A 55,941-nucleotide genomic window follows, 5' to 3' on the forward strand; every position below is an offset into this window, starting at 1 on the left:
GACGGTACTGAAAACAAAGCCAGCCTGGGCGCCAACGCGATCCTCGCTGTTTCCCTGGCCGCTGCCAAAGCTGCTGCCCAGGATCAGGATCTGCCGCTGTACGCGCACATTGCCAACCTCAACGGCACGCCGGGTGTCTACTCGATGCCGGTGCCGATGATGAACATCATCAACGGTGGCGAGCACGCTGATAACAACATCGATATCCAAGAATTCATGATTCAGCCGGTCGGCGCCAAGACCTTCGCTGAAGGCCTGCGTTGGGGCACCGAGATTTTCCATCACCTCAAGGCTGTACTCAAAGCCCGTGGCTTGAACACTGCTGTCGGTGATGAAGGTGGTTTCGCCCCTGACCTGGCTTCCAACGAAGACGCGCTGAGCGCCATCGCCGAAGCCGTCGCCAATGCCGGTTACACCCTGGGCACCGACGTGACCCTGGCGCTGGACTGCGCGGCCAGCGAGTTCTACGAGAACGGCAAATACACCTTGGGCGAAGAGGGCGTGTACGATTCCGCTGCGTTCGCTGATTACCTGGCGGACCTGGTCAGCAAGCACCCGATCATTTCCATTGAAGATGGTCTGGACGAGTCCGACTGGGCTGGCTGGAAAATCCTGACCGACAAGATCGGCGAGAAGGTGCAACTGGTGGGCGACGACCTGTTCGTGACCAACACCAAGATCCTCAAGGAAGGCATCGATAAAAAGATCGCCAACTCGATCCTGATCAAGTTCAACCAGATCGGCACCCTGACCGAAACCCTGGAAGCCATCCAGATGGCCCAGGCTGCCGGTTACACTGCAGTCATCTCGCACCGCTCCGGCGAAACCGAAGACTCCACTATTGCCGACCTGGCCGTGGGCACTTCTGCGGGCCAGATCAAGACCGGTTCGCTGAGCCGTTCCGACCGTATCGCCAAGTACAACCAACTGCTGCGTATCGAAGAGCAATTGGGTGCCAAGGCCCCGTATCGTGGTCGCGCCGAGTTTCGCGGCTGACTCTGAGATGGTAAAAAGACAGCCGGTGTTGTAAGAGCATTCCGCTTTGCCGGATGATCGTGCAGCACCGATGCGGACATTCCCGAGTTCTGTGGGGATGATTGAGCCTGGCGATGCCAGGCTCAATGCCCTCAGTCGCTTATTTCCGTTGTTGGCTCTGCTGTCTTTTTTTACTGGGTCCTGATATTCAATGCGCAGTCCTAACTGGTTGTTCCTCGTCTTGCTCCTGATGCTCGCGGGCCTGCAATATCGCCTGTGGGTTGGCACCGGGAGCCTGGCGCAAGTAGCCAGCCTCACTCAACAAATCGCCGATCAGCATGCTGAAAATGAAGGCTTGCTGGAGCGCAATCGCGTGATGGATGCGGAAGTGCTGGAGCTGAAAAAAGGTATGGAGACTGTCGAAGAGCGTGCCCGCCACGAACTCGGTATGGTCAAGGACGGCGAAACGCTTTATCAGTTGGCACAATGAATGACTCCCTTCCTGCCTTCTGGGCAGTAATTCCTGCTGCGGGCGTTGGTGCTCGTATGGCAGCGGACCGTCCCAAGCAATACCTGCAACTGGGCGGCCTCACAATTCTTGAACACAGCCTGCTTTGTTTCCTCGATCACCCCCGGCTCAAGGGTCTGGTGATCAGCCTGGCTGTGGATGATCCTTACTGGCCGACATTGCCCTGTGCGCTGGACTCGCGAATCGAGCGGGTCGACGGCGGCACTGAGCGCGCGGACTCAGTACTCAACGCCTTGCTGCATCTACATGCCCACGGCGCAGGTGATGACGATTGGGTGTTGGTCCACGACGCGGCGCGGCCAAACCTGGCGCGTTCGGATCTGGACAACCTGCTGCGCGAGTTGGCCGATGATCCGGTTGGCGGCCTGTTGGCAGTGCCAGCGCGCGACACCCTCAAACGCGCCGACAGCAACGGCCGCGTGACCGAAACCGTGGATCGCAGTTTCATCTGGCAAGCCTATACGCCGCAGATGTTCCGCCTCGGCGCACTGCACCGGGCACTGGCCGACGGCCTGGTCTCGAACGTGAACATCACCGACGAAGCGTCGGCGATCGAATGGGCAGGGCAGTCGCCAAGACTCATCGAAGGCCGCGCCGACAACATCAAGGTCACTCGCCCCGAGGATCTGGAGTGGCTGCGCCAGCGGCGCACTGAATTCAAACGCTAAACCTGTTGGAGCGAGCGGGCGGTGTTCCGACTTGCCCGCGAACCAATCGCCTCGGTGAGCCAGACCCACCGCGTTATCGTTCTTCGCGGGCAAGCCTCGCTCCAACGAATAGCATTTCACTCCCGATACTCATCCCGCAGCGCCAATCCCTCTTTGAGGAAGTCCACCAGCTTGCGCACTTTCGGCGAGAGGTGGCGTTGTTGCGGGTATAGCGCCCAGACGGCGGTATTGGGCGGTTGATGGGTTTCGAGCAGGGAAATCAGCGCGCCGCTGTGCAGATGCTCGAGCACGTAATAATCCGGCAGCTGACACAAGCCGACGCCATGCAACGCAGCATCCAGCACCGCTTGGCCACTGTTGCAGCGCCAGTTGCCCTGCACCCGTTGCGAAAACTCCCGTCCATTTTGCTGCAGCAGCCACGTGTCGCTGCTGCCAATCAGGCAATTGTGTCGACTCAATTCCGACAAGCTATGCGGACGACCATAGCGTTCAAGGTAGGACGGTGATGCGCACAGATACATGCGGCGCGGCGCCAGGCGTGTGGCGACCAGACGGGAATCCTGCAGCCGCCCCAGCCGAATCGCCAGGTCCAGGCCTTCATGAACCATGTCCAGCGTGCGATTGCTCAGTTCGATATCGACCCGCAGTTGCGGATACAGATCGATAAAGCGGGTAACCAACGGCGTGATGAAGCGCTCGCCGTAAGCCACCGCGCAAGTCATGCGCAACAAGCCCTTGGGTTCGCTGGTGAGGTCGCCGACCGCGCGCAACGCTTCTTCGCGGCCATCCTGCAGACGCTGACAGTGATGCAAAAATGTTTGTCCGGCCTCGGTCAGCGCTACTCGCCGGGTGCTTCGATACAGTAAACGGGTTTGCAGGCGTTCTTCCAGGCGGACGATCTGGCGGCTGATGTGCGATGAAGAGACCCCAAGGCGTTCTGCGGCAGCAGTGAATTGCCCGCATTCAGCCACGGCGACGAACTCATCCAGACCTTCCCAGCGATTGGCGTACATCGATTATCCCTGTACAGCAATAATGTTTTGCTTTCGCCTGGATTATTAACCAATCGGCACTGCTATACACTCGACGGCTTGTTTTATCTCGCTGGAGAAGATTGATGATCAAGTCACGCGCTGCTGTTGCCTTTGCCCCTAACGAACCGCTGCAAATTGTTGAAGTCGACGTCGAAGCGCCAAAGGCCGGTGAAGTGTTGATTCGCACCGTTGCCTCCGGCGTTTGCCATACCGACGCCTACACCTTGTCCGGCGCCGATTCCGAAGGGGTATTCCCCTGCATCCTGGGTCATGAGGGCGGCGGAATTGTCGAGGCGATTGGTGAGGGCGTTACTTCCCTGGCAGTGGGCGACCACGTGATTCCGCTTTACACCGCTGAATGCCGTGAGTGCAAATTCTGTCTGTCCGGCAAGACCAACCTGTGCCAGAAGGTGCGCGCCACCCAAGGCAAGGGCCTGATGCCTGATGGCACCACCCGGTTCAGCTACAACGGCCAGCCGGTCTATCACTACATGGGCTGTTCGACGTTCTCCGAGTACACCGTGGTGCCGGAAATTTCTCTGGCGAAGATTCCCAAAGAAGCCCCTCTGGAAAAAGTCTGTCTGTTGGGCTGTGGTGTGACCACCGGCATCGGTGCCGTGCTTAATACCGCCAAAGTGGAAGAGGGTGCCACTGTCGCCATCTTCGGTCTGGGTGGTATCGGTCTGGCGGCGATCATCGGCGCGAAAATGGCCAAGGCCTCGCGCATTATCGCGATCGACATCAACCCGTCGAAATTCGACGTGGCTCGTGAGCTGGGTGCCACCGACTTTATCAATCCAAAAGATCACGAAAAGCCAATCCAGGACGTGATCGTTGAACTGACCGATGGCGGCGTGGATTACAGCTTCGAATGCATCGGTAACGTGAACCTGATGCGTGCCGCGCTGGAGTGCTGCCACAAGGGCTGGGGCGAATCGGTGATCATTGGTGTGGCCCCGTCGGGTCAGGAAATCTCCACCCGTCCATTCCAGTTGGTGACCGGTCGCGTCTGGCGCGGTTCGGCATTCGGTGGTGTGCGTGGCCGTACCGAGCTGCCGAGCTATGTCGAAAAGGCTCAAACAGGCGAGATCCCGCTGGATACCTTCATCACCCACACCATGGGCCTGGAAGATATCAACAAGGCGTTCGACTTGATGCACGAAGGCAAAAGCATTCGCACTGTCATTCATTTCTAAGTAGCAGCGGTAAGCTTCAAGCCTCAAGCTGCAAGAGGGTTCTGCGCCCTCTTGCAGCTTAGCTTGAGGCTTGAAAGCTGGGAGTCCACGACCATGAACCTGGAAAACCTTTCCTGCCAGAAAAGCTTCGGCGGCTGGCATAAACGCTATAAACACCATTCCCAAGTGCTTGGCTGCGACATGGTCTTCGCCGTTTACCTGCCGCCTCAGGCCGAACAGGGCAGCAAACTGCCGGTGGTGTATTGGTTGTCAGGCCTGACCTGTACCGATGAGAATTTCATGCACAAGGCTGGCGCGCTGCGCATTGCCGCCGAGCTGGGCCTGATCATCGTTGCGCCGGACACCAGCCCGCGTGGCGCGGACGTTCCGGGTGATCCGGACGGAGCCTGGGATTTCGGCCTCGGCGCCGGTTTCTATCTGAACGCCACGCAGCAGCCCTGGGCGCGGCATTATCAGATGCATGATTACGTGGTCAACGAATTGCCCGCGCTGGTCGAAGCGCATTTCCCGGCTTCGCAGGCGCGGGGTATCAGCGGGCACTCCATGGGCGGCCACGGTGCGCTGGTGTGCGCCCTGCGTAATCCGGGTCGCTACAAGTCGGTCTCGGCGTTTTCGCCGATCAGCAATCCGATGGATTGCCCGTGGGGGCAGAAGGCGTTTTCCCGTTATCTGGGCGAAGAGCGTGCCCGCTGGCGCGAATGGGATGCCAGCGTGCTGATCGCCGAGGCGTCGGAGCAGTTGCCGATGCTTGTGGATCAGGGCGACCGTGATGATTTTCTGGCCAATCAACTCAAGCCCGAAGCGCTGGTGCAGGCTGCGAAAGCCGCCGGTCATCCGTTGACTCTGCGCATGCAGCCGGGTTACGACCACAGCTATTTCTTCATCGCCAGCTTCATCGAAGACCACCTGCGCCATCATGGCGACGCCTTAAACAGCTAACCTTCGCCAAAGTAGGTAGAATCACGCCCTGACTTTTTTCAGGGCGTTTTTTTTATGCGTATTGGCCATGGCTATGATGTGCACCGTTTCGCTGAAGGCGATTTCATTACCTTGGGCGGGGTGCGGATTGCGCACGGTTTCGGGCTGCTGGCCCATTCCGATGGCGATGTGCTGTTGCATGCCCTGAGCGATGCCTTGCTGGGCGCGGCTGCGCTCGGTGACATCGGCAAGCATTTCCCGGACACCGACCCACAGTTCAAGGGCGCCGATAGCCGAGTCTTGTTGCGCCATGTGCTGTCGTTGGTCCAGAGCAAGGGCTGGAAGGTCGGCAATGTCGACGCCACTATCGTTGCCCAGGCGCCGAAAATGGCCCCGCATATCGATTCGATGCGCGCGCTGATCGCCGCGGATCTTCAGGTTGAGTTGGATCAAGTGAATGTAAAGGCTACTACCACCGAAAAACTCGGCTTCACGGGTCGGGAAGAGGGCATCGCGGTTCACGCGGTTGCCCTGTTGTTGTCCGCATGACGGAACTGGAACTGCTGGGCCCGCGCGCGTATGGCGAGTCGCTGGGCAGCGCCGTGCTCAAGGCAACGGCGGAAGACTTTCAGGTCGATGAAGTGCTGGACATCCCGCTTTCCGGCGACGGCGAACACCTCTGGCTGTGGGTTGAGAAGCGCGGCCTCAATACCGAAGAAGCCGCTCGTCGACTGGCCAAGGCCGCTGGCGTGCCGCTCAGAACCGTGAGCTACGCGGGTCTCAAAGACCGCCAGGCCCTGACGCGGCAGTGGTTCAGCATCCAGTTGCCAGGTAAGGCCGATCCTGATCTGGCGGCGGCACAAGACGACACGCTGAAGATCCTCAAAACCACCCGCCACAAGCGCAAGTTGCAGCGCGGCGCGCATGCGGCGAACGGTTTTACCCTGCGTCTGACGCAACTGAATGGCGACAAGGACGCGCTACAGCAGCGTCTTGAGCAGATAGCCAAGGCCGGGATCCCCAATTATTTCGGCAGCCAGCGCTTCGGTTATCAAGGCGGCAACCTGGGTGAAGCCCGTGATTACGCCGGGCGCCAGGCGTTGCCCGAACAGCGCGCCGTTCGTTCGCGTCTGCTCTCCACGGCACGCAGTTATCTGTTCAATCAGGTGTTGGCCGCGCGGGTGGCCGATGGCAGCTGGCAACGGGCTCAGGTCGGCGACCTGCTGGCCTTTACCGACAGCCGCAGTTTTTTCCCGGCCGGCATCGACGAGTGCAGCGACCCGCGTCTGGCGATTCTCGATCTGCATCCGACTGGCCCGCAATGGGGCGAAGGTCCTTCGCCAGCGTCGGGCGCAACTGCTACGCTGGAGAACGACATCGCCAATCGCGAAGCGGCATTGCGCGATTGGTTGATTCGAGCCGGAATGGAACACGAACGGCGTATCCTGCGACTGCCCATTGGCGGGTTGACGTGGCATTATCCCGAGCCTGACATTCTGCAACTGGAATTCGTCCTCCCGGCTGGATGCTTCGCCACTGTATTGGTGCGCGAACTCGTCGATCTGGTACCGGTAGGGCAGACGGACAGCTCATGCGTATTCTGATTTCAAACGATGATGGGGTAACTGCGCCCGGTCTCGCGGCGCTGTATGCGGCGCTGACCGATTACAGCGAATGCGTGGTTATCGCTCCCGATCAAGACAAAAGCGGCGCCAGCAGCTCGCTGACGCTCGACCGTCCTTTGCATCCCCACACCCTGGCGAACGGCTTTATCAGCGTCAACGGCACGCCGACCGATTGCGTTCACTTGGGGCTTAACGGCCTGCTGGATACCCCGCCCGACATGGTGGTGTCCGGAATCAATCTGGGCGCCAACCTCGGCGATGATGTCCTGTACTCCGGTACGGTGGCGGCTGCGCTGGAGGGGCGGTTTCTGCAACGGCCGTCGTTTGCTTTTTCGTTCCTCTCCCGGCAGCCGGAAAACCTGGCCACGGCGGCGCATTACGCGCGCCTGCTGGTCGAGTCCCACGAGCAACTGGACCTGCCACCGCGCACGGTCCTGAACGTGAATATCCCCAATCTGCCGCTGGCGCATGTCCGTGGCATCCAGCTCACGCGCCTGGGCCATCGCGCCCGTGCGGCGGCACCAATCAAGGTGGTTGATCCACGCGGTCGTTCGGGATACTGGATTGCAGCCGCCGGTGATGCCGAAGATGGCGGTGCGGGAACTGATTTTCATGCGGTGATGCAAGGGTATGTATCGATTACCCCGTTGCAGCTCGATCGTACCTATCAGGACGGGTTCAGCAGCCTGAACAAATGGCTGGAGGGCCTTCTCTGATGTCGCGCGAACAAGATGATCTGTTACGTCGTGGAATCGGGATGACTTCCCAGCGTACCCGCGAGCGGCTGATTCAACGTCTGTATGACGAAGGTCTGTCCAACGTGCAGGTGCTGGACGTGATCCGCAAGACACCACGGCATATGTTTGTCGATGAGGCTCTGGCCCATCGCGCCTATGAAGACACGGCATTGCCGATCGGTCACAACCAGACCATTTCCCAGCCGTACATGGTGGCGCGCATGAGCGAGCTGCTGCTCGCTGCGGGTCCGCTGGACAAGGTTATGGAAATCGGCACCGGATCGGGCTACCAGACCGCCGTACTGGCGCAGCTGGTTGAGCGGGTGTTCTCGGTCGAACGGATCAAGGTGCTGCAGGACCGTGCCAAAGAGCGGCTGGTCGAACTGAACCTGCGCAATGTGGTGTTTCGCTGGGGGGATGGCTGGGAAGGCTGGCCGGCACTCGCGCCCTATAACGGCATCATCGTCACGGCAGTGGCGACGGACGTGCCCCAGGCGCTGCTTGACCAACTGGCTCCGGGCGGGCGGCTGGTAATTCCAGTAGGTTCAGGCGAAGTCCAGCAGTTGATGCTGATCATTCGTGAAGAAAACGGTTTTTCCCGGCATGTTCTGGGGGCGGTGCGCTTCGTTCCGCTGCTCAATGGGCCGTTGGCCTGAGAACCTTTGGCCCGGCCACTGAATTCTGATCATCGCCGTTGGTCTATCACCTGTCGCAGCCGCGCGGTCCGAGTGCAGTGTCCGGCGAGCTCGCGCGATGTGCGCCAAGGGCTTCAAAAAGTTTAAGCAGTAGCTGCCGCCGTTATTACGGCACAATAGGCAGCTTAAATTCAGTCACCAGTAAAGGGAGTGGCGGGTGAGTCGCACAGTCATTCGGCAGCGTATGTTTTCAAAAAGTTTTCAGCGACTGGTGACTGGCATCGTTCTCAGTGTCCTTTTGGTCGGCTGCTCCAGTACGCCATCCGGCGGCGTTCGGGTTGTGGATCGGAACAATAACGCCGCGCCCCAGCGCCCTACGGTGACCACCGGGCAGTACGTGGTGCGGCGCGGTGACACGCTGTTTTCCATTGCCTTCCGTTATGGCTGGGACTACAAGGCGCTGGCCGCCCGCAACCAGATCCCGGAGCCCTACACCATCCGGCCGGGTCAGACGATTCGCTTCGACGGGCGCTCTGGCTCCAGCTCCTCAGCGGTCGCGACAGCAGGCCGGCCGGGCGTTGCGCCGAGCACTTCCTCCACGTCTACCAGCAGTTCCGGTTCGATCAAAACCACGGTAATTTCCAAGCCAATCTCGGTTGTGCCGGTGGTTATTCCCCCCTCTGGAGATGTGAGAACAGGCCCTGCCGGACCTTCTCCGACAGGCTGGACGTGGCCCTCCAGTGGTATTTTGATCGGGAAATTCTCTTCAAACGGTAGTTTGAATAAAGGAATTGATATCGCTGGTGATTTGGGACAGCCTGTTTTGGCTGCGTCTGATGGTTCAGTTGTTTACGCCGGGAGTGGATTGCGGGGCTACGGCGAATTGATAATCATCAAACACAGCGATACCTACGTAAGCGCCTACGGTCACAACCGCAGGTTGATGGTTCGGGAGGGGCAGCAGGTCAAGGCAGGGCAGACAATTGCCGAAATGGGGTCAACGGGAACCGACCGAGTGAAACTGCATTTTGAGATTCGCCGCCAGGGAAAACCTGTAGATCCACTGCAATTCTTGCCACGTCGTTGATTGCTTCCAGCCTGTTCCTGACGTAGAGGGACAGGCTCAAGCGTTGCCATGGAAATAGGCGTCGCTAGAGCTTGAGGTCGAACTCACCAAAGGACTATAACAATGGCTCTCAGCAAAGAAGCGCCGGAGTTTGACATCGACGACGAGGTTCTCCTTATGGAAGCCGGTGTCGTCCTGGAATCCGAATCGGACGAAAAGCAGCACAAAGCTGCAAAAGCTTCGGTTCGAGCCAAGGCCAGAAACTCCACATCGCTCAAGCAACACAAATACATTGATTACACCCGGGCGCTAGATGCGACCCAGCTGTACCTCAATGAAATCGGATTCTCTCCCCTGTTGTCCCCCGAAGAAGAAGTCCATTTTGCACGTCTGTCGCAAAGTGGTGATCCGGCGGGACGCAAACGCATGATCGAAAGCAACCTGCGACTGGTGGTGAAAATCGCCAGGCGTTATGTCAATCGTGGGCTGTCATTGCTCGACCTGATCGAGGAAGGCAACCTGGGCTTGATCCGGGCAGTCGAAAAATTCGATCCAGAGCGAGGCTTTCGCTTTTCTACCTACGCCACTTGGTGGATTCGTCAGACCATCGAGCGCGCCATCATGAATCAGACCCGGACCATCCGGTTGCCGATTCATGTGGTCAAAGAATTGAATGTCTACCTGCGGGCGGCTCGCGAGCTGACCCAGAAACTCGACCACGAGCCCTCTCCTGAGGAAATCGCGAACCTGCTCGAGAAGCCGGTGGGCGAGGTCAAGCGCATGCTGGGCCTCAATGAGCGTGTTTCCTCGGTGGACGTGTCACTCGGGCCGGACTCTGACAAGACCCTGCTTGATACCCTGACCGATGATCGTCCGACAGATCCTTGTGAGCTGTTGCAGGATGACGATCTCTCCCAGAGCATCGATCAGTGGCTTTCCGAACTTACCGATAAACAACGTGAAGTCGTCATCCGCCGGTTTGGCCTGCGCGGTCATGAGAGCAGTACTCTGGAAGACGTCGGGCTGGAGATCGGTCTTACGCGCGAGCGTGTCCGCCAGATTCAGGTTGAAGGCCTGAAGCGTCTGCGGGAGATTCTTGAGAAAAATGGTTTATCCAGTGAGTCATTGTTTCAATAAAGCAACACTTTGCTTAGCTCGCTAATTAAACGCTGTTATTTTTGCTAAACAAAACACCCCCTTGTGGGGTGTTTTTTTCTGTCATTTTTTTTAATTGTAAATACGTATAAATATCTGCTGGTTTTTGATTCTCATTATCTAAACCGTACACCCTTGAATGTGCTGCTTTTGCGTACTTTCCCTGTAAGCCTTTACGTACGCGATGTGTAAGTTATTGTTGTTGGATAAAGCAATAGATGCCCCTTTATCTGGAGTGATTTATCGTAATTGATTGAAATTGAAGGGTTTTATTTTTGAAAAGTGCAAGGGGTGGAATTTTTTGAAAGGTTTTCGAGGGTTGTCCTGCACGAAAAAAGCACTAATATCAGAACTGTGCCAACGGACAGGCACAGACAGTCAAGGAAGACAGTCAAAGGACATCGCAGGATGCGATTCATCAGGATGATGATTAATGGATTGCAAGGAATAGTACAAAGGGGGGCGGTTCATACCGCCCCTTTTTTTCGTCTGTCCGAAAGTGCGCGGGCTGATAACAAAAAAGGCCCCGTCAGGGCCTTTTTGATACTTCAGTGGATCAGCGTTCCAGGTCTGCGATCTTGTCTGGTTTGCCATCCCACTCTGCAGCATCGGGCATGCCGTCTTTCTTCTCGGTGATGTTGGGCCAGATATCCGCCAGCTCAGCGTTCAGCTCGATGAAGTTTTCCATGCCGGCCGGAACCTCGTCTTCAGAGAAGATGGCGTTGGCAGGGCATTCTGGCTCGCAGAGTGCGCAATCGATGCACTCATCCGGGTGAATCACCAGGAAATTCGGGCCTTCGTAGAAGCAGTCCACCGGACACACTTCTACGCAGTCGGTGTACTTGCACTTGATGCAGTTGTCGGTGACGACGAAGGTCATTTCTAATTCTCTCCTCAGGCGGCGGTAGCAGAGCCCTTCCAGACAGGGTTGCCAGGTTCGGGAAGTATCCCGGCCTTTGTGAAAACAATGCATTGGCCGAACGACTCACAGGCAGGCTGGCTGCATGCGCTTCGTTCAACTTCAGGTCGCTACGTTTCCACGCGGCTCGGCTAATCTGCTCAAGCCAGGCTAAAAGCGGGCAGCATCCCAAACCGCGCGGGATTCTACCAGCTTGTAACCGTTCACGTCAGATGCGTGTTTGCAGGGTATACAACAACTCTAGTGCCTGACGCGGCGTGAGATCGTCGATTTTGACCTTGGAAAGCTCATCCAATACCGGGTGCGGGAGACTGGCGAACAGATCGCTTTGCATCGGTGCAGCGGATTTCCCCGGTTTGGCGTGGGGTTGTTCGTGGGGCAGGCTGGTCGTCTCCAGGCGTTGCAAATGTTCCTTGGCGCGCACGATGACTTTCGCTGGAACCCCCGCCAGCTGGGCCACGGCCAAGCCGTAGCTCTGACTGGCCGGCCCTGGCAGTACCCGATGCAGGAAGACAATCCTCTCGTTATGCTCGGTGGCATTGAGGTGTACGTTGGCCACCAGCGGTTCGCTTTCCGGCAGCACTGTCAGCTCGAAATAGTGCGTGGCGAACAAGGTGTAGGCGCGCAATTGGGCGAGGCATTCTGCCGCAGCCCAGGCCAGGGACAAACCGTCGAATGTGCTCGTGCCACGACCGACTTCGTCCATCAGCACCAGGCTGCGGTCGGTAGCGTTGTGCAAGATGTTGGCGGTTTCGCTCATTTCCACCATAAAGGTCGAGCGCCCGCCGGCGAGGTCATCGCTGGAGCCAATCCGGGTGAAAATCCTGTCCACCAGGGACAGCTCGCAACTGGCCGCAGGCACGAAGCTGCCGATGTGGGCCAGCAGCACGATCAATGCCGTCTGCCGCATGTAGGTGGATTTACCACCCATGTTCGGTCCGGTAATCACCAGCATGCGCGTGCTGTCGTCCAGCGCCAGGTCATTGGCTACGAAGGGTGTGGACAAGACTTGCTCGACGACGGGATGGCGACCCTGGTCGATGCGCATGCAGGGCTCTTCGACGAACTGTGGGCAGTTCAGGTCGAGGTTCAGTGCGCGTTCGGCCAGGTTGCTCAAGACATCCAGCTCGGCCAGCGCCGCTGCGGTGTCCTGAAGCGGCGCGAGATGGCCGATCAGATCTTCCAGCAACGCTTCGTAAAGCATTTTTTCCCGCGCCAGCGCACGGCTTTTTGCCGACAGCGCCTTGTCTTCGAATTCCTTGAGTTCTGGCGTGATGAAGCGCTCGGCGCCCTTGAGGGTCTGGCGTCGAATGTAATCAGCGGGCGCCTGTTCCGCCTGCTTGCTCGGCAACTCGATGAAATAACCATGAATCCGGTTGTAGCCGACTTTCAGGTTGGCCAGCCCCGTGCGTGCTTTCTCCCGGGCTTCCAGATCAATCAGGAACTGCCCGGCGTTTTCACTCAGCGACTGCAATTCATCCAGTTCTGAGTCATAGCCGGTCTTCAAGACGCCGCCGTCACGAATGACCGCTGGCGGGTTGTCGATGACCGCCCGCTGCAGCAGTTGCGCCAGCTCCGGGTAAGTGCCAGCGGTTTGCGCGAGCTGTTGCAGGTGCGGCGCTTCCAGATCAGTCATCGCCACTTGCAATTCAGGCAGGGCGCTCAGCGCATCGCGCAGGCGCGCCAGATCGCGTGGCCGGGCGTTGCGCAAGCCGATACGGGCGAGAATCCGCTCGATATCGCCAATTTCCTTGAGTTGCGGCTGCAGGTTCTCGAAGCGGTAGCGCTCCAGCAGACAGGTGATCGAGCTTTGCCGCGCCTGAAGAACCTTCAGGTCACGCAGCGGCCGGTTCAGCCAGCGGGTCAGCAAACGCGTGCCCATGGCGGTCTGGCAGCGATCCATGACCGATTGCAGGGTGTTTTCACGACCGCCGGCAAGATTGGTGTCCAGCTCAAGATTGCGCCGACTGGCACCGTCGAGCACCACGGTATCGTCCAGCCGTTCATGGCGCAGGCTGCGCAGGTGCGGCAATGCCGTGCGCTGGGTTTCCTTGGCGTAGCCCAGCAGGCAGCCGGCAGCACCGATGGCCAGCGTCAGGTTCTCGCAACCAAAGCCCTTCAGATCCTGAGTGGAGAACTGCTGGCAAAGGCTTTTGAGCGCCGAATCGCGTTCGAAATCCCAGGGCGCGCGACGTCGCGAGCCGCGACGTTTTTCCGCAGGTAACCCTTGAGGCCAATCGTCAGGGATCAACAGCTCCACCGGATTGATCCGCTCAAGCTCGGCCAGCAGGTTTTCCCAGCCTTTGATTTCCAGCACGCTGAAATTGCCACTGGTGATGTCCAGCACGGCCAGACCGAACAAACGCTCATCGCCCAGTACCGCAGCGATCAGGTTGTCGCGACGTTCATCCAGCAGCGCTTCGTCACTGACCGTGCCCGGCGTGATAATGCGCACTACTTGCCTGTCGACCGGTCCTTTGCTGGTTGCCGGGTCGCCGATCTGTTCGCAGATCACCACCGACTCGCCCAACTTCACCAGCTTGGCCAGATAACCTTCGGCGGCGTGGTAGGGGATCCCGCACATGGGGATGCCCTGGCCAGCAGATTGCCCGCGGGCGGTGAGGGTAATATCCAGCAACTTGGACGCTTTCTTGGCGTCCTCGTAGAAGATTTCGTAGAAGTCGCCCATGCGATAGAACATCAGCTGGTCGGGATGCTGATTCTTCAGCCTCCAGTATTGCTGCATCATGGGGGTGTGCGCGGACAGGTCGGAAATTGCTTTATTCATCAGATAGTTAGGCAAGTTCGTTAGAAAAGGTGAGGCAAATCAAAGGGCATGACCTGCACCCCCGTCGGGGGTGGCATGAGGCCGGTCAGTCCGGGTATTTGCGATGGGCGTAAGGTTACCACGGGCGCTCCGGCCACGCAGGTCCGCTGCGTGGCGGCTTATTCGTGACTTTGCGTTTCGGGACGATCACAGAAATGAAATCGCTGTATAGACTTCGTTGCGTCGCCGGCCGATTGAGTGCCGGCTCTTATAAAAAAGGAATTTTATATGACGAACAAGCGTGCAAGGGATTCAGGTAGCGGGCGCTTCATTCCCGTCGAGGAAGCCAAGCGTCGACCGAGGGAAACCACGGTTGAAACCATCAAAAAGCCAGCGTGCCCGAAGAAGAAAGAATCTTGATGGATTTATGAAGGAACGGTTGCCTGCGCAGCCGTTCCCATTCTGGACGTGAGCAATGAAGGAGAATGTGTTGGACGAGATTACTCAGCTTGCCGCCAACCTTGGCAAACATCTCAAAGCGCTGGATGCACAGGTGACCACCGCTGAATCCTGCACCGGTGGCGGCATCGCCGAGGCCATTACGCGGATTTCCGGTAGCTCGGCCTGGTTCGAAGCCGGTTACGTCACTTATTCCAATCGACAGAAGCTCTTGCAGCTCGGAGTGCCAGACGAGCTGTTTTCGACGGTTGGCGCAGTCAGCCGGGAAGTTGTCGAAGCCATGGTACGCGGTGCACAGGCCCACAGCGGCGCACAGTTTGCCGTGGCAGTCAGCGGCGTCGCAGGGCCTGATGGCGGTTCGATCGACAAGCCGGTGGGTACGGTCTGGCTGGCCTGGGGGAACGGAGGAACGCTCATTTCCGAGCGGCGCCAGTTCGACGGTAATCGCGACGATGTACGCCGACAAACGGTAAAGGCCGCGCTAGAGGGGCTGATAGCGCTTGCTGGGACAGAAATTCCAACACAGGGGTAGGCGCGCGCTCAACCCTGTGGAATAATACTGTCTACTTATACAGGTGTTGTGGCCGTCAGGCCCCTAATTGAATTTGATTACGTGAGGACTTCAATGGACGAGAACAAGAAGAAAGCCTTGGCTGCGGCCTTGGGTCAGATCGAGCGTCAATTCGGTAAAGGTGCCGTGATGCGCATGGGTGACCATGACCGCCAGGCGATTCCTTCTATCTCCACCGGTTCGCTCGGTCTGGATATTGCGCTCGGTATCGGTGGCTTGCCTAAAGGCCGGATCGTTGAAATCTACGGTCCGGAATCTTCCGGTAAAACCACGCTGACCCTTTCGGTTATCGCTCAGGCCCAGAAAATGGGCGCAACCTGCGCGTTCGTCGATGCGGAACACGCACTCGATCCTGAATACGCCGGCAAGCTGGGCGTAAACGTCGATGACCTGCTGGTTTCGCAGCCGGACACCGGCGAGCAAGCCCTGGAAATCACCGACATGCTGGTGCGTTCGAATGCGATCGATGTGATCGTGGTCGACTCCGTGGCAGCTCTGGTGCCAAAGGCCGAAATCGAAGGCGAGATGGGCGACATGCACGTGGGTCTGCAGGCTCGTCTGATGTCTCAGGCGCTGCGCAAGATCACCGGTAACATCAAGAATGCCAACTGCCTGGTTATCTTCATTAACCAGATCCGCATGAAAATCGGTGTGATGTTCGGTAGCCCGGAAACCACTACTGGTGGTAACGCGCTGAAGTTCTACGCCTCGGTACGTCTGGATATCCGTCGTACAGGTGCCGTGAAGGAAGGCGACGAAGTCGTTGGTAGCGAAACCCGCGTCAAGGTTGTGAAGAACAAGGTGGCGCCGCCGTTCCGTCAGGCCGAGTTCCAGATTCTCTACGGCAAGGGTATTTACCTGAACGGCGAGATCATCGATCTGGCTGTGTTGCACGGTTTCGTTGAGAAGTCCGGCGCCTGGTACAGCTATCAGGGCAGCAAGATCGGTCAGGGTAAAGCCAACTCGGCCAAGTACCTGGCGGATAACCCGGAAGTCGGTGCTGCGCTTGAGAAGATGATTCGCGACAAGCTGCTGACTCCGGGCGTTGACACCAAGGCCGAAGGTTCACGTCCTGCTGTCGCTCCGGCTGCTGACATGGCTGAAGCTGACGTCGATATCTGATAGTTCATGTCTGCGATACTGGACACACCCGTCGCCATCCGGCGAACTGCAATGGACCTGCTCGCGCGTCGCGAGCACGGTCGTGTCGAGCTGACGCGTAAACTGCGTCAGCGCGGCGCACCTCCCGAATTGATCGACCCGGCCCTGGACCGTTTGACGGAAGAAGGGCTGCTCTCAGAATCCCGCTACCTTGAAAGCTTTGTTTCCTATCGTGCGCGCTCGGGCTACGGGCCTTTGCGCATTCGTGAAGAGCTCAACCAGCGCGGCTTGCAGCGTGGGGATATCGAACAGGCGTTGCGTGAATGCGGCTTCGATTGGCAGGAGATGCTTCAGCAAACCTGGCAACGCAAATTTGCCGGGCACCTGCCGATCGATCCCCGTGAACGAGCCAAACAAGGCAGGTTTCTGAGTTATCGCGGTTACCCGCTGGATATGATCGGCCGCTTGCTCAGCGGCCGGGGCGGGGACGACTGATCACCCCGCTGACCTTGCATCACGGACCAATCAGGTGCGAAGAATCAGGTGACTTTCACCGACGTGCGTTGGTGATGGGGTTGAGTGTCTGTTTTGGTCCAGTTTTCCGGCTGGTTGATATAGTCGACCAACTCTCGCAAACGGCCGTAATTGCGGCCAGTAAAGGTAAAGGCAAGCCGGGTCAGATGGCTGAACTGGGCCTCGTCGTGTTCTTCTCCCGCATAGCTGTGTTGGTGGAAACCTTCCGCCAGGCGCAGGTCAGCGAACGCTTCCTGCATATGCTCCATCGCCGGTTCGCTGAGGGAGTGGTGCATACGGATGACAAACTTGTTCTTCAGCCAGCGACTTGAATGGAAGTTGTTGTAGAACTGGTTGATTTCTTCGACCGCTTCTTCAGCGCTGTAGACCAGACGCAACAGCTTCATATCGTTGGGCAGGATGTAATGATTGGCTTCCAGTTGGGCCTTGATGAAATCCAGGGCGCCTTGCCAGAAGCCTCCGCCAGGTGCGTCGAGCAGCACGATAGGTACCAGTGGGCTTTTGCCAGTCTGGATCAGCGTCAGAACTTCCAGTGCTTCATCCAGCGTACCGAAGCCGCCAGGGCAAAGAACCAGCGCGTCGGCTTCCTTGACGAAAAACAGCTTGCGGGTGAAGAAGAAGTGGAAAGGCAGCAGGTTGCTGGTGCCTTCTATCGTCGGATTGGCATGTTGCTCGAAGGGCAGGGTGATATTGAAACCCAGGCTGTGCTCGCGACCCGCACCTTCATGCGCCGCAGCCATGATGCCGCCGCCGCCGCCGGTGATGACCATCAAGTCGGCTTGCGCCAGTACCTGCCCAAGTTCTCTGGCCAGGTTGTACATCGGGTGCTCGGCAGGGGTTCGCGCGGAGCCGAAGACTGTCACTTTGCGCCGTCCCTTGAATTGATCAAGGGTCCGAAATGCATTGTCCAGCTCGCGGAGGGTCTGCAGGGTGATTTTCGCGTTCCAGCGGCTGCGATCATCCTGAGCCATGCGCAGCACGGTCAACATCATGTCGCGGTAGAGCGGAAGATTCGGGCTGTCAGGGGCTACGACTTTGATCAGTTCTTCAATTTGCCGGGCGAGGTCGACACCGTTGCCCTGAAAGTGTGTTGAAAGAAGGTCATTCGGTACGTAAGGCATTCAAAGCTTCTCCATGCGCAGAATCATCATCCTGATCAAAGCTGATCGTTCGAACAGGAAGCCTGGCTCTTTTCGATGATGTGCTTATAGCATTGAAGCTGGCAACGATTGTCTGCGTCGGAATCATGATTTATGGGGATGTGTTGCGCGCAGAACACGATGGTCTGCAGGGGGAGAACTCTGTCAGGTGGCGCGCCGCTGAGCAAGCATTGGGCGCCACCTGTTACCAGCAGGAATCAGTTACTTCTTCACAGCACAGTCGGTTGCCTTGAACATCTGGGTGGTAACCGGACGATTGGTCTTGTACTCGGTGAACTGATACTTGAGTACCGCGCCTTTGGTCATCAACTGACGATAGCCGTTGTTGTGACAAACGCTGTTACCCAGTTGATTGCGCACGGCATCCGGGTTGGCGCGCATCTGTTGTGCCTGCCCTTCGCGCACACTCAGGTGGTTGATCAGCGCGTTGCCTTCAACCGTGTAGCCTTGATCGAGAATGTCTTCGTTGATCGCCCGTGGTGTACCGACGCTGCTTTCCTTCGCGACTTTTTCAAGCATTTTGCTCAGTTCGAATTCCTGCTTGGACGCCGCATTGGCGCACAGTGGAGCAACGAGCAACAGCGTAAGGGTGGGAACGATAAGGCGCAGCATTAAACTCTCCTGATTCAGTGACTGGCCGTTGGACCGGAAACATAAAAGTACGTTCACTAAGCAGGCTGCCAGATGCAGATGCTTCAGCGGGGGCGAAGTATAGAGGACGAGCCGATACAGCTCCTAGGCCGAAAACAGATTCCTGGGAGGACAGCGCAACGGTTGACCGCGCTGCTCTGGTAAACTTCGACAACTTATTACCTTCTCGGGGCAACCCAGTGTCAACGCCTTCTGTTCATCGGTGCACTCAACCATGAGTCATGCCGTTTCCCGTCTGCGCGATCAACGCCTGGCGCAAAGTACCAAGCCGTTCATTGCCCGCGGATCACGCGCGCCACGGTGCCCCGGCTGTCGGGTAATTTCCGATTATTGCCTGTGCGCCTGGAAACCGAGTGTGCCGGCTACGTCGGGCATGTGCCTGTTGATGTACGACACTGAGCCTTTGAAACCTACCAATACCGGCTGGCTGATTGCTGACGTGATCAAAGATACCTACGCATTTGGCTGGTCGCGGGTCGAGATCAATCCGCAACTGCTGGCATTATTGGACGATCCGCAGTGGCAGCCGTACATCGTTTTTCCTGGTGAGTTTGTCCCGGAGGAGCGCGTGGTCAGTGAAGTCAGGCTCGAACCAGGTAAGCGGCCGCTGTTTATTTTGCTGGATGCGACCTGGACCGAGGCCCGCAAGATGTTTCGCAAGAGTCCGTATCTGGAGCGTTTTCCAGTGTTGAGTCTGGAATCGGAACAGCTGTCTCGCTACCGACTGCGCCGCTCCAAGCGCGACGACCATTTCTGTACGGCCGAAGTCGCGGCGTTGTGCCTTGAACTGGCGGGCGATACCCACGCCAGCGGTGTTCTGGATGCTTATCTGGACGTGTTCACCGCGCATTATCTGGGGGCCAAATTTCAAAACCCTATTGATGCGCAGGACGCCGCCCACACTCACTTGAAAGCTTTTATATAGATAGCTGATCTGCGGCGCTCACCCGCTGAAGATAATTGCACAATAAGCAATAACGTTTCACCAAGCATGGCGCTTGACCACCCCGACTTCGCTGGGCATGCTTGGCGCCGCATAAAGGATTGGACGCTTGTTTTTGTGGGTTTGCGTCGAATGTGCTGTGTCGCCCAACGAGCATTTGCTGGCATTTCCGAATGCCTTGCTGAGCAGCGATCGGATCGCTGCTCCTATAAAAACAGGATCACCCAATGACCTACGAAATCCTGATTGCCGATGACCATCCGCTATTTCGCAGTGCGCTGCATCAGGCATTGAGCCTCGGGCTCGGCCCGGATGTCCGGTTGGTAGAGGCCGACAGCATTGCTCAGCTTGAAACTCATTTGGGTGAAAAGACCGATTGGGATCTGGTTCTGCTGGATCTGAACATGCCGGGTGCCTACGGTTTTTCCGGTTTGGTGCTGTTACGCGGGCAGTATCCGCAGATTCCTGTGGTAATGGTCTCCGCTCAGGAGGAAGCGTCGATTGTCGTACGCTCCAAGGAGTTCGGCGCCAGCGGTTTCATCCCCAAATCCAGTTCCCTGGAAACCATCCAGCAAGCCGTGCGCGCGGTTCTCGAAGGGGATGTCTGGTGGCCAGCGCAGGTCAATGAGCACGTCAGTGTTTCGGCTGAAGCCAAAGCAGCCAGTGCTGGCCTTGCGAGTCTGACTCCACAGCAATTCCGGGTACTGACCATGGTCTGCGAAGGTTTGTTGAACAAGCAGATCGCCTACGAACTGAGCGTCTCCGAAGCGACCATCAAGGCGCATGTGACCGCGATTTTCCGCAAGCTGGGCGTGCGTACTCGCACTCAGGCCGCGCTGCTCCTGCAACAACTGGAATCGATTTCGCCAAACTGATTGCGTGCGCAGCGCCGTGGGTTCACGCTTTTTTGACTTGTCCTGAATTAACTTCGCTTTTTCTATTCAAGCAGCAGCCTACCTATGTCTCCTTTCAAAGGCCAAACCGGCCTCAAACGTATCTTCAATGCCACCGGCTATTCCTTTGACGGCCTGTCCGCCGCTTTTAAAGGCGAGGCTGCTTTTCGGCAGTTGGTATTGCTGAACGTGATCCTGATTCCCGTGTCTTTCCTGTTTCACGTCAGCAAGGCCGAGCATGCCTTGTTGATCGCTGTCTGCCTTCTGGCACTGATCGTTGAATTGCTCAATTCGGCTGTCGAGGCCGCGATCGACCGGATTTCCCTGGAATTGCATCCGCTTTCCAAGAATGCCAAAGACATGGGCAGCGCCGCACAGCTCATTGCCCTGGGGATGATCGCCGTGGTCTGGGGTTTGATCCTGCTGGGTTGAAGCACCAGTCCAGGACGCTTAGACACCAGCCTGATAAATGCTTGGCAGGACAATTTCATCACTGCGTCGGATGCCCGTGGTGAATGAGCGGCACAGATCGAGAAATTCGCGCATGGCGGAGGTTTGATACTTCTGCTTGTGCCAGATGAAATAGAACTGCCTGATCAGGTCCAACTCCGGCGTTTCGACGGCCACCAGGCTGCCGCGTCGGAAAGCATCGCGCAGGGCCAGCCGGGAAATACAGCCAATTCCCAATCCCGATTCCACCGCACGCTTGATCGCCTCGGTGTGTTCCAGCTCCAGTCGCACATTAAGTGCGTTGCGGTGATGGCGCATGGCTTGATCGAAGGTCAGACGAGTGCCGGAACCCTGTTCACGCAAGATCCAGGCTTCTTCGGTCAGTTGATCGAGACTGGCATGGCCACGCTTGGCCAACGGATGCTGCGGCGCACAGAACACCACCAGTTCGTCTTCGACCCAACGCTGCACTTCGATGTCCGGGTGCGTGCAATCGCCTTCAATCAGACCTAGATCAATTTCGTAGTGAGCAACTTGTTGCACGATATGCTCAGTGTTCTGCACGTGCAGCTTGACCTGGCTTTCCGGGTGGCGCTGCATGAAGCTGCCGATCAGCAGGGTTGCCAGGTAGTTGCCGATAGTCAGTGTCGCGCCGACCGCCAGTGAGCCGAAACCGGATTTGCCGTTGAGCAGGTCCTCGATCTCCTTGGCCTGATCCAGCAGCGCGACGGCCTGCGGCAGCAACTGGCGGCCTGTGGCGTTGAGGCTCAGGCGTTTGCCGGCGCGGTCGAACAGCTGACAGCTGGATTGGCGTTCCAGTTCTGTAATTGAGGTACTCGCCGCTGATTGCGACAAGGACAGCAGTATGGCCGCACGGGAAACACTTTCCTGTTGTGCGACGGCGACGAAGACCTGGAGTTGACGCAGAGTAAATCGCATATCTATATAACCGATAACCTATATCTTGATAATCCAGTTAACAGATATTGTGTCTGCCACTAGAATATCGCGCAATAGCGCTCTTACCCGGCGCGGGTGAAATTTCAGGAGTTCCTACGTACATGAGCAACATGAACCACGAGCGTGTCCTTAGCGTCCATCACTGGAACGACACTCTCTTCAGTTTCAAGTGCACCCGCGACCCAGGTCTGCGTTTCGAGAACGGTCAGTTCGTCATGATCGGTCTGCAGCAGCCAAATGGTCGCCCGCTCATGCGCGCTTATTCGATTGCCAGCCCAAACTGGGAAGAGCATCTCGAGTTTTTCAGCATCAAGGTGCCGGACGGTCCCCTCACGTCGCAGCTGCAGCATTTGAAGGAAGGCGACGAGATCATCATCAGCAAGAAACCTACGGGTACGCTGGTGCTGGACGACCTCAAGCCGGGCAAGCATCTTTACCTGCTGAGCACGGGTACTGGCTTGGCGCCGTTCATGAGCGTCATTCAGGATCCGGAAACCTACGAGCGTTTCGAAAAGGTCATCCTGTGCCATGGCGTTCGTTACGTGAACGAAGTGGCCTACCGCGAATTCATCACCGAGCATCTGCCGCAGAACGAGTTCTTCGGTGAAGCCTTGCGTGACAAGTTGATCTACTACCCGACCGTTACCCGCGAGCCTTTCGAGAACGAAGGCCGGCTAACCGATCTGATGCGCAGCGGCAAGCTGTTCAGCGACATCGGTCTGCCGCCGATCAATCCTCAGGATGATCGCGCGATGTTGTGCGGTAGCCCGAGCATGCTCGACGAAACCAGCGAAGTGCTCAACAGCTTCGGCCTGACTGTTTCGCCGCGTATGCGCGAGCCGGGTGATTACCTGATCGAGCGTGCGTTCGTCGAGAAGTAAGCGACGTGCGCAGCTGAATTACAACGCGGGATGTGCTGCAAGGTACATCGCGCTTGTGACGAAAAAACCGCCTGGGGGTCACGGACCAGGCGGTTTTTTTGTGGGCGACGTTTGGTCTGTCGGCTGCGACTCAGCTTGTGGCCAGAACGACCTCAAGCACGCGAATCAGCCCGGCTTGCGGATAATGCCAGCGTACATCCAGATCCCAGAGTTGCGCACCGTAGCGACGCTCCGGTGTCGGCACTTGATAAGCCGGTCTCGGGTCCTGGGCCAGGCATTGCTTGATCAGTTCAACCAATGGCTCGCCCAGACGCAGCGCATGTTCGTGGGCCTGACGCAGCGCTTCATCCGTCCACTGAACCGGGATCAGCTCGGGTGCGGCGCTGGCGATGGTGTTGCTCGCTGTTGGCACGCTGTCGGCATAGGGCACGTAGGGTTTGACGTCCAGCACCGGCGTGCCGTCCAGCAAGTCGATGCCGGATAACCACAGGCGTCCGGCTTCAACCTTGTCCAGCTTGACCACTGACTGGCCTATGCCATTCGGCCGATGGGTCGCGCGGGTGGCGAACACACCCATGGACTGATTGCCGCCCAGGCGCGGCGGTCGCACTTTCAGGCGTGGCTTGTCTTCCAGTGCCAGATGAAACAGGAACAACAGCCAGACATGGCTGACCTGTTCCAGACCCTGCACGGCATCGCCCTGATCAAACGGCGCCACCAGTTCCAGCACACCGCGAGCCGCCGGAGCGAGCTGCGGCTGACGCGGGATGGCGAACTTCTCCTTGAAGCAGGAGCGCACGTAGCCGATGGGGGAGACGTTGTAGGAATCAGGCATGAGGGTTAAGGCCAGTCATCGCAATTGAATGTCAATCCGTAGGACCGGCTTCAGCCGGGAGAATGTCCTCCCGGCTGAAGCCGGTCCTACAAGTCTGGGATCAAGGATGCGGTCTGGATCAGCCGCGAACCCGCAGGGTCAAGCCTTTGAGGAAGTTGCGCAGCAACTGGTCGCCACAGGTGCGGTAGTTGCTGTGACCGAATTTGCGGAACAGGGCGCTCAGCTCAGGCTTGGACACAGGGAACTCGGCGGCCTTGAGGGCTGCGTGCATGTCTTCTTCCTTGAGCTCGAAGGCCACGCGCAGTTTTTTCAGGACCGTGTTGTTGGTGATTGGCAGTTCAACCGCGTGTGGCGGACGGCTGTCGTCCTTGCCGCGCTTGAAGATCACCAGGCCATCGAGGAAGTGCGCCATGATTTCATCGCTGCAATCCAGATAACCTTCTTCGTCTTCTTTCTTCATGAAGGCGATCACGTCGGCCTTGGAGATTTCGAAGCCTGCCAGCTTGACGATATCGACGATTTTGCCGTCGCTGATATCAAGCATGTAGCGCACGCTGCGCAGTACGTCATTGTTCATCATGGTGTGTTCGAGTCCTGGTAAGACGGGTGTAACGCCGCAGAAGCTGACCGCTGCGGCACTGAATGGGGGCTGGATCGGTAGTGCGTGGGTCAGAACTTCTCTTTGCTGGTCATATAGCGCCACTGGCCTTCGGGCAATTTGCCCATCGACACGCCGCCGATGCGGATGCGGCGCACCGAAACGATCTTCACGCCAACGGCTTCGCACAGTTGGGCAATGATGCCCGGCTGCGGGTTTTTCATGGCGAAGCGCAGGCGGTTTTCGTTCTGCCAGCTGGCTTTGACCGCAGGTAATTCCTTACCTTTATAGGTCAGGCCGTGATTCAGGCGATTCAGGCCGTGGGCCACCATATCGCCGGTAATCTCGACAATGTATTCCTGCTCGATCTTGCTGCGGTCGTCCGTCAGCTTGCGCAGGATTTTCCAGTCCTGGCTGAACACCATCAAGCCGCTGGCATTGGCCTGCAAGGTCGAAATGGGTTCAAGGCGCAGGAAATGCCCTTTGAGTGGACGCTTGCCGAAGCTGTGCTCTTCGGACAGGGTGCCCGGCGTGATCAGCGCCAATGCATCGGCGTCGCTCATTGCAGCCGGCTTGTGCAGGATGATCGTCACCGGTTCCGGCGCATCAGCCTTGGCTGCAGGGCTGAGTTCAACGGTTTGCGTGTCGACCTTAAACTGTGGTTCTTCGATGACTTCGCCATCCACGGTGACCCAGCCGCCTTCGATATACAGCTCAGCCTCCCGACGGGAGCAGCCGATCAGCTCGATAAGACGTTTGGAGAGGCGGATGGGTTCTGACATGACAAAGAGCCGTTACTTAAGAGAAAGGCGCTTATTGTACCCGTGCACGCCCGGTTAATCGCGGCAACATTACAAATGGGCCGGAATCAGTGGTGACGGCTCAGTTGTTGGAGCGAGGCTTGCCCGCGAACGTCGCCATTTCAGGCGATCGATAAGTCGACAGAAAATCCGGTTCGCGGGCAAGCCTCGCTCCAACGGGCCGCGGACGACGGGAGATTCCCCAGCGATCAGTTTGGCTTCAAGCGCATGCGCAACATTGGGTACGGCTGGCCCAGACCGTCAACCTCGGTACGGCTGACCACTTCGAAACCATGTTTGAGATAGAAACCCAGCGCCTGCGGGTTCTGCTCGTTGACGTCCAGTTCTTCTATGCCGAAATGTTCGATGGCATGGGCAAGCAGCAGTTTTCCCAGGCCCTCGCCGCGATGTGCGGGGTCGATGAAGAGCATCTCCAGCTTGGTCCTGCTTACGCCGGCAAAACCAGTGATGTTCATGTGTACATCCCGACCGCAGAACAGCGTGACGCTATCCAGATAGCGCGAGAGAAGCAGGCTCTTGAGGATCGAGATATACGAGTCGGGAAGAAAATCGTGGGTGGCACGGACCGAGTCTTCCCAAACTTGCGTCAGTTTCGGGTATTCGTTCTTGTCGGGGATGAAAATCTCGTGATGCTGGTCTTGCATGGGCTTGGCTCCGTCTGGCCGCTGTGCAAAGGAAAGTCGCCAGTCTGTTCGACCCATAAAAAGCCCCGCCGTTTGAAGGGCAGGGCTGATTTACTTCAGGCTACGAACAGGCGATCAGAGCAAATCCGCCCACAGATCGTATTCATCGGCGTCGGTCACGCGACACATGATCTTGTCGCCGGGGTTGACCTGGCTGCCGGCTTCGAGGGCGATATAGACGTTACCGTCGATTTCCGGGGCATCGAAGAAGCAACGGCCTACTGCGCCTTGCTCGTCGACTTCATCGATCAGGACTTCGATTTCCTTGCCGATCTTCATTTGCAGGCGCGCTGCGCTGATGGCCTGTTGATGGGCCATGAAGCGGTCCCAGCGATCCTGTTTGATCTCGTCCGGAACAATCGGTGCGTCCAACAGGTTGGCCGGAGCGCCTTCGACCGGGGAATACTGGAAGCAGCCAACGCGGTCGAGTTGGGCTTCGGTCAGCCATTCGAGCAGGTACTGGAAGTCTTCTTCGGTTTCACCCGGGAAGCCGACGATGAATGTCGAGCGGATGATCAGGTCCGGACACTGTTCGCGCCAGTTCTTGATGCGTGCCAGGGTCTTGTCTTCAAAGGCCGGACGTTTCATCAGCTTGAGGATTTTCGGGCTGGCGTGCTGGAACGGGATATCCAGATACGGCAGGATTTTCCCGGCAGCCATCAGCGGAATCAGTTCGTCGACGTGCGGGTACGGGTAAACATAGTGCAGACGAACCCAGACACCCAGCGAGCTGAGAGCCTGGCACAGTTCGGTCATGCGCGTCTTGACCGGCGCGCCGTTCCAGAAACCGGTGCGGTATTTAACGTCCACGCCATAGGCGCTGGTGTCCTGGGAAATCACCAGCAGCTCTTTGACGCCAGCCTTGACCAGACGCTGCGCCTCATCGAGCACATCGCCCACCGGACGGCTGACCAGTTTGCCGCGCATCGACGGGATGATGCAGAAGCTGCAGCTGTGGTTGCAGCCTTCGGAAATCTTCAGGTACGCGTAATGGCGCGGGGTCAACTTGACGCCTTGCGGCGGAACCAGGTCGATCAGCGGGTTGTGATTGAGGTTCGGCGGCGCGGCGTCGTGGACGGCATTGACCACTTGTTCGTACTGCTGTGGCCCGGTTACGGCCAGAACACTGGGGTGCACGTTGCGGATGACACTTTCATCGACGCCCATGCAACCGGTCACGATCACTTTGCCGTTTTCGGCAATGGCTTCACCGATAACTTCCAGTGATTCAGCCTTGGCGGTGTCGATGAACCCACAGGTGTTGACGACAACGACGTCGGCATCCTGATAGGTCGCGACCACTTCGTAGCCTTCCATGCGCAGTTGAGTAAGGATGCGCTCGGAATCCACCAGGGCCTTCGGGCAACCCAGGGAAACAAAGCCAACCTTCGGGGCGGAAGGCGTGATAACGGTGGACATGGCGAACCTCGGCGTAAGTGGTGCGTCGGCACCGGCTGGGCGTTGGTATCCGATAGCGGATACGTGCGCCTCTGGTCAAAAAGTGCGCAATTCTAGCGGTCAGTCCTGCGATTGACCAGCTTTATGCAGAGAATTACGACGAGTGCTGCGCTATGCTTCGCGGCGTTACCGGATATGTCGAATTCGCTGGCTTCGATGGCACCTGATAAGTGTCGGCAGGCTCAAAGCATCATCTTGTGTCGAGTGGCGCGAGCCTTGGTTTCTGGAGTGGTAGATGAGTCAAGCAAGTAGTCAGGCTGAGACCGGGCAAAGCGCAGCCAAACCCTTGAGTTTGCTGATGGCGGCGGTGGGTGTGGTATATGGCGATATCGGCACCAGCCCGCTGTATACCCTCAAGGAAGTGTTTCAGGGTGGTTATGGCGTAGGGGTCACTCATGACGCGGTGCTGGGCATTCTGTCATTGATCTTCTGGTCATTGATCTGGGTCGTTTCGTTCAAGTACATGGTGTTCATCCTGCGCGCCGACAACCAGGGCGAGGGCGGCATCATGGCGCTCACGGCCCTGGCGCGACGGGCCTCGGCGAGCAAGCCGAAACTGCAGGCGGTCATGGTGGTCTTCGGCTTGTTCGGTGCGGCGCTGTTTTACGGCGACAGCATGATCACCCCGGCTATTTCCGTGCTGTCGGCCATGGAGGGTATGGAACTGGCTTTCGATGGCCTCGAACGCTGGGTAGTGCCCATGGCGCTGGTGGTGCTGGTCGGGCTGTTCCTGATCCAGCGGCATGGCACTGCACGCATCGGTGTGCTGTTCGGCCCGGTCATGGTCACCTGGTTCGTGGTACTGGGCTTGCTGGGCATTCATGGCATTTTGCGCCAGCCGGAAGTGCTGCACGCGATGAACCCGCTGTGGGCCGTGCGCTTCTTTATCGTCCATCCGGGCATTGGCGTGGCGATCCTTGGCGCGGTGGTGCTGGCGCTGACCGGTGCTGAAGCGCTGTATGCCGACATGGGCCACTTCGGTCGCAAGCCGATTGCCCGCGCCTGGTTCATCCTGGTGTTGCCAGCGCTGGTGCTCAACTATTTCGGTCAGGGCGCCCTGGTGCTCGAAGACCCGGAAGCCGCGCGCAACCCGTTCTACCTGTTGGCGCCGAGCTGGGCGCTGCTGCCGCTGGTGGGGCTGTCCACGCTGGCGACGGTCATTGCGTCTCAGGCGGTGATTTCCGGCGCGTTTTCCATGACGTTGCAGGCGATCCAGCTGGGTTACATCCCGCGCATGCAGATCCAGCACACCTCCAGCGATGCCCAAGGCCAGATCTACATTGGTGCGGTCAACTGGTCGTTGATGGTTGGCGTGATTCTGCTGGTGCTGGGCTTCGAGTCTTCCGGCGCCCTGGCTTCGGCGTATGGCGTGGCGGTTACCGGCACGATGTTGTGCACCACGATTCTGGTGTCGTCAGTCATGCTGCTGTTGTGGAAGTGGCCTGCATTCCTGGCCGTGCCGTTGTTGCTGTGTCTATTGCTTGTGGACGGCCTGTTCTTCGCCGCCAACGTGCCGAAGGTCATTCAAGGCGGGGCATTTCCGGTGATCGCCGGCGTGGTGCTGTTCATCCTGATGACCACCTGGAAGCGCGGCAAGCAGTTGTTGGTTGATCGTATCGACGAAGGCGGACTGCCACTGCCGATCTTCATCAGCAGCATCAAGGTTCAGCCGCCGCATCGGGTGCAGGGTACAGCGGTATTTCTCACTGCCCGCGCCGATGCCGTCCCGCATGCCTTGCTGCATAACCTGTTGCACAATCAGGTGCTGCACGAGCAAGTGGTGTTGCTGACCGTGGTCTACGAAGACACGCCGCGAGTACCGGCGCAGCGACGCTTTGAAGTCGAGGCCCATGGCGAAGGCTTTTATCGGGTGATCCTGCATTTCGGCTTCATCGACGAGCCGGACGTGCCGGCCGCGCTGAGCCTGTGTCATTTGAAGGAGCTGGACTTCAGCCCGATGCGGACCACTTACTTCCTCAGTCGCGAGACAGTGATCCCGTCGAAAATGGTCGGCATGGCGCGTTGGCGCGAGGCGCTGTTCGCTTTCATGCTCAAGAACGCCAACGGCAACCTGCGCTTCTTCAAGCTGCCGTTCAACCGGGTGATCGAATTGGGGACGCAGGTGGAGATGTAATCCTCCTGTGGGAGCGAGCTTGCTCGCGAAGATCGGTATTTTCCAGCGCCTGATCTGTTGCTTTCGCAAGCAAGGTGGATCGCCACCCCGGTCGCTCCCACACAGTTTCTGCATTCCCCGCAGAAAAAAATCCCCGCACCTCAATAAGGTTGCGGGGATTTTTTATGCCTTGCGCAAGCTTCTACTTGCTCTCGGCTTTGCCCTGACGCTTGTCGATGGCGGCGATCAGGCGTTTGGCCAGTGCCGGGTAGTTCTCATCGAAGTGGTGACCGCCAGGAAGCTGCAGCTTCTCGCCCACGGCCGTGGTTGCGGTGCAGCCGCTTTCATCCTTCTCTTCGATGCCGTAGACGCACAGCACCTTCTCGGCAGGCAGCTTGGCCATCTCTTCGCCGGTAGTGGCTTCCTTGCCAGCAGTGCCGAGCCAGCCGTCGACATGGATCTCGAAGCTGCCGGTGCGGGCGAAAGCGAGGAGGATAATGCCGTCGATGCGGTTCTGTTCCTCGGGGGGCAGGCGATTGTAGACCGCCGGCATCACGTCAGCACCGAAGGAGTAGCCAGCGAGAATGAAGCGCTTGGTGCCCCACTTCTGACGGTAGTGCTGCATCAGCTCGGTGAGGTCGGCGGCAGTCTGCTCCGGCGTCTTGTGTTCCCAGTAATAGCGCAACACATCGATGCCGACCACCGGATAACCCAGGTTGGCCATGTCGCCGGCCACTACCTTGTCCAGGTCGCGCCAGCCGCCGTCACCGGACATGAACAGCGTCACCGTGTCGGAGGGCTGCGCAGACGGGACTTCCACCACCGGCACGCCGACGCCGCCACCCTTGTCATCTTCTCCGATCAATTTGTGGCGCAGTTCGCTGTTTAAAACCTGTGGCAGCTTGATGTCGTAGTCGCTGATGCTCGTATCGGCGTTGGCCTGGTCACGCACAAACGCCGCAGGCGCGTCGTCGGGCGCGTCGTTCCATGCAACCATCCAGTGGCCGTGGGGCGCGGTTTTTGGCAGCGCCACGTCGCAGATCACTGGCGCGGGCTCGTCGGCCTCGACCACCGGAGCCGGCTGGGACGGGACTTCCAGGTAAAAACCTACCGAAATCGCCTCTGCATCGTCGTCGTCCTGACCCGCGAGCCAGCGCCAGGCCAATGTCGCCCCCGGGCCGATACCGCCGACGACGGTCGGTGCGTCATCCAGCTGTTGCAGGGCGTCGTTGAAGGTTTTTTGCTGCAGGACGCAATTGTCCTTGGGCAACACCACCTGAATGATCCGTGCGGCGGCATCCTGGCTCAAGGCCTGCAATTGCTTGTCGGTGAGTAAGTCGTCAGCAGTGACCGCCAATGCAACCCGCACCTTGGTCCGGCTGCCCGGCGTTACATCGGTCAGCGCCGAGCCGTCAGCCAGGGTGGAATGTACAAGGGTTGCCGGCGGAGCAGGGCGGTTCCACAACCAGACCCCCAACGCCACGACGAGAATAACCAGGGCTGCGAGCAAAAAGCGCCAGTAGCGTTGAATCATCAGCGTTTCACCAATCCAGTCAGGCCGCCTGCAATCAGGGCAGCGGTGTCAGCCAGTGCCACCAGCGGATCGAGTCCGGCGGGCACGGCCATATAGCGAGGTTCCCAGTCAGGCTGGAATTTGTCCTTGAAGCGCCGCAGGCCCTGGAAGTTGTAGAGTTGCTCGCCACGGCGGAACACCATCGAGCCCAAACGCTGGGTCAAAGGTGCGCCACGCCGCGGCTGCAAGCCTGACAACGGCACCATGCCCAGGCTGAAGCGTTCGTAGCCGTGCTGTTTGTAATACAAAATCAGCCCGACCATCATGAATTCCATGGTTAGTTTCGGTGCATCCGGATGCGCGCGCATCAAGTCCAGGCTGGCCAGATCGTGGCGCGACGTCTCCAGCAGGTTGGCGAACGCTACCGGCTTGCCTTCAAAGTGAATGATGGCGATGCGGAAGTGCTTGAGGTATTCCGGGCTGAAACGGCCGAGGGAAAAGCCCTTTTCCCGGACGTTCTTGCCAGTCAACCAGGCGTCGGAGATCACCTTCAGCTCATCCAGCGGTGCCTGACCTGCTTCGTAGATCTCCAGCGACAGACCATCGCGTCCGCCCCGGTTCCAGGTGTAGCGCAGGTCTTTCATTTCCTTGCCCTTGGCTTCGATGTCGAAGCGGCGCAAGTCGACCCGGGCTTCTTCGCCCAGCTTGATCGCGGTCAGGCCGATGTCCATGTAGAACGGCAGGTTCTCGGCGCGGACCTGATAAAACACCGGGCGCGCATGGTGGACGTCGCACAGGTCGCGGAACTGCCAGATGAGTTCGGCGCGCTGCTGGGTGGGTCCAATCGGGTCATACAAGGCCACGAGGCTGCGGCCACGGTGCGAGTACATCAAAAAGGCATCACCACTGGGGTGCAGCAGGATCGCCTTGTCGCCGGTCAACACCAGCCCGCCATCCGGTTGTGACGAAGCGTTGACGATTTCGGCGGCCTTGGCCAGCTCTGCCGCGTCGGGGAGTTTGATCACCGGCCGTGCCGTGCGCAGCAGCCAGGTTAGCGACACGACAACCAGCAGCACTGCGCTGCCCAGCGCCGAGCGCAAGGCGCGCGGGGCATCGGCATCCAGAGTGAACTGCCACCAGAGTTGATGGCTGTACGGGACGTCCTGATAGGCAAACAGCAGCAGCCAGATCGAAGCGCCCAACACGCAGACGCTCGCCACCAGATACAGCGGCGAGAAAGGCAATTCCAGCAGGCGGCTCGGTCGGTAGAACGAGCGACGGAAAACGCCCAGCAGGCAAGCAGTGAGAATCAGCAGGATCGCTTCTTCCCAGTCGAAGCCTTTGAGCATCGACAGCACCGAGCCGGTCACCAGCAAAATGGTGGTCAGCATCCATGCCGCCGAAAGGCGACGGCGCAGTCCTTGAGCCAGCAACAGGCACAGCACGCCAATCAGGCTGGCGCCGAAGTGCGAAGCATCGATCAAGCGATGCGGGATCAGAAAACCGAGGTTTTCCAGGCGGGTGTCGATTTCCGGCGTTGCACCCGAGAACAGCAGCACCACCCCGGAAAGAAACACCAGCAGTGCCAGAATCGGTGCCGCAAGGCCCGACGCGACGCGCATCGCCTGTTTGGTTGGCAGCAGGCGCTGACTTTCGGTGAACAACAGGGTCAGGCAGGCCAGCAGCAGCGGCAGCACCACGTAGATCAGCCGATACAGCAGCAACGCGGCAGCCAATGGCGCGGCGCCCAGTTCATTGGCGAACGCAGCGAGCAGAATGGCTTCGAAAACTCCCACGCCACCGGGAACATGACTGAGCACGCCCGCAGCCAATGCCAGCAGGTAAACCAGCAGGAACGCACCAAATGGTGGGGATTGCGGCAGCAGCAAATACAGAACCGTGGCCGCTGCGGCGACGTCCAGCGCGGTGATCACCAGCTGCATCAGCGTCAGGCGCAGGCCTGGCAAACGCAGTGTTCTTCTGCCAGCACGCACCAATAGAGTGTGTGGGATCGTTTGTTCCGGCAGACGACGGCGATACACCGCCATGGTCAGCAGCGCGGTCAGAATCAGCACCCCGATTGCAATCGCCGCGAGTATTCCCACGGGCAAGTGCAGGGCCAGGGAAGCGCCGGACAAATTGCTCAAGGTCGCGAGTGCAGCCAGTGGCGGCAGGGCGCAGCCCAGTGACAGGCTGGCGAACAGCGTCATGCGTGCGACTTCTATCGCGCCCACGCCTTTGCGGGAATACAGCCGATAACGCACCGAGCCGCCGGACAGCATCGAAAGCCCGACTGCGTTGCCGATGGCGAACGCGGTAAAGCCGCCCATCGCCAGGGTCTTGTTGGGCAGATCAACCCCGGCATATCGACTGGCGGACCATTCGTAGCCCAGCAGGATGATAAAGCCGACAATCATCGCCAGCACGGCACCTGCCAGGGATGGCAGCGGCACGCTAAGCAGCGAATCATGCAGCGCATAAAGATCCAGCTCGCTCAGCATGTGCCGGCAAGCTATCAGCGCGATGGCGAAAAGCAGCAGCGTAACGGCCAGGCCGATGGGTTGGCGATACTTGCTCAGCAGCTCCAGCCATTGCAGGCGAGCAGGTTGAATAGGTTGATTCGCCGTGACTGCTTCATTGGGTTCTGACGGGTTGGCGCGCATCAATCACTCCTTGGATCGTGCGCGACAGGATGGAGGTATGCAGCCAAGTTACCAATCCCTACGCAAAAAATATTTCGAGATGTTAGCGCGTCAACGTCTAACGAGCGAATGGAGCGGATTTTGTCTGTGTCTCTTAAGCGACTATTGAGTCACAAAAGTCTATCGGCCGACCATGGAAAAACTGTCGCCCACAGCAATATTACGTTACAAGCGTGAAAATGAGATGAAACCTGCAATGCAAAATAGCCTTTTCTGACAAGCGCTTAGCTTCACTGGAGCGATGCTTTTCTTACGGGCACAAAAAAGGCCACTCTTTCGAGTAGCCTTTTTTGATGTTTGGTTGCGGGAGCCGGATTTGAACCGACGACCTTCGGGTTATGAGCCCGACGAGCTACCAGACTGCTCCATCCCGCGTCTGTGTGGCGGCATTCTACAGCCGAACGACGAGGTGTCAACCTTTAATGCTAAATGAGGGTAAATGAGTGCGACCAGGCAGGAGCCGTAGGACCGGCTTTAGCCGGGAGCCGCCCTCCCGGCTAAAGCCGGTCCTACAGAATATTGCGGACCGGCGTATTGCAATCAAGGGGATGAAAAACTGACAGACACAAAAAAGGCCACTCTTTCGAGTAGCCTTGTTTGATGTTTGGTTGCGGGAGCCGGATTTGAACCGACGACCTTCNAAAACTGACAGACACAAAAAAGGCCACTCTTTCGAGTAGCCTTGTTTGATGTTTGGTTGCGGGAGCCGGATTTGAACCGACGACCTTCGGGTTATGAGCCCGACGAGCTACCAGACTGCTCCATCCCGCGTCTGTGTGTCGGCATTCTACGCCGGATCGCTGTGCTGTCAACCGTTAGTTTAAAAAAACTGCTTTTCCTTCAATCGCTTAGCGGCGCCTATTGAGGCCTGATGTGGCTGTGACGCCTTGCCGTGCGGGGTTATGGGCCAAGTTTGGGCGTTTTCAGCTAAGGTTTCATGACCATTCGCACATCACGCAGTGCCACATCCTGATGCCAATGAGATACTGCGCGACCTTACCTCTCGCAAATCGCCCTACATGACGCAGCGAAAAATCATTCATGTCGACTGTGACTGCTTCTATGCCGCCATCGAAATGCGCGATGACCCGCGACTGGCGAGCAAACCGCTGGCAGTAGGTGGTTCGGCGGATCGACGCGGCGTGATCGCGACCTGCAACTATGAAGCGCGCGCCTATGGAGTGCGCTCGGCGATGTCATCGCGGCATGCTTTGAAGCTGTGTCCGGATCTGACCATCGTCAAGCCGCGCATGGACGCCTATAAAGAAGCATCGAAGGAAATCCAGACGATCTTTCGGGATTACACCGATCTTATTGAGCCGTTATCGCTGGATGAGGCATTTCTGGACGTGTCCGATGCGAGCCACTTTGGCGGCAGTGCCACGCGCATCGCTCAGGACATACGCCGTCGTGTGTCCAATCAACTGCATATCACCGTCTCGGCGGGCGTTGCGCCGAACAAATTCCTCGCCAAGATCGCCAGTGACTGGAAGAAACCCAACGGGCTGTTTGTGATCACGCCGGATCAGGTCGAGGATTTTGTCGCACTGCTGCCGGTCAACAAGCTGCATGGCGTTGGCAAGGTGACAGCCGACAAGCTCGGCAGACTGGGCATTGTCACCTGCACCGACCTGCGGGGCTGGAGCAAGCTGTCGCTGGTTCGTGAATTTGGCTCTTTCGGCGAGCGCTTGTGGGGGCTGGCTCATGGCATCGACGAAAGGCCGGTGCAAAACGACAGCCGACGGCAGTCGGTGAGTGTGGAAAATACCTACGATACGGATTTACCAGATCTGGCCAGTTGCCTGGAAAAATTACCGGAGCTGATGGAAACCTTGTCCGGGCGCATGGCGCGCATCGCCGACAACTATCGGCCTGGCAAACCCTTCGTAAAAGTCAAATTCCACGATTTCACGCAGACGACCCTTGAGCAATCCGGGGCGGGACGGGATCTGACCGGTTTCCAGCAGTTGTTGACCCAGGCGTTTGCCCGCGGCGACAAGCCGGTGCGGTTATTGGGGATCGGTGTGCGTTTGCAGGATCTGCGCAGCGGTCACGAACAGCTGGAGCTGTTCGCGCCCTGAGCACGCAGCAGGGGATGTCAGTGCTTGGCGCCGGGATCCGCGACCAGGCGACCCGCATCCTTGGCCAGGGACTTCACAAACTCATGCTGCAACTGGGGATCATTGCGCGTCAGCTCGATAAGGCTCTGCTCCAGTTCGCTGGCTTCATCTTCAAGCCCCAGCTCCGAGAGACGCTTGACGCGATAGACCCACTGGCTGACTTCATCATCCTCCAGGTCATCGTAGATCAGGCTGTGCGCCTCAAGTAACTTGCCACGCAACAGCTTGCTGATGGGCAAATCCGCATTGGCGTGAACCTTGTCCTGATCGTCTTCGACGCTGAAGTAGATTCGCGTGACGTGGCTCAGGTCCTGCTCGGCAAATGGACTGTCCAGCAGGCTCAGGCGCAACACGCCGTTGCGATCAGTGGTCAGCTCGTGGGTTTGCGTGCCTGACTTGACCAGTACCGGGCGTTCATTCCAGGGCAGGGTCGAGTTTTCGATGCGCTTGTCCTTCTGGACTTCGTCGATGTGCGCCAGGTTTTGTTGCGCCCGGCCGTTGGACGGCGCGTTCATGAACGGGTTGAGCCCGGCAACGCCATAGTTGATCCAGTCCTTGGTCACGCTGTCCGGCAGTTGCCCGAAGGCGAGCACGTTGACCACGTTGGCGCCGACACCGGCCACCACCGCGACGGCACCCAGCGGAATCTCATAGATTTCCCGCCACGGCTGATACGCGGTGTAACGATCGTAGCGGCGGGTGACTTCGAATTCGGTGACTTCAAAGGTTTTTTGTTCATGGATGCGCACGCGGCGCTGAGGCAGCTCAAGGGTCTTGGGCTCACCCATATCAATTTGCAGGGTATGTTCGAGCAATTTGCGTTCGACACGCTCTTCATGCTCGCTGCGTTGTGACAAGTGGTTGGCACAACCGCTGACAAGCAGGCTGGCGCACAGAGCTGTACAGCCGAGGCTTAAGGATCTTCGCTTGAACATGGGATCTCTTGATGCGGATAAGGCGCGGTGCCTGAAATGGGCGCGCTCCATGCTCGTTTTGGCGAGCGGCGGGCGCGCCCATGACTCAGCGGCGGATACGGGCCTGGATAAACGACAACACGTCAGCAACCGGCAGGGCCTGGGCCTCAGGCTCGATGCGGCTCTTGTACTCAAGATTGCCTTCGGCCAGGCCGCGGTCGCTGACCACGATGCGATGGGGGATACCAATCAGCTCCATGTCGGCAAACTTGTTGCCGGGGCTGGTTTTCTTGTCGCGGTCATCCAGCAGCACTTCGAAACCAGCGGCTTTCAGTTCGGCATAAAGCTTGTCAGTGGCTTCGCGAACCGCTTCAGTTTCATAGCGCAGCGGAACCAGGGCGATCTGGAAGGGCGCCAGAGTATCATTCCAGATAATGCCGTTGGCATCGCTGTTCTGCTCGATGGCTGCGGCGACGACCCGGGAAACGCCGATGCCGTAGCAACCCATGGACAGGTTGACCGGCTTGCCGTTTTCGCCAAGGACCTGGCATTTCATGGCTTCGCTGTATTTGGTGCCCAGCTGGAAAATGTGACCGACTTCGATGCCGCGCTTGATCTCAAGCGTGCCTTTGCCGTCCGGGCTTGGATCGCCAGACACGACGTTGCGCAGGTCGGCAACGGTCGGAACAGGCAGATCGCGTTCCCAGTTCACGCCAAAGTAGTGCTTGTCGTCGATGTTGGCACCGATGCCGAAGTCGCTCATCAGTTCTACCGAACGGTCGATGATGCAAGGCAGCGGCAGATTCAGCGGGCCCAGCGAACCGGCACCGGCGCCAATGGCGTCGCGCAACTCGGCTTCCGATGCCATGACCAGCGGACTGGCAACCAGTTCTTGCTGGGCAGCCTTGATCTCGTTCAGCTCATGATCGCCACGGATGATCAGTGCGATCAGCTTGCCTTCTTCAGCAGCATGCACCACCAAGGTCTTGATGGTCTTTTCGATAGGCAGATTGAAGCCTTCGACCAGTTGCGCGATGGTCTTGGCGTTCGGGGTATCGATCAGGCGCAGCTCTTCGGTCGGCGCGGCGCGAGAGGTTTCCCGGGGAATCGCTTCGGCTTTCTCGATGTTGGCGGCGTAATCGGAGCCATTGCTGAATACGATATCGTCTTCGCCGGACTCGGCCAGCACGTGGAACTCATGGGAGCCCGCGCCGCCGATGGAGCCGTTGTCTGCTTCCACTGGGCGGAATTTCAACCCAAGGCGGGTAAACACGTTGCAGTACGCCTGATGCATGCGGTCGTAGGTTTCCTGCAGGGAAGCCTGATCGGCATGGAAGGAGTACGCGTCCTTCATGACGAACTCGCGGCCGCGCATCAAACCGAAGCGTGGGCGGATCTCGTCGCGGAATTTGGTCTGGATCTGGTACAGATTGATCGGCAGTTGTTTATAGCTGTTGAGTTCGTTGCGGGCCAGATCGGTGATCACTTCTTCGTGGGTCGGGCCCAGGCAGAATTCGCGATTGTGCCGGTCGGTCAGGCGCATCAACTCAGGACCGTATTGTTCCCAGCGGCCGGATTCCTGCCACAGCTCTGCGGGCTGGATGCCCGGCATCAATACTTCGAGTGCGCCAGCAGCGTCCATTTCTTCACGAACGATGGCTTCGACCTTGCGCAACACGCGCAGGCCCATGGGGAGCCAGGTATAGAGGCCGGAAGCAAGTTTGCGAATCATGCCGGCACGCAGCATCAGCTGGTGACTGACGACGACCGCATCGGAAGGGGTTTCTTTCTGTGTGGCGAGCAAAAATTGACTGGTGCGCATGGGAGGCCGTTGTCGGTTGCTGAGACTAGAAATGACTGGGCATTGTACGGGGCCGAGTTACCCCCGTACAGCGCAAGGCCTCTGAGGGAAGCGAAGCTGATTACTTTATTGTCTGAATAAAAAAGCCCGGCATCAGCCGGGCTTTTCCGTAACGAGTAGCTGAAGTGCGATTACAGGATCGAGATAGGGTAGTCGACAATCAGGCGGAACTCGTTGATATCGCCTTCGCCCTCGTCAGCATTGGCGCGGTGCCAGGCTTGACGGACGCGGAACGACAGGTCTTTGGCTGGACCGGTTTGAAGCACATATTTGGCTTCAAGGTTGGTCTCGTGGTGCTTGCCGTCTTCACCATACAGGCCAGCATAAGTGCTGTTAGTAGGGGTGTTGGTACCGTCGATGTCATAACCTTTGATGTAGCGGGTCATGAAGCTCAGGCCAGGAACGCCGTACGGAGCCATGTTCAGGTCGTAACGAGCCTGCCAGGATTTCTCGCCAGGACCGTTGAAGTCGGAGTACTGGATGGAGTTGGCCAGGAAGATCGAGTCGCCGCCCTTGTTGTTGTCGCCGATACCGATGTAGTCGAATGGCGTATCACCGTTGACCTTCTGGAATGCCAGGGTCAGGGTGTGTGCTGCCAGGAACGAGTAGGCAACGGAACCGGAGAACGCGGTGTTGCTGATGTCGCCTGCTTTGGCGCTGCCTTCATCGACAGTGCGATACAGGTTGGCGTCAAATGCCAGGGACTGGGAGTCAGTCAGTGGCAGTGCGTAGTTCACGTTCGCGTAGTACTGGTCCCACACGTCTTCAAGCTTGGCACCGTAGAGGGCAACGCCAAGGTTGTCAGTGATCGCGTATTTACCGCCAACGAAGTCAGCGCTCTTTGCAGAAACACCGGCGTAGGTAGCCCAGATGTTACCGTTGTGGCTGGTGTCGTCCTGGCTGGTGCCGGAGTAGAAGTGACCGCCTTCCAGATCCAGACCTTTGATCTCGCTGCTCTGCAGGCTGATACCGCTGGCAGTTTGTGGCAACAGACGGGAACCGCCTACTGCGAACACTGGGCTGGTAGGCTGCATGTCACCGATTTTCAACTCGGTTTTCGAGAGACGGAACTTAACAGCGCCACCGGCTTTGCCGAAGCTGTCTTCGTTCTCGCCCTGGCTGTTGGTGACCAGGTTGCCCGAACCGGAATATTTGTCCTGACCGTCAAGCTTCAGGCCGAAATAACCGAAAGCTTCAACGCCCACACCGATGGTGCCTTGAGTGTAACCAGAGCTGAACGTTCCCCAGAAACCTTGGGTCCAGTCTTTGTCATCAACGGCGCCGTCTTTCTTGTCGCGATTGAAATAGTAGTTGCGAGCTTTCACATCAAGCGTGCTGCCGTCAACGAAACCTTTTGCTTCCGACTGATCGCTGACGAACGCTGCTGCCGTTGCCAGTTGGGTGCTGGCTGCAGTAACTGCCAGTGCGATTGCGCTCCACTTCATCACTCTCATCGTGACTTGCTCCTTTGGTTTTAAGAAGAGTTGCTGCCGACCCACCTGTTTTTTTATCTGGGACGGCTCTTTCTTTTTTGTGTCGGCGAAACTTATATCACGCTGACAATGGTGGCGATAGTTACAGACCTATCCTTTCGAAATCTTTACGGCGGTGTCGCAAACTGCTCTGTCCATGTCGCAAAAATGCACTGTTTCCATATCGACTCTACAACTACCGCATTACTTTTTACGACCTAAGCATAGGGTGAAACAATCTAAGCCTGGTTTCCAAGTAATGCCTGGGTAAGCCTTCGCATTCTCACGATAGCCGGATCCTGTTTTCCGCCAGGGTCCGTGACAACCTTGTGAGTGATATAGCAACAACCGTGCACAAAGCTCAGCCTGATGAGAAAAATTTGTGAAAAATGCAGCATTTACCTCGCTTTTCTACCATAACTACTTGATTTATAACTATTTTAAAATTATAGAATTTCTCTCAGGTCGCTGCGGTTCGAGGTTTTTGGGGCTCTGAAGACTGTGCGGAACGTTACTTTCTGCCCATCGGCATGGGTAAATTCTGGATAGGCAGGCATTTTCGCCGTTATGAGTGGGTTGTTTTGGTGCACGCCTGGCTCCAGATGCCTGAAGGTGGCCCACGGCTGTGATCTATAAGCTATTCGGACCCGGCAACTGTTTCATCAGGCTCTCAGCAAAACCCTCTGGGAGGATCTGATGCCTTCGAATAGCGCTTTTAGGTAGCGATTTGTAACAACCGTATCACTGTTGAAAACACTCAATTACCGTCCCAAACGAGTGCATTTTGTCAGTCGCTGGTCATTCCTGGTGCAGAAGGGCCTCCGCCGTTGCTGGATCCGGGGCTCGCCATCCCTTGCGCTTGGCTGTGCCAGATGTCGTGTAACTGAGCCCGGCAGTGAACTCGAACTTATTCCCGAGTATCCTGCTCGGTAATGCGCCATGCACTTAAACGAGGGTGCGCAAAAAAAACCTAACCTGACGATCAGGAGTTATACCGTGTTCGTTCTCGACTCGCGTTTACAGGCAGATACAGTGGCCATTGGCGATTTTTCGTTATGCCGGCTGCTGTTATCCAATGATTCAAACTATCCCTGGTTTGTCCTGGTGCCCAAGCGGCCGGACATTAGTGAAATATTTGAGTTGGCACTTGAAGATCAGTTGCAGTTGTGGCAGGAAACAACTGTATTGTCAGTGATTCTCAATAAGGTATTCGCTGCTGACAAAATCAATGTTGCGGCACTGGGTAATGTAGTTAGTCAGCTACACATGCATGTTATCGCCCGTCGACACAGCGATCCGGCATGGCCTGCTCCGGTGTGGGGCAAGCATCCCGCGCAACCTTACACGGCGCAGCAAGTGTCGACCATCGTGCAGCAATTGCGCAGCGAACTGACCGTTGGCTTCACCTTCGTGGAGGAATTGTCATGACTGTTGAAGCACGAGTGACCGAACTCGAAAGCCGGCTGGCATTCCAGGACGATACGATTCAGGCATTAAATGACGTGCTGGTGACCCAGCAGCGCGCACTTGACCGGCTGCAACAGCAAATGGCGGCGATGCTCAAGCGCCAGGAAGAGCTGGGAAGTCAGTTCGACACCTTCGAGGAAGATGCGCCGCCGCCGCACTATTAATAGCTGCTGGCGCAAAAAAACCGCGATCTCCGGGAGGAGGTCGCGGTTTTTTATCAGGCGAGACAATCAGCGGCGGGGAAGTGCCGCGATGACGTCTTCTGCTTGCAGGCCTTTGTCGCGGTTCATGACCGAGAACTCGACACGCTGCCCTTCTACGAGGACACGATGGCCTTCGCCGCGAATGGCGCGGAAGTGAACGAAGATGTCATCGCCCGAATCCCGGGAAATAAAACCAAAACCCTTGGAAGTATTGAACCACTTCACGGTCCCTGTATCGCGATTGGTCATGTCATGACTTTGCGCGGCGGGGGACGGCGAAGATCTATAGAAGCTGATCCCGATGTGCAAGGCGACCGCAAGTGTGGCGGCGATCAGGCTCAGCATGATGGCGGGTTGACCGGCGACGATCTCCAGCGGGACGAGCAGGGTCAGGATTTGAAGAACGACGGCAAGAATGAGCAACGCACTGACAAGGTTTTGCAATTGATGACGTGGACCCCGGTTCCAATAGGGGATCACTGGTGCAAGCAACAGATTGAGCAGGCCAAAGAACGCCAGATAAAGCGCATCGGGCTGCAGGAGATATGAAGACAAGGCTTCACTACGCAGGCTGGGGATAAAGGAAAGCAGCAGGGCTGCGGCTCCCGTTAGCAGGTGAACGATTTTCAACATGTTGATAACTCACATTAAGATGGATCACGAGGAAATAGCTGATGACACCCGGTACGCTTCTGGAAAAGTGGAGGCGTGCTGCACGAGCGAGGGTCAGCCTATGCGTTGCAGGAAAAGTCAGCAACGACACGCGGTGTATTTAACAGCAAAGCATGGGGCTACTCAAATCAGGAGCCTGCAGGTCCGTCGGCATTGTTGGAAATGGGTTATGTAAAGCGACGAGCGGTGGTTGGAGCAGTGTCTGGCTTCGAAGTTTTTGTCGGCGTCCGGCGGGACTGATAGCTGAAGCTGTTTTTCCAGGCAGGGCTGCGTCATGGCCGTTCTCTTGGTAGAGTGCCCGCTGTACCTGCTGAATAATCCATCTCTAAGGGGCAAAACATGGCAATCGATATTGGTATCAGCGAAGAAGATCGTAAGTCGATCGTTGACGGTCTTTCTCACTTGCTCGCAGATACTTACGTGTTGTATCTCAAAACCCACAACTTTCACTGGAATGTCAGCGGCCCGATGTTTCGTACGCTGCATTTGATGTTCGAAGAGCAATACAACGAACTCGCCCTCGCGGTGGATTCGATTGCCGAACGCATTCGCGCACTGGGCTTCCCGGCACCGGGTACCTACACAACTTACGCTCGCCTGTCGTCTATCAAGGAAGAAGAAGGCGTGCCGAGTGCTGAAGCCATGATCAAAAGTCTGGTTCAGGGTCAAGAAGCTGTTGTCCGCACTGCTCGTAGTATTTTTCCTTTGTTGGATAAGGTCAGTGATGAGCCGACGGCTGACTTGTTGACCCAGCGGATGCAAGTGCATGAGAAAACAGCCTGGATGCTGCGTTCGATGCTTGAGACCAATTAAGATCCTGCTGAGCGACGCACCCGCTGCGTCGCTTCTCTCACGACTCTCCGATTCCTTCCCCCCTTTGGCTTGTACCTTCCTTCCCCGGTTGGGCTGGCGTTTGTCGATATTTTTCGCGACTACATAAATATTAAACACCTGCTTACCGGTCAGGTCGGTTATCACCAGGTGGAAAGTCTGTTTCGCCTATCAATTGTAGTGATCTCCTACACAGTATGAGTATTGGCTCTACTGGCTATAACGTCGGGATTCGGGCTTTATAAGCAGGCACATTTATTTATATTTAAATGTTTCTTCATGAAGTCTGAATTGATCTGTGTAGAGGAAATATCACCATGGTTCGAGGGGTTGAACGCGACGTACAAGACTTAAACCGTCACGGAAAAATACGTAATGATCCTTTTGTCGAGGATTTCAACATGAACCTTGCGCAACCGCACTCCAAGTCGGTGCGCCTCAATGGGTTGGCAACTTGCCTGCGGCTGGAAAACGTTTACTGGAACATTCTTGGAACCATTGCCCGATCAAACAACTGTTCGGTCAATGCGGTGCTGTCCTACATCGACAGGGAAGTTCATTTACGCTACGGCGGTGTGAAAAATTTCAGCGGTCTTATCAGGGTGGTCTGTGTGGCTCATGTCCTGAAAGGCGATAGCCTGGATCTGGTCCAGGCGTAGGTTGGATACGCTCCCATTTTCTGCGGGCTCGCCAGTGTGGCGGGCCCGCTCTGTATGCGTCCTGATGCATGCGCTTCGTGATGCGTGAGCGGCTGCGACGAACTTATCCTGCCGGGATGGGTTCGTGCGGCTGCACGGCTTCGATTAACCCTATATAATCCCCCGCCTTGCCGAAACGGGCATGCTTCTGCGCAAACAGAGCGCCCAGCGATGAGCTGACAGCTTGAACTGCATGCCTGGGCTCTTGCACTATTGAGCGCAAGCCAAGAGCGAAAGCTCCACGAATTTCGAATTACGGAAGTGAAACCACCATCATGATGCGCAGCCATTATTGCGGCCAACTGAACGAGAGCCTGGAAGGTCAGGAAATTACCCTTTGCGGATGGGTCCACCGTCGTCGTGACCATGGAGGGGTGATTTTCCTCGACATCCGTGATCGCGAAGGTCTGGCCCAGGTGGTCTTCGACCCGGATCGCGCTGACACTTTCGCCGCCGCCGACCGCGTGCGCAGCGAGTATGTCGTCAAGATCACCGGCAAGGTGCGTGCTCGTCCTGCGGGCGCAGTGAATGCCAATATGGCCTCGGGCGCCATCGAAGTGCTGGGTTACGAGCTCGAAGTGCTGAACGAGTCGGAAACCCCGCCGTTCCCGCTGAACGAGTACTCGGACGTCGGCGAAGAAACCCGCCTGCGCTATCGCTTCATCGACCTGCGTCGTCCGGAAATGGCCGAGAAGCTGCGTCTGCGTTCGCGCATCACCACCAGCATCCGTCGTTACCTGGATGAAAACGGCTTCCTGGACGTCGAGACGCCGATCCTGACCCGCGCGACGCCGGAAGGGGCCCGTGACTATCTGGTGCCGAGCCGCACACATCCGGGCAGTTTCTTTGCCTTGCCGCAATCGCCGCAGCTGTTCAAGCAGCTGTTGATGGTTGCCGGCTTTGATCGTTACTACCAGATCGCCAAGTGCTTCCGCGACGAAGACCTGCGTGCCGACCGTCAGCCTGAATTCACCCAGATCGACATCGAAACCAGCTTCCTTAATGAAGAAGACATCATCGGCCTGACCGAGAAGATGATTCGTCAGTTGTTCAAGGAAGTGCTCGACCTGGAATTCGGCGACTTCCCGCACATGACCTTCGAAGAGGCCATGCGTCGTTATGGTTCGGACAAGCCGGACCTGCGTAACCCGCTGGAACTGGTCGACGTTGCCGATCAGCTCAAGGACGTCGACTTCAAGGTGTTCAGCGGCCCGGCTAACGACCCGAAATGTCGTATTGCCGCTCTGCGGGTTCCAGGTGGGGCAAGTATCCCGCGTAAACAGATCGACGATTACACCAAATTCGTCGGCATCTACGGTGCCAAGGGCCTGGCGTACATCAAGGTCAATGAGCGCGCCAACGGCGTTGATGGTCTGCAGTCGCCAATCGTCAAGAACATCCCGGAAGCCAATCTCAACGTGATCCTCGATCGTGTTGGCGCGGTGGATGGCGATATCGTGTTCTTCGGTGCGGACAAAGCCAAGATTGTCAGCGAAGCCCTGGGCGCGCTGCGGATCAAAGTCGGTAACGACTTCAAGCTGCACACCTGCGAGTGGGCACCGATGTGGGTCGTGGACTTCCCGATGTTCGAAGAGAACGACGACGGCAGCTTCACTGCGCTGCACCACCCGTTCACTGCACCCAAGTGCAGCCCGGAAGAACTGGAAGCCAATCCGGCAACCGCTCTGTCCCGCGCCTACGACATGGTGCTCAACGGCACCGAATTGGGTGGCGGTTCGATCCGTATTCATCGCAAGGAAATGCAACAGGCGGTATTCCGCTTGCTGGGCATTGCCGAAGACGAGCAGCAGGAGAAGTTTGGCTTCCTGCTCGACGCTCTGAAATACGGCGCGCCACCCCATGGTGGTCTGGCATTCGGCCTGGATCGTCTGGTCATGCTGATGACTGGCGCTCAGTCGATTCGTGAAGTCATTGCCTTCCCGAAAACCCAGAGTGCTGCGGACGTGATGACCCAGGCGCCTGGTGTGGTTGACGCCAAGGCATTGCGCGAATTGCACATCCGTTTGCGCGAACAGCCGAAAGCCGAGTAATACCGGGCGGGGCGTATCGCGTCACTATTGACGTCGATGCGCCCCGTTTGCGTTTTGGCCGGGCAAGCTTGTGGCGGTTGTCTGCGACACACATGAACGTGTTGAAAAGAATCTGGAGCGAGATATGGCAGGTCATTCTAAGTGGGCGAACATCAAGCACCGCAAAGAGCGTCAGGATGCCAAGAAAGGCAAGATTTTCACCAAGTGGATTCGTGAACTGACCGTCGCTGCCCGTCAGGGCGGTAGTGATCCGGGCACCAACCCGCGCTTGCGTCTGGCGCTGGACAAGGCTCTGGGTGCGAACATGACTCGCGACACCATCGACCGCGCGGTTGCGCGTGGCGCCGGTGCTGCGGAAGGTGACGATGTAGAAGAGCTGGGTTACGAAGGTTACGGGCCGGGTGGTGTGGCGGTCATGGTCGAAACCATGACGGACAATCGCAATCGCACGGCGGCAGCGGTTCGCCATGCATTCGTCAAATGCGGTGGCAACCTGGGGACCGACGGTTCGGTGGCCTATCTGTTCGATCGCAAGGGGCAGATTTCCTTTGCCGCAGGCGTTGATGAAGACGCGCTGATCGAAGCAGCAATGGAAGCCGATGCCGACGACGTGGTGACCAACGAAGATGGCTCCATCGACGTGTTCACGTCCTTCGCCGGTTTTTATGCCGTTCGCAACGCCCTTGAGGCCGCCGGTTTCAAGGCTGCGGACGCCGAAATCGTCATGCTGCCGACCACCAGTGCCGTGCTTGATCTGGAAACCGCTGAAAAAGTCCTCAAGCTGATCGACATGCTTGAAGACCTGGATGACGTGCAGAACGTCTATTCCAATGCGGAAATTCCGGACGAAGTCATGGAACAGCTTGGCTGACAGCGTGCTGTCAGCGCTACACAGAAGCCGGAGATCCGACGCGGTGTTGATCACATCGCTATCGGCCTCCGGCTTCTGCCTTTATGCTGCGCTCTTTGCTATGCGTTACTTCTCAAGCTGCAGGCGTTATGACTCTTATTCTTGGTATCGACCCCGGTTCGCGAATTACCGGCTATGGCGTGGTGCGTGACACCGGGCGTGGTTGTGTCTACGTGGCGTCGGGCTGCATCAGAACCGGAAGCGGCGAGCTGCACGAGCGCTTGCAGATTGTCTATCGCGGCGTGCGCGAGGTCATTCAAACCTACGGCCCGGTAACCATGGGGATAGAAAAGGTCTTCATGGCGCGCAACGCCGACTCGGCCCTCAAGCTGGGGCAGGCGCGGGGTGCAGCCATCGTTGCCGGCGCCGAGGAAAGCCTGGAAATCGCCGAGTACACCGCGACCCAGGTCAAGCAGGCGGTAGCGGGGACCGGCGGCGCGAATAAAGAGCAGGTCATGATGATGGTCATGCATTTGCTCAAGCTGACCCAGAAACCGCAGATCGATGCGTCGGATGCCTTGGCGATCGCCTTGTGCCATGCGCATACCCGTTCCAGTCTGATTCCCCATGGCCTGGGCACCGCGCGAAGTCGCGGTGGCCGGTTGCGGTTATAGCGGAAGGGGCTGGCTATGAATTATTTTTTGCTTGCAGGGCGTGTCACTCCTGCAATGATTGCGACTATTGATTTGCCGTTGGCTTCTTATCGGGCCAGCGATACGAAAGGATCCGATACGTGATTGGACGCTTACGCGGCTTTTTGGCCGAGAAACAGCCGCCGCATCTGGTGCTGGATGTCAACGGCGTCGGTTATGAGCTGGAAGTCCCCATGACTACACTCTATCGACTGCCGCATGTTGGCGAGCCAGTGACGCTGCACACTCATCTGGTGGTGCGTGAAGATGCCCACCTGCTCTACGGTTTTTACGAAAAGCGTGAGCGCGAGCTGTTTCGCGAGCTGATCAGGCTTAATGGCGTTGGCCCGAAACTGGCGCTGGCCTTGATGTCGGGTCTGGAAGTCGACGAGCTGGTGCGTTGCGTCCAGGCTCAGGACACTTCCGCCTTGACCCGGATTCCGGGCGTGGGCAAGAAAACCGCCGAGCGCCTGCTGGTCGAGCTCAAGGACCGGTTCAAGGCCTGGGAAACATTGCCTGGCACTTTTACCCTGGTTTCCAATGGCCCGAACGCGCTGGAACCGGTAGCGTCAGCAGAGTCCGACGCGGTCAGCGCACTGATTTCCCTGGGCTACAAACCTCAGGAGGCGAGTAAAGCCGTCTCCGCGATCAAGGAAAAAGACTTGAGCAGTGCTGATTTGATTCGACGTGCCCTGAAGGGAATGGCTTAAGTGATTGATGCTGACCGCCTGATAACCGCCACTGGCGGCCGTGACCGTGACGAACAACTGGATCGCGCGATTCGCCCACTCAGCCTTGCCGACTACATTGGCCAGCCGACCGTGCGCGAGCAAATGGAGTTGTTCATCCAGGCCGCTCGCGGTCGCAACGAAGCCCTTGATCACACGCTGATCTTCGGCCCGCCCGGCCTGGGCAAGACGACGCTGGCCAATATCATTGCCCAGGAAATGTCGGTATCGATCAAAAGCACCTCCGGTCCGGTGCTGGAGCGGCCAGGTGACCTGGCGGCGATCTTGACCAATCTGGAACCCAATGACGTGTTGTTCATTGATGAAATCCACCGGTTGTCGCCGATTGTCGAGGAAGTTCTGTACCCGGCAATGGAAGATTTCCAGCTGGACATCATGATCGGCGAAGGTCCGGCCGCACGCTCGATCAAGCTCGACCTGCCGCCGTTTACCCTGGTCGGCGCGACGACTCGGGCCGGCATGCTGACCAATCCGTTGCGCGACCGTTTCGGTATTGTCCAGCGCCTGGAGTTCTACAGCATCCCCGACCTGACGACGATCGTGACCCGCTCGGCAGGGATTCTCGGCCTGCCCATCGAGCCGGAGGGCGCTTTCGAAATCGCCCGTCGCGCGCGGGGCACGCCACGTATCGCCAACCGGCTGCTGCGTCGCGTCCGGGATTTCGCTGAAGTGCGCGGCAACGGGCAGATCACCAAATCCATCGCCGATCTGGCGTTGAACCTGCTGAATGTCGATGAGCACGGTTTCGATCACCAGGACCGGCGCCTGCTGTTGACCATGATCGAGAAGTTCGACGGTGGTCCGGTGGGTGTCGACAGCCTGGCGGCGGCAATCAGTGAAGAACGTCACACCATTGAAGATGTACTCGAACCCTATTTGATCCAGCAAGGCTATATCATGCGCACACCTCGTGGCCGTGTGGTGACGCGGCATGCTTACCTGCACTTTGGTTTGAATCTGCCTTCGCGGATGGGGGAAATGCCGGTCGCGGAAGATTTTGTCGAGAACAATGACAATTAAAAAGCTGCCGACCACCGATTTATTCGGGGTTTGCGTGGTCAGACTGGCAGTTGCGCCAATCTGACAGGGAATATCCTGCAAAACCTTGAAAAACAGTTGCCTGGCGGATTGGCAATCTGAGGAGTAAGCACTAGAGTATGCGCGCGCAAAACGGGGTTCAGTCGTTCGCACATCGTTGTCGGGTTTATTACGAAGACACCGATGCTGGCGGCATCGTCTATTACGTCAATTATCTGAAATTCATGGAGCGGGCTCGTACCGAGCGGCTGCGGGAATTGGGGTTCGCCCAATCCGCGCTGGCAGGGGAGAACCTGTTGTTCGTCGTGCATTCCAGCGAGGCGCGTTATCACAAGCCGGCGCGATTGGATGACGAACTGCTGGTCAGCGCCGAAGTAATCGAATTGAACCGTGCCAGCCTGCGCTTCAAGCAACAGGTCAGGCGGGCCGCGGATGCAACGCTGCTCTGTGAAGGGCAGTTTTTGGTGGCGTGCGTACGCGCCGATAGTTTGAAACCCCGGGCCATTCCCGAAGCTTTGCGTGCGGCCTTTGCCGACCAGAGCGGCGCGGGTACACATTCAGAGCAGGAGATAAAGCGTGGAAGCTAACGTCGTCGACCATTCCTCCATGTGGAGTTTGGTCAGTAATGCCAGCGTCGTGGTTCAGTTGGTGATGCTGATCCTGGTGGCTGCTTCAGTCACTTCGTGGGTCATGATTTTTCAGCGCAGCAATATGCTGCGCGCTGGGCGGCGTGCGCTGGAAAGCTTCGAGGAGCGTTTCTGGTCCGGTATCGATTTGTCCAAACTGTATCGTCAGGCTGGCAGCAACCCGGACCCTGATTCCGGTGTGGAGCAGATCTTCCGCGCTGGCTTCAAGGAATTCTCCCGTCTGCGTCAGCAGGCCGGCGTCGATCCTGATGCAGTCATGGAAGGTGTGGCGCGTGCCATGCGCGTGGCTATTTCCCGTGAAGAAGAAAAACTTGAAGCCGGCCTGTCGTTTCTTGCCACTGTCGGTTCCACCAGCCCCTACATCGGCCTGTTCGGTACCGTCTGGGGCATCATGAACTCCTTCCGTGGCCTGGCTACCGCGCAACAGGCGACACTCGCCACTGTTGCACCGGGTATTGCCGAAGCCTTGATCGCAACAGCCATTGGCCTGTTCGCGGCGATTCCTGCAGTAATCGCTTACAACCGTTTCGCCGCTCGCAGCGAGACCTTGATCAGCCGTTATTACACCTTCGCCGACGAATTCCAGGCCATCCTGCACCGTAAAGTGCACACCAGCGAAGAGTGAGCAGGTAATTCCCAATGGCTTTAATCGCTCGAGATCGACGCAAAAAACGCAAGCCGACCGCTGAAATGAACGTGGTGCCGTACATCGACGTGATGTTGGTGCTGCTGGTCATCTTCATGGTCACTGCACCCATGATCAACCAGGGCGTGAAAGTCGATTTGCCCAAGGTCTCCAGTGAGGCCTTGCCGCAAGACAACAACAACCAGGTCCTGACCATTTCGATCAAGGCTGACAAGACCTACTACTGGAACCTTGGCAGCGAAGTCGATACCGACAAGCAGATGGACAAGGCAATGACCCTGCCGCAGTTGACCGCGGCGGTGACCAAGATCGTCGCCTCCGGTCGTGAAGCGGGCAAGCAGACGCAGGTCTTCATTCGTGGTGACAAAACCGTTGATTACGGCTCGGTGATGGGCACGATGGGCGGGTTGCAGAAAGCTGGGGTCGGCAATGTTGGTTTGATTACTGAGGCACCCTGATGCAGCCAATTCGAGAGCCTTCCGCCTCGGAAAGCTACTTCTGGCCTGGTATCTGGGCCGTGGCCCTGCACATCCTGATTTTTGGCCTGCTCTTCGTCAGCTTCGCCATGACTCCGGATCTGCCGGAATCCAAGCCTATCGTTCAGGCAACGCTTTACCAGCTCAAATCCAAGAGCCAGGCGACGACCCAGACCAATCAGAAGATTGCCGGCGAGGCGAAGAAGTCCGCTGCGCGCCAGACTGAAGCCGAGCAGCTGGAACAGAAATTAGTCGAGCAGAAAAAGCAGGAAGCTGTAAAAGCTGCGGAACAAAAGAAAGAAGAGGCCGCTCAAAAAGCCGAGGAACAAAAGGCTGAAGACGCTGCACAGAAGGCTGAGCAGAAAGCAGAGGAAGCCAAAAAGGCCGACGACGTCAAGAAAGCCGACGAAGCCAAGAAAGTGAATGACGCTAAAAAGGCTGAAGAGAAACAACTGGCGGATATAGCCAAGAAAAAAGCCGAAGAAGACGCCAAGAAAAAGGCTGAAGAAGACGCCAAGAAAGCCGCCGCAGAGGAAGCCAAGAAACAGGCTGCCGATGACGCGAAGAAAAAAGCGGCAGAAGACGCGAAGAAGAAATCCGCGGAAGACGCCAAGAAAAAAGCGACCGAAGACGCCAAGAAGAAATCCACAGCCGATGCGGCCAAGAAGTCGCAGGAAGCTGCGCGTAAATCGGCCGAAGAGAAAAAGGCTCAGGCCTTGGCTGACTTGCTCTCTGATAAACCGGAGCGGCAACAGGCGCTGGCGGACGAGCAGGGCGATGAAACGGCAGGTAGTTTCGATGATCTGATTCGTGTTCGGGCTTCCGAAGGTTGGAGCCGACCACCATCAGCACGCAACAATATGTCGGTAATACTGCAGATCGGGATGCTGCCGGACGGTACGATATCGTCTGTGTCGGTGGCCAAATCCAGCGGCGACGGTCCGTTTGACAGTTCCGCGGTAGCAGCGGTCAAGAATATTGGGCGTTTAACAGAAATGCAGGGCCTGAAGCCGGCTGACTTCGCTCCCTATCGTTCATTCAAGATGACATTCACACCTGGAGATCTAGCCTTGTGATCAAGCTTTTTCGAGGATTGCTAGTAGTCGTTCTCTGTTGTGCAGCCACATTGGTCGCCGCAGATGAAAAGAACATTCTGGTCACGAGCGGCAGTGACCGTGCCACCCCGATTGCTGTCGTGCCGTTTGGCTGGCAGGGCGGGGCGGTGTTGCCTGAAGACATGGCGGAAATCGTCAGCAACGACCTGCGTAATTCGGGTTATTACTCGCCTATTCCAAAGCAGAACATGATCAGCTTGCCGACCCAGGCCAGCGAAGTCATTTTCCGTGACTGGAAAGCGCTGAATGCGCAATACGTGATGGTAGGCAATATTGTTCCTGCTGGCGGTCGTCTGCAGATTCAATACGCCTTGTTCAACGTCGCGACCGAACAGCAAGTGTTGACCGGTAATGTTTCGGGGACCAACGATCAACTGCGTGACATGGCGCATTACATCGCTGACCAGTCTTTCGAAAAGCTGACTGGTATCAAGGGCGCGTTCTCTACCCGTATGTTGTACGTGACGGCTGAGCGCTTCTCGGAAAACAACACCCGCTTCACCCTGCAACGTTCGGATTACGACGGTGCCCGTGCAGTGACGCTGTTGCAGTCCCGTGAACCGATCCTGTCGCCGCGTTTCGCACCGGATGGCAAGCGCATCGCTTATGTGTCGTTCGAACAGAAGCGTCCACGTATCTTCGTTCAACACATCGATACCGGTCGCCGCGAGCAGATCACCAACTTCGAAGGCCTCAATGGCGCGCCTGCATGGTCGCCGGATGGCAGCAAGCTGGCGTTCGTGCTGTCCAAGGACGGCAACCCGGAAATCTACGTGATGAACCTGGCTTCCCGCGCCTTGAATCGCGTGACCAATGATTCTTCGATCGATACCGAACCGTTCTTCGGCAAGGATGGCTCGACGATTTACTTCACATCGGATCGTGGCGGCAAGCCACAGATCTATAAAACCAACATCAGTGGTGGCGGTGCCGAGCGAGTTACCTTTATTGGTAACTACAACGCTAACCCGAAATTATCGGCCGATGAAAAGACGCTGGTAATGATTCACAGGCAGGACGGCTTCACGAATTTCAAGGTTGCAGTGCAAGATCTGGCACGGGGAAGTGTAAAAATCCTCACAGATAGCAACCTAGATGAGTCGCCTACTGTCGCACCCAACGGCACCATGGTAATCTACGCCACCCGCCAGCAGGGCCGGGGAGTCTTGATGCTCGTGTCCATTAATGGACGCGTAAGGCTCCCGCTTCCTACCGCTCAAGGCGAAGTCAGAGAACCTTCCTGGTCCCCTTACCTGAACTGACGCGGCGCTACACGTTTTGCTTAACACACTGGGGTTCATTAGGAGTTTCAAGATGGAAATGCTGAAGTTTGGTAAGTTTGCTGCGCTGGCTCTGGCCATGGCTGTAGCTGTAGGTTGCTCGTCCAAAGGCGGCGACAATGCCGGTGCAGGCGCTGCTGTTGATCCAAACGCTGGTTACGGCGCAAACACTGGTGCTGTTGACGGTTCCCTGAGCGAAGAAGCTGCTCTGCGCGCCATCACCACCTTCTACTTCGAATACGACAGCTCGGACCTGAAGCCAGAAGCCATGCGCGCTCTGGACGTTCACGCCAAAGACCTGAAAGGCAATGGCGCTCGCGTCGTTCTGGAAGGCAACACCGACGAACGTGGTACTCGTGAGTACAACATGGCACTGGGCGAGCGTCGTGCGAAAGCCGTTCAACGCTACCTGGTACTGCAAGGTGTTTCCCCAGCTCAGCTGGAACTGGTTTCCTACGGCGAAGAGCGTCCAGTTGCTACCGGCAACGACGAGCAGTCCTGGGCTCAAAACCGTCGCGTCGAACTGCGTAAGTAATTTGACATGCGAACGTGCCGACGTGCTCTAACCGTTTTGGCCCTCACCCTTCCACTTGTTGCGTGGGGTGCGGCTCCTGTGGTCGATAACAATTCTGGCTCTGGCAGCAGCAACAGTTATCCGCCAGCGGGTTATGGCACGTCCGGCGCCTATGCTGGGGGAGGGGTTACGGCTCCTCCCTCGGCACAAGGTCAGCTGTTCATGCAGTTGCAACAAATGCAGGACGAAATCGCGCGTTTGCGCGGTATGGTCGAGGTCCAGCAAAACGATATCCAGCGCATGAAACAAGAAGCGCTTGAACGGTATCAGGATCTTGATTCACGCATAGGAGCAGGCGGCGCAGCCGCAGCGGCTACCAATAATTCTCAACCCGGTGGCGGTGAAATCAACGCCAGCGGAGCACCTGTCGCACCGGCGGCTCAAGCACCGGCCGCAGGTACCGAAACGCCCGATCCGGCCAAGGAAAAGCTTTATTACGAAGCCGCCTTTGACCTGATCAAGGCCAAGGATTTCGACAAGGCCAGCCAGGCTTTCACCGCTTTCCTTCGCAAGTATCCAAACAGTTCATACGCGGGCAATGCCCAGTATTGGCTGGGTGAAGTGAATCTGGCCAAAGGCGACCTGCAAGGCGCCGGTCAGGCATTTGCCAAGGTCAGCCAGCTTTATCCCAAGCACGCCAAGGTGCCAGACTCGTTGTACAAGCTCGCTGATGTCGAGCGCCGTCTCGGTCATACCGACAAGGTGAAAGGCATTTTGCAGCAGGTTGTCGCCCAGTATCCGGGCACGTCGGCTGCGCAGCTGGCGCAACGAGATCTGCAACGTCTCTGACGTTCTGACCCGAAACTCAAGAAAGCCGCGCTTGTCGCGGCTTTTTTCGTTAGAATTCGGCACCCGAAATTCCGGTATTTAATACGCTTCTCTGGATTCTGCGTGTGCAGGGTGCCTTGAAGTGCCTGACGGAGGCGGACGGCCTGTTTAGCTGTTACGCCCGTGGCCCCTATGCAAGACACATTACGTATCACCGAAATCTTTTACTCGTTGCAGGGTGAAACACGTACAGCCGGCCTGCCCACTGTATTTGTGCGCCTCACCGGCTGCCCGTTGCGCTGCCAGTATTGCGACAGCGCCTACGCGTTCAGCGGCGGCACGATTCAGGCGTTGGACGCCATCGTCGAACAAGTGGCGAGCTATCGCCCTCGTTATGTCTGTGTGACTGGCGGTGAGCCATTGGCCCAGCCTAACGTCATTGCCCTGCTCAAACGCCTCTGTGACGCCGGCTACGAGGTGTCGCTGGAAACCAGCGGTGCCCTTGATATCTCCGCTGTAGACACGCGTGTCAGCCGCATCCTCGATCTCAAGACGCCAGGTTCGCTGGAAGTCGCACGCAATCGCTATGAAAATATCGACCTGCTGACCCCGAACGATCAGGTCAAGTTCGTGCTGTGTTCCCGCGAAGACTACGACTGGGCGGTTTCCAAGCTGATTCAGTATGGTCTGGAGCGTCGCGCGGGCGAGGTGCTGTTTTCGCCGAGCCACCATCAACTGAGTGCACGGGATCTGGCTGACTGGATCGTTGCGGACAACCTGCCTGTACGCCTGCAAATGCAGCTGCATAAATTTCTCTGGAACGATGAGCCGGGGCGCTGAGATGAGTGAATCAACCATGACTGAAAAACGTGCGGTAATCCTGTTGTCTGGCGGCCTGGATTCGGCAACCGTCGTGGCCATGGCCCGTGCCGAAGGTTATGCCTGTTACACCATGAGCTTTGACTACGGCCAGCGCCATCGCTCGGAGCTCGATGCGGCTGCACGCATCGCGCGCGACCTTGGCGCTGTCGAGCACAAGGTGATCGGCCTGAATCTGAATGGCATGGGTGGCTCGGCGCTGACCGACAGCTCCATCGCTGTCCCGGAAACCCCTGGCGAAGGCATTCCGGTGACCTACGTCCCGGCACGCAACACGGTCTTCCTGTCGTTGGCGTTGGGTTGGGCAGAAGTCCTTGGCGCCCGGGATATCTTCATCGGCGTCAATGCGGTGGATTATTCGGGTTACCCGGACTGCCGGCCGGAATTC

At 57.5% G+C, this 55,941-nt stretch carries 55 protein-coding genes and 2 tRNA genes (2 of these 57 running past the window's edge); 38 read left to right on the forward strand and 19 right to left on the reverse strand.

Features of this window, described 5'->3' with window-relative positions; translation table 11 throughout:
• From eno to ispD, 3 genes are all read left to right on the forward strand, one after another.
• A protein-coding gene (gene eno, locus AFK24_RS19685) for a phosphopyruvate hydratase (protein WP_065834819.1) crosses the window boundary here: on the forward strand, positions 1–996 show its 3' portion. It extends 291 nt beyond the left edge of the window; the window shows 996 of its 1,287 coding nt (coding positions 292–1,287); its start codon lies beyond the left edge, outside the window; the stop codon is at positions 994–996.
• A 190-nt stretch (positions 997–1,186) separates the two neighbouring features.
• The gene (gene ftsB, locus AFK24_RS19690; RefSeq protein WP_020289462.1) at positions 1,187–1,465 is read left to right on the forward strand and encodes a cell division protein FtsB; all 279 of its coding nucleotides are present in this window, start codon (positions 1,187–1,189) and stop codon (positions 1,463–1,465) included.
• Positions 1,462–2,172 (forward strand): 2-C-methyl-D-erythritol 4-phosphate cytidylyltransferase, encoded by a 711-nt coding sequence (gene ispD / locus AFK24_RS19695; RefSeq protein WP_065834820.1) that lies wholly within the window; start codon positions 1,462–1,464, stop codon positions 2,170–2,172. The genes ftsB and ispD overlap by 4 nt, the downstream gene beginning before the upstream one ends.
• 116 nt (positions 2,173–2,288) lie before the next feature.
• Here ispD and AFK24_RS19700 read toward each other — a convergent pair whose 3' ends face one another.
• The gene (locus AFK24_RS19700) at positions 2,289–3,185 is read right to left on the reverse strand and encodes a LysR substrate-binding domain-containing protein (RefSeq protein ID WP_065834821.1); all 897 of its coding nucleotides are present in this window, start codon (positions 3,183–3,185) and stop codon (positions 2,289–2,291) included.
• A 104-nt stretch (positions 3,186–3,289) separates the two neighbouring features.
• On the opposite strand from AFK24_RS19700, the gene AFK24_RS19705 reads away from it, so the two are divergent.
• From AFK24_RS19705 to rpoS, 8 genes are all read left to right on the forward strand, one after another.
• Complete coding sequence (locus AFK24_RS19705; protein ID WP_065834822.1) at positions 3,290–4,402, forward strand: S-(hydroxymethyl)glutathione dehydrogenase/class III alcohol dehydrogenase; 1,113 nt, start codon at positions 3,290–3,292, stop codon at positions 4,400–4,402.
• Positions 4,403–4,495: 93 nt separating this feature from the next.
• Complete coding sequence (fghA, locus tag AFK24_RS19710) at positions 4,496–5,341, forward strand: S-formylglutathione hydrolase (protein ID WP_065834823.1); 846 nt, start codon at positions 4,496–4,498, stop codon at positions 5,339–5,341.
• A 54-nt stretch (positions 5,342–5,395) separates the two neighbouring features.
• The gene (gene ispF, locus AFK24_RS19715) at positions 5,396–5,869 is read left to right on the forward strand and encodes a 2-C-methyl-D-erythritol 2,4-cyclodiphosphate synthase (protein ID WP_065834824.1); all 474 of its coding nucleotides are present in this window, start codon (positions 5,396–5,398) and stop codon (positions 5,867–5,869) included.
• The gene (truD, locus tag AFK24_RS19720) at positions 5,866–6,924 is read left to right on the forward strand and encodes a tRNA pseudouridine(13) synthase TruD (protein WP_065834825.1); all 1,059 of its coding nucleotides are present in this window, start codon (positions 5,866–5,868) and stop codon (positions 6,922–6,924) included. Before ispF ends, truD begins: the two co-directional genes overlap by 4 nt.
• Complete coding sequence (surE, locus tag AFK24_RS19725) at positions 6,912–7,661, forward strand: 5'/3'-nucleotidase SurE (protein WP_065834826.1); 750 nt, start codon at positions 6,912–6,914, stop codon at positions 7,659–7,661. The genes truD and surE overlap by 13 nt, the downstream gene beginning before the upstream one ends.
• A 41-nt stretch (positions 7,662–7,702) precedes the next feature.
• Positions 7,703–8,338: a protein-L-isoaspartate(D-aspartate) O-methyltransferase gene (locus AFK24_RS19730; protein WP_170826365.1), complete on the forward strand. Its 636-nt coding sequence runs from the start codon at positions 7,703–7,705 to the stop codon at positions 8,336–8,338.
• A 196-nt stretch (positions 8,339–8,534) separates the two neighbouring features.
• Positions 8,535–9,404, forward strand: coding sequence for a peptidoglycan DD-metalloendopeptidase family protein (locus tag AFK24_RS19735; protein ID WP_065834827.1), 870 nt, complete (start codon positions 8,535–8,537; stop codon positions 9,402–9,404).
• Positions 9,405–9,506: 102 nt separating this feature from the next.
• A complete protein-coding gene (gene rpoS, locus AFK24_RS19740; RefSeq protein ID WP_065834828.1) occupies positions 9,507–10,520 on the forward strand; it encodes an RNA polymerase sigma factor RpoS in 1,014 nt (337 codons plus the stop codon).
• A gap of 574 nt (positions 10,521–11,094) precedes the next feature.
• Here the strand turns inward: rpoS and fdxA are convergent.
• Together fdxA and mutS are read right to left on the reverse strand one after the other, a co-directional pair.
• Complete coding sequence (gene fdxA / locus AFK24_RS19745; RefSeq protein WP_065834829.1) at positions 11,095–11,418, reverse strand: ferredoxin FdxA; 324 nt, start codon at positions 11,416–11,418, stop codon at positions 11,095–11,097.
• Positions 11,419–11,665: 247 nt separating this feature from the next.
• The gene (gene mutS / locus AFK24_RS19750; RefSeq protein WP_170826369.1) at positions 11,666–14,233 is read right to left on the reverse strand and encodes a DNA mismatch repair protein MutS; all 2,568 of its coding nucleotides are present in this window, start codon (positions 14,231–14,233) and stop codon (positions 11,666–11,668) included.
• Between the two features lie 466 nt (positions 14,234–14,699).
• Between mutS and AFK24_RS19755 the strand changes: the two genes are divergently transcribed.
• From AFK24_RS19755 to recX, 3 genes are all read left to right on the forward strand, one after another.
• Positions 14,700–15,215, forward strand: coding sequence for a nicotinamide-nucleotide amidohydrolase family protein (locus tag AFK24_RS19755; protein ID WP_170826366.1), 516 nt, complete (start codon positions 14,700–14,702; stop codon positions 15,213–15,215).
• A 93-nt stretch (positions 15,216–15,308) separates the two neighbouring features.
• On the forward strand, positions 15,309–16,376 hold the full coding sequence (recA, locus tag AFK24_RS19760; RefSeq protein ID WP_020289447.1) for a recombinase RecA: 1,068 nt from the start codon (positions 15,309–15,311) through the stop codon (positions 16,374–16,376).
• Positions 16,377–16,382: 6 nt separating this feature from the next.
• On the forward strand, positions 16,383–16,850 hold the full coding sequence (gene recX, locus AFK24_RS19765) for a recombination regulator RecX (protein WP_065834831.1): 468 nt from the start codon (positions 16,383–16,385) through the stop codon (positions 16,848–16,850).
• 44 nt (positions 16,851–16,894) lie between these two features.
• On the opposite strand, the gene AFK24_RS19770 is transcribed toward recX, so the two are convergent.
• Both AFK24_RS19770 and AFK24_RS19775 read right to left on the reverse strand, forming a co-directional pair.
• Positions 16,895–18,010, reverse strand: coding sequence for a TIGR00730 family Rossman fold protein (locus tag AFK24_RS19770; protein ID WP_065834832.1), 1,116 nt, complete (start codon positions 18,008–18,010; stop codon positions 16,895–16,897).
• A 240-nt stretch (positions 18,011–18,250) separates the two neighbouring features.
• Complete coding sequence (locus AFK24_RS19775) at positions 18,251–18,661, reverse strand: quorum-sensing-regulated virulence factor family protein (RefSeq protein ID WP_065834833.1); 411 nt, start codon at positions 18,659–18,661, stop codon at positions 18,251–18,253.
• Positions 18,662–18,914: 253 nt separating this feature from the next.
• Between AFK24_RS19775 and AFK24_RS19780 the strand changes: the two genes are divergently transcribed.
• The 3 genes from AFK24_RS19780 to AFK24_RS19790 all read left to right on the forward strand — a co-directional run bounded on the left by AFK24_RS19780 (position 18,915) and on the right by AFK24_RS19790 (position 20,968).
• Positions 18,915–19,625 carry a tRNA-uridine aminocarboxypropyltransferase gene (locus AFK24_RS19780; protein ID WP_065834834.1) on the forward strand — a complete coding sequence of 237 codons (711 nt, stop codon included), beginning with the start codon at positions 18,915–18,917 and terminating at the stop codon, positions 19,623–19,625.
• Positions 19,626–19,870: 245 nt separating this feature from the next.
• Positions 19,871–20,518 (forward strand): response regulator transcription factor ErdR, encoded by a 648-nt coding sequence (erdR, locus tag AFK24_RS19785; RefSeq protein WP_065834835.1) that lies wholly within the window; start codon positions 19,871–19,873, stop codon positions 20,516–20,518.
• An 84-nt stretch (positions 20,519–20,602) separates the two neighbouring features.
• Complete coding sequence (locus AFK24_RS19790) at positions 20,603–20,968, forward strand: diacylglycerol kinase (RefSeq protein ID WP_065834836.1); 366 nt, start codon at positions 20,603–20,605, stop codon at positions 20,966–20,968.
• A gap of 18 nt (positions 20,969–20,986) precedes the next feature.
• On the opposite strand, the gene AFK24_RS19795 is transcribed toward AFK24_RS19790, so the two are convergent.
• A complete protein-coding gene (locus AFK24_RS19795; RefSeq protein ID WP_065834837.1) occupies positions 20,987–21,925 on the reverse strand; it encodes a LysR family transcriptional regulator in 939 nt (312 codons plus the stop codon).
• 122 nt (positions 21,926–22,047) lie between these two features.
• Here AFK24_RS19795 and fpr point away from each other — a divergent pair, with 122 nt between their 5' ends.
• On the forward strand, positions 22,048–22,827 hold the full coding sequence (gene fpr, locus AFK24_RS19800; RefSeq protein WP_002554680.1) for a ferredoxin-NADP reductase: 780 nt from the start codon (positions 22,048–22,050) through the stop codon (positions 22,825–22,827).
• A 130-nt stretch (positions 22,828–22,957) separates the two neighbouring features.
• Here fpr and tsaA read toward each other — a convergent pair whose 3' ends face one another.
• From tsaA to rimO, 5 genes are all read right to left on the reverse strand, one after another.
• Positions 22,958–23,662 (reverse strand): tRNA (N6-threonylcarbamoyladenosine(37)-N6)-methyltransferase TrmO, encoded by a 705-nt coding sequence (gene tsaA / locus AFK24_RS19805; RefSeq protein ID WP_065834838.1) that lies wholly within the window; start codon positions 23,660–23,662, stop codon positions 22,958–22,960.
• A 118-nt stretch (positions 23,663–23,780) separates the two neighbouring features.
• Positions 23,781–24,242, reverse strand: coding sequence for a DUF1456 family protein (locus AFK24_RS19810; protein ID WP_065834839.1), 462 nt, complete (start codon positions 24,240–24,242; stop codon positions 23,781–23,783).
• Positions 24,243–24,331: 89 nt separating this feature from the next.
• Positions 24,332–25,042 carry an rRNA pseudouridine synthase gene (locus tag AFK24_RS19815; protein WP_065834840.1) on the reverse strand — a complete coding sequence of 237 codons (711 nt, stop codon included), beginning with the start codon at positions 25,040–25,042 and terminating at the stop codon, positions 24,332–24,334.
• Positions 25,043–25,269: 227 nt separating this feature from the next.
• Entirely contained in the window at positions 25,270–25,725 is a 456-nt protein-coding gene (locus AFK24_RS19820) for a GNAT family N-acetyltransferase (protein WP_065834841.1), read from the reverse strand.
• 114 nt (positions 25,726–25,839) lie between these two features.
• Positions 25,840–27,183 carry a 30S ribosomal protein S12 methylthiotransferase RimO gene (gene rimO, locus AFK24_RS19825; protein WP_065834842.1) on the reverse strand — a complete coding sequence of 448 codons (1,344 nt, stop codon included), beginning with the start codon at positions 27,181–27,183 and terminating at the stop codon, positions 25,840–25,842.
• A gap of 274 nt (positions 27,184–27,457) precedes the next feature.
• On the opposite strand from rimO, the gene AFK24_RS19830 reads away from it, so the two are divergent.
• The gene (locus AFK24_RS19830) at positions 27,458–29,356 is read left to right on the forward strand and encodes a potassium transporter Kup (protein WP_065834843.1); all 1,899 of its coding nucleotides are present in this window, start codon (positions 27,458–27,460) and stop codon (positions 29,354–29,356) included.
• Positions 29,357–29,537: 181 nt separating this feature from the next.
• Here the strand turns inward: AFK24_RS19830 and AFK24_RS19835 are convergent, their stop codons facing one another.
• The 4 genes from AFK24_RS19835 to AFK24_RS19850 form a co-directional block, all read right to left on the reverse strand.
• Complete coding sequence (locus AFK24_RS19835; protein WP_065834844.1) at positions 29,538–30,869, reverse strand: virulence factor family protein; 1,332 nt, start codon at positions 30,867–30,869, stop codon at positions 29,538–29,540.
• Complete coding sequence (gene mprF / locus AFK24_RS19840; protein WP_065834845.1) at positions 30,869–33,511, reverse strand: bifunctional lysylphosphatidylglycerol flippase/synthetase MprF; 2,643 nt, start codon at positions 33,509–33,511, stop codon at positions 30,869–30,871. Before mprF ends, AFK24_RS19835 begins: the two co-directional genes overlap by 1 nt.
• A gap of 337 nt (positions 33,512–33,848) precedes the next feature.
• Positions 33,849–33,925 (reverse strand) — tRNA-Met (locus AFK24_RS19845).
• A gap of 319 nt (positions 33,926–34,244) precedes the next feature.
• Positions 34,245–34,321, reverse strand: a tRNA-Met gene (locus tag AFK24_RS19850).
• A 248-nt stretch (positions 34,322–34,569) separates the two neighbouring features.
• Here AFK24_RS19850 and dinB point away from each other — a divergent pair.
• The gene (gene dinB / locus AFK24_RS19855) at positions 34,570–35,631 is read left to right on the forward strand and encodes a DNA polymerase IV (RefSeq protein WP_065834846.1); all 1,062 of its coding nucleotides are present in this window, start codon (positions 34,570–34,572) and stop codon (positions 35,629–35,631) included.
• 17 nt (positions 35,632–35,648) lie between these two features.
• On the opposite strand, the gene AFK24_RS19860 is transcribed toward dinB, so the two are convergent.
• The 3 genes from AFK24_RS19860 to AFK24_RS19870 all read right to left on the reverse strand — a co-directional run bounded on the left by AFK24_RS19860 (position 35,649) and on the right by AFK24_RS19870 (position 39,899).
• Positions 35,649–36,605 (reverse strand): hypothetical protein, encoded by a 957-nt coding sequence (locus AFK24_RS19860; protein WP_065834847.1) that lies wholly within the window; start codon positions 36,603–36,605, stop codon positions 35,649–35,651.
• An 85-nt stretch (positions 36,606–36,690) separates the two neighbouring features.
• Positions 36,691–38,406 carry a proline--tRNA ligase gene (locus tag AFK24_RS19865; RefSeq protein WP_065834848.1) on the reverse strand — a complete coding sequence of 572 codons (1,716 nt, stop codon included), beginning with the start codon at positions 38,404–38,406 and terminating at the stop codon, positions 36,691–36,693.
• Positions 38,407–38,576: 170 nt separating this feature from the next.
• Entirely contained in the window at positions 38,577–39,899 is a 1,323-nt protein-coding gene (locus AFK24_RS19870; RefSeq protein WP_065834849.1) for an OprD family porin, read from the reverse strand.
• Between the two features lie 1,014 nt (positions 39,900–40,913).
• Between AFK24_RS19870 and AFK24_RS19875 the strand changes: the two genes are divergently transcribed.
• Together AFK24_RS19875 and AFK24_RS19880 are read left to right on the forward strand one after the other, a co-directional pair.
• Complete coding sequence (locus tag AFK24_RS19875; RefSeq protein WP_065834850.1) at positions 40,914–41,345, forward strand: HIT domain-containing protein; 432 nt, start codon at positions 40,914–40,916, stop codon at positions 41,343–41,345.
• A complete protein-coding gene (locus AFK24_RS19880) occupies positions 41,342–41,548 on the forward strand; it encodes a SlyX family protein (RefSeq protein ID WP_065834851.1) in 207 nt (68 codons plus the stop codon). Before AFK24_RS19875 ends, AFK24_RS19880 begins: the two co-directional genes overlap by 4 nt.
• Before the next feature lie 66 nt (positions 41,549–41,614).
• Here the strand turns inward: AFK24_RS19880 and AFK24_RS31820 are convergent, their stop codons facing one another.
• Positions 41,615–42,220, reverse strand: coding sequence for a cold-shock protein (locus AFK24_RS31820; protein ID WP_065834852.1), 606 nt, complete (start codon positions 42,218–42,220; stop codon positions 41,615–41,617).
• Positions 42,221–42,598: 378 nt separating this feature from the next.
• Between AFK24_RS31820 and AFK24_RS19890 the strand changes: the two genes are divergently transcribed.
• The 16 genes from AFK24_RS19890 to queC form a co-directional block, all read left to right on the forward strand.
• Entirely contained in the window at positions 42,599–43,072 is a 474-nt protein-coding gene (locus tag AFK24_RS19890) for a Dps family protein (RefSeq protein ID WP_065834853.1), read from the forward strand.
• A gap of 329 nt (positions 43,073–43,401) precedes the next feature.
• A complete protein-coding gene (locus AFK24_RS19895) occupies positions 43,402–43,749 on the forward strand; it encodes a ribbon-helix-helix domain-containing protein (RefSeq protein ID WP_426117811.1) in 348 nt (115 codons plus the stop codon).
• Positions 43,750–44,063: 314 nt separating this feature from the next.
• Complete coding sequence (gene aspS / locus AFK24_RS19900; protein WP_065834855.1) at positions 44,064–45,839, forward strand: aspartate--tRNA ligase; 1,776 nt, start codon at positions 44,064–44,066, stop codon at positions 45,837–45,839.
• A 124-nt stretch (positions 45,840–45,963) separates the two neighbouring features.
• Positions 45,964–46,710, forward strand: coding sequence for a YebC/PmpR family DNA-binding transcriptional regulator (locus AFK24_RS19905; RefSeq protein ID WP_065834856.1), 747 nt, complete (start codon positions 45,964–45,966; stop codon positions 46,708–46,710).
• Positions 46,711–46,838: 128 nt separating this feature from the next.
• Positions 46,839–47,363: a crossover junction endodeoxyribonuclease RuvC gene (gene ruvC / locus AFK24_RS19910; RefSeq protein ID WP_020289420.1), complete on the forward strand. Its 525-nt coding sequence runs from the start codon at positions 46,839–46,841 to the stop codon at positions 47,361–47,363.
• A 119-nt stretch (positions 47,364–47,482) separates the two neighbouring features.
• Complete coding sequence (gene ruvA / locus AFK24_RS19915; protein WP_065834857.1) at positions 47,483–48,091, forward strand: Holliday junction branch migration protein RuvA; 609 nt, start codon at positions 47,483–47,485, stop codon at positions 48,089–48,091.
• Complete coding sequence (ruvB, locus tag AFK24_RS19920; RefSeq protein ID WP_065834858.1) at positions 48,092–49,150, forward strand: Holliday junction branch migration DNA helicase RuvB; 1,059 nt, start codon at positions 48,092–48,094, stop codon at positions 49,148–49,150. It abuts the gene before it with no gap.
• A 137-nt stretch (positions 49,151–49,287) separates the two neighbouring features.
• Complete coding sequence (ybgC, locus tag AFK24_RS19925) at positions 49,288–49,755, forward strand: tol-pal system-associated acyl-CoA thioesterase (RefSeq protein WP_020289417.1); 468 nt, start codon at positions 49,288–49,290, stop codon at positions 49,753–49,755.
• Positions 49,745–50,440, forward strand: coding sequence for a protein TolQ (gene tolQ / locus AFK24_RS19930; protein ID WP_020289416.1), 696 nt, complete (start codon positions 49,745–49,747; stop codon positions 50,438–50,440). Before ybgC ends, tolQ begins: the two co-directional genes overlap by 11 nt.
• 14 nt (positions 50,441–50,454) lie before the next feature.
• Complete coding sequence (gene tolR / locus AFK24_RS19935; RefSeq protein ID WP_065834859.1) at positions 50,455–50,919, forward strand: protein TolR; 465 nt, start codon at positions 50,455–50,457, stop codon at positions 50,917–50,919.
• Positions 50,919–52,013, forward strand: coding sequence for a cell envelope integrity protein TolA (gene tolA, locus AFK24_RS19940; protein ID WP_065834860.1), 1,095 nt, complete (start codon positions 50,919–50,921; stop codon positions 52,011–52,013). Before tolR ends, tolA begins: the two co-directional genes overlap by 1 nt.
• A gap of 50 nt (positions 52,014–52,063) precedes the next feature.
• Complete coding sequence (tolB, locus tag AFK24_RS19945; RefSeq protein ID WP_020289413.1) at positions 52,064–53,314, forward strand: Tol-Pal system beta propeller repeat protein TolB; 1,251 nt, start codon at positions 52,064–52,066, stop codon at positions 53,312–53,314.
• Positions 53,315–53,366: 52 nt separating this feature from the next.
• On the forward strand, positions 53,367–53,867 hold the full coding sequence (pal, locus tag AFK24_RS19950) for a peptidoglycan-associated lipoprotein Pal (RefSeq protein WP_020289412.1): 501 nt from the start codon (positions 53,367–53,369) through the stop codon (positions 53,865–53,867).
• 6 nt (positions 53,868–53,873) lie between these two features.
• Positions 53,874–54,695 (forward strand): tol-pal system protein YbgF, encoded by an 822-nt coding sequence (gene ybgF / locus AFK24_RS19955; protein ID WP_080482218.1) that lies wholly within the window; start codon positions 53,874–53,876, stop codon positions 54,693–54,695.
• Positions 54,696–54,866: 171 nt separating this feature from the next.
• Positions 54,867–55,514 (forward strand): 7-carboxy-7-deazaguanine synthase QueE, encoded by a 648-nt coding sequence (queE, locus tag AFK24_RS19960; RefSeq protein ID WP_065834862.1) that lies wholly within the window; start codon positions 54,867–54,869, stop codon positions 55,512–55,514.
• Between the two features lie 16 nt (positions 55,515–55,530).
• Positions 55,531–55,941 carry the 5' portion of a 7-cyano-7-deazaguanine synthase QueC gene (queC, locus tag AFK24_RS19965; RefSeq protein WP_065834922.1) on the forward strand. Its footprint extends 264 nt past the window's final position, so 411 of the gene's 675 nt are visible here — the first part of the coding sequence; its start codon is at positions 55,531–55,533; the stop codon falls past the right edge of the window.

The sequence above is a fragment of the Pseudomonas syringae genome, from assembly GCF_001698815.1.
GTDB lineage: Bacteria > Pseudomonadota > Gammaproteobacteria > Pseudomonadales > Pseudomonadaceae > Aquipseudomonas > Aquipseudomonas syringae_A.

What these genes read in the sequence shown, in the direction of transcription:
- AFK24_RS19700 (WP_065834821.1), bottom strand. Translation starts at nt 3,185, where the DNA reads ATGTACGCCAATCGCTGGGAAGGTCTGGATGAGTTCGTCGCCGTGGCT.
- AFK24_RS19880 (WP_065834851.1), top strand. Translation starts at nt 41,342, where the DNA reads ATGACTGTTGAAGCACGAGTGACCGAACTCGAAAGCCGGCTGGCATTC.
- AFK24_RS19790 (WP_065834836.1), top strand. Translation starts at nt 20,603, where the DNA reads ATGTCTCCTTTCAAAGGCCAAACCGGCCTCAAACGTATCTTCAATGCC.
- AFK24_RS19770 (WP_065834832.1), bottom strand. Translation starts at nt 18,010, where the DNA reads ATGCCTTACGTACCGAATGACCTTCTTTCAACACACTTTCAGGGCAAC.
- erdR (WP_065834835.1), top strand. Translation starts at nt 19,871, where the DNA reads ATGACCTACGAAATCCTGATTGCCGATGACCATCCGCTATTTCGCAGT.
- AFK24_RS19830 (WP_065834843.1), top strand. Translation starts at nt 27,458, where the DNA reads ATGAGTCAAGCAAGTAGTCAGGCTGAGACCGGGCAAAGCGCAGCCAAA.
- queE (WP_065834862.1), top strand. Translation starts at nt 54,867, where the DNA reads ATGCAAGACACATTACGTATCACCGAAATCTTTTACTCGTTGCAGGGT.
- rimO (WP_065834842.1), bottom strand. Translation starts at nt 27,183, where the DNA reads ATGTCCACCGTTATCACGCCTTCCGCCCCGAAGGTTGGCTTTGTTTCC.
- recX (WP_065834831.1), top strand. Translation starts at nt 16,383, where the DNA reads ATGTCTGCGATACTGGACACACCCGTCGCCATCCGGCGAACTGCAATG.
- tolR (WP_065834859.1), top strand. Translation starts at nt 50,455, where the DNA reads ATGGCTTTAATCGCTCGAGATCGACGCAAAAAACGCAAGCCGACCGCT.
- fghA (WP_065834823.1), top strand. Translation starts at nt 4,496, where the DNA reads ATGAACCTGGAAAACCTTTCCTGCCAGAAAAGCTTCGGCGGCTGGCAT.
- AFK24_RS19755 (WP_170826366.1), top strand. Translation starts at nt 14,700, where the DNA reads ATGAAGGAGAATGTGTTGGACGAGATTACTCAGCTTGCCGCCAACCTT.
- AFK24_RS19730 (WP_170826365.1), top strand. Translation starts at nt 7,703, where the DNA reads ATGACTTCCCAGCGTACCCGCGAGCGGCTGATTCAACGTCTGTATGAC.
- ispF (WP_065834824.1), top strand. Translation starts at nt 5,396, where the DNA reads ATGCGTATTGGCCATGGCTATGATGTGCACCGTTTCGCTGAAGGCGAT.
- AFK24_RS19780 (WP_065834834.1), top strand. Translation starts at nt 18,915, where the DNA reads ATGAGTCATGCCGTTTCCCGTCTGCGCGATCAACGCCTGGCGCAAAGT.
- ybgF (WP_080482218.1), top strand. Translation starts at nt 53,874, where the DNA reads ATGCGAACGTGCCGACGTGCTCTAACCGTTTTGGCCCTCACCCTTCCA.
- AFK24_RS31820 (WP_065834852.1), bottom strand. Translation starts at nt 42,220, where the DNA reads ATGTTGAAAATCGTTCACCTGCTAACGGGAGCCGCAGCCCTGCTGCTT.
- tsaA (WP_065834838.1), bottom strand. Translation starts at nt 23,662, where the DNA reads ATGCCTGATTCCTACAACGTCTCCCCCATCGGCTACGTGCGCTCCTGC.
- AFK24_RS19890 (WP_065834853.1), top strand. Translation starts at nt 42,599, where the DNA reads ATGGCAATCGATATTGGTATCAGCGAAGAAGATCGTAAGTCGATCGTT.
- ruvC (WP_020289420.1), top strand. Translation starts at nt 46,839, where the DNA reads ATGACTCTTATTCTTGGTATCGACCCCGGTTCGCGAATTACCGGCTAT.
- surE (WP_065834826.1), top strand. Translation starts at nt 6,912, where the DNA reads ATGCGTATTCTGATTTCAAACGATGATGGGGTAACTGCGCCCGGTCTC.
- AFK24_RS19865 (WP_065834848.1), bottom strand. Translation starts at nt 38,406, where the DNA reads ATGCGCACCAGTCAATTTTTGCTCGCCACACAGAAAGAAACCCCTTCC.
- aspS (WP_065834855.1), top strand. Translation starts at nt 44,064, where the DNA reads ATGATGCGCAGCCATTATTGCGGCCAACTGAACGAGAGCCTGGAAGGT.
- rpoS (WP_065834828.1), top strand. Translation starts at nt 9,507, where the DNA reads ATGGCTCTCAGCAAAGAAGCGCCGGAGTTTGACATCGACGACGAGGTT.
- ftsB (WP_020289462.1), top strand. Translation starts at nt 1,187, where the DNA reads ATGCGCAGTCCTAACTGGTTGTTCCTCGTCTTGCTCCTGATGCTCGCG.
- AFK24_RS19815 (WP_065834840.1), bottom strand. Translation starts at nt 25,042, where the DNA reads ATGTCAGAACCCATCCGCCTCTCCAAACGTCTTATCGAGCTGATCGGC.
- AFK24_RS19705 (WP_065834822.1), top strand. Translation starts at nt 3,290, where the DNA reads ATGATCAAGTCACGCGCTGCTGTTGCCTTTGCCCCTAACGAACCGCTG.
- AFK24_RS19860 (WP_065834847.1), bottom strand. Translation starts at nt 36,605, where the DNA reads ATGTTCAAGCGAAGATCCTTAAGCCTCGGCTGTACAGCTCTGTGCGCC.
- AFK24_RS19870 (WP_065834849.1), bottom strand. Translation starts at nt 39,899, where the DNA reads ATGAGAGTGATGAAGTGGAGCGCAATCGCACTGGCAGTTACTGCAGCC.
- AFK24_RS19810 (WP_065834839.1), bottom strand. Translation starts at nt 24,242, where the DNA reads ATGATGAACAATGACGTACTGCGCAGCGTGCGCTACATGCTTGATATC.
- fdxA (WP_065834829.1), bottom strand. Translation starts at nt 11,418, where the DNA reads ATGACCTTCGTCGTCACCGACAACTGCATCAAGTGCAAGTACACCGAC.
- truD (WP_065834825.1), top strand. Translation starts at nt 5,866, where the DNA reads ATGACGGAACTGGAACTGCTGGGCCCGCGCGCGTATGGCGAGTCGCTG.
- AFK24_RS19835 (WP_065834844.1), bottom strand. Translation starts at nt 30,869, where the DNA reads ATGATTCAACGCTACTGGCGCTTTTTGCTCGCAGCCCTGGTTATTCTC.
- tolA (WP_065834860.1), top strand. Translation starts at nt 50,919, where the DNA reads ATGCAGCCAATTCGAGAGCCTTCCGCCTCGGAAAGCTACTTCTGGCCT.
- ispD (WP_065834820.1), top strand. Translation starts at nt 1,462, where the DNA reads ATGAATGACTCCCTTCCTGCCTTCTGGGCAGTAATTCCTGCTGCGGGC.
- ybgC (WP_020289417.1), top strand. Translation starts at nt 49,288, where the DNA reads ATGCGCGCGCAAAACGGGGTTCAGTCGTTCGCACATCGTTGTCGGGTT.
- fpr (WP_002554680.1), top strand. Translation starts at nt 22,048, where the DNA reads ATGAGCAACATGAACCACGAGCGTGTCCTTAGCGTCCATCACTGGAAC.
- mprF (WP_065834845.1), bottom strand. Translation starts at nt 33,511, where the DNA reads ATGCGCGCCAACCCGTCAGAACCCAATGAAGCAGTCACGGCGAATCAA.
- recA (WP_020289447.1), top strand. Translation starts at nt 15,309, where the DNA reads ATGGACGAGAACAAGAAGAAAGCCTTGGCTGCGGCCTTGGGTCAGATC.
- dinB (WP_065834846.1), top strand. Translation starts at nt 34,570, where the DNA reads ATGACGCAGCGAAAAATCATTCATGTCGACTGTGACTGCTTCTATGCC.
- pal (WP_020289412.1), top strand. Translation starts at nt 53,367, where the DNA reads ATGGAAATGCTGAAGTTTGGTAAGTTTGCTGCGCTGGCTCTGGCCATG.
- AFK24_RS19775 (WP_065834833.1), bottom strand. Translation starts at nt 18,661, where the DNA reads ATGCTGCGCCTTATCGTTCCCACCCTTACGCTGTTGCTCGTTGCTCCA.
- AFK24_RS19820 (WP_065834841.1), bottom strand. Translation starts at nt 25,725, where the DNA reads ATGCAAGACCAGCATCACGAGATTTTCATCCCCGACAAGAACGAATAC.
- AFK24_RS19905 (WP_065834856.1), top strand. Translation starts at nt 45,964, where the DNA reads ATGGCAGGTCATTCTAAGTGGGCGAACATCAAGCACCGCAAAGAGCGT.
- AFK24_RS19795 (WP_065834837.1), bottom strand. Translation starts at nt 21,925, where the DNA reads ATGCGATTTACTCTGCGTCAACTCCAGGTCTTCGTCGCCGTCGCACAA.